A 57671-nucleotide genomic window follows, 5' to 3' on the forward strand; every position below is an offset into this window, starting at 1 on the left:
GCTCAACGCATCGGGCGTCTATAGCTATACCGTCAACGAGACCAATGCGGCCGTCCAGGCATTGCGCCAGTCGACCAACACGCTGAGCGATGTCTTCAGCTATACGATGCGCGACACTGGCGGCGCCACCGCCACGGCCAACCTGACCGTCACCATCCACGGCGCCAACGACGCACCGGTGCTGGCCGTCCAGACGACGACCCAGAACGCCACCGTCGGCTCGGCCTTCTCCTTCGTGCTGCCGACCACCACCTTCACCGATGTCGACAGCACCGAGACGCTGGCCTATACGGCAACGGCTGCCGATGGCACGGCGCTGCCCGCCTGGTTGGCCTTCAACGCCACGACGCGGACCTTCTCCGGCACGCCGACGGCAACCGGCACCTACGGCGTCAGAGTGACGGCGACCGATCTCGGCGGCCTCTCGACCAACGAGACCTTCAACATCGCCGCATCGGCGGCGCCAACGACCTACAGCCTGTTCAACGCCTCCAGCACGCCGACCCAGACCAACCTCAACGATGGTCAGCAGCTCGAGCTCGGCGTCAAGTTCCAGTCGAACGTCGCCGGTGATGTCACCGGCATCAAGTTCTATCGCAGCGCCAATGACAACGGCCAGAACGTCGTCGACCTGTGGACCACGACCGGCACCAGGCTTGCCACCGCCACCTTCAGCAACACCACGGCGAGCGGCTGGCAGACGGTGAACTTCACGACGCCCGTCACCATTACCGCAAACACCACGTATGTCGCCTCGTACCACACGACTGGTGCCTACGTGGCAACTGATGGCTTCTTCGCGAATGCGGTCACCAATGGTCCATTGACGGCCCAATCAAGTGCCGTCGCCGGGGGCAACGGTGTCTATGCGTATGGCGGATCCGCCACCGCAGGTCTCTTCCCGACCGACACCTACAATTCAGCGAATTACTATGCCGACGTTGTCTTCCGACCACAGCTCGTCGCGTGAAAAAAAGGACAAGGTTACGGACCGGTTTCGAATGAGGCTCATACGCAAATGCTGGTCGCGGCGAAGTGCGCTTCGACCGCCCGCATTCAAGGAATGCCGATGAACAGGATCGAGCGGCTCCCGGTAACCGTGCTGGCCGGCTTCCTCGGCGCTGGTAAGACGACGCTTCTTAGCCACGTCCTGAATAATCGTCAGGGCCTGCGGGTCGCTGTCATTGTCAACGATATGAGTGAAGTGAACATAGACGCCAGTCTCATTCGAGACGGCGGCTGCAACCTGTCGCATACGACGGAGACATTGATCGAGCTCAGCAATGGTTGCATATGCTGCACCCTGCGCAACGACCTGCTGACGGAAGTACGGCGACTGGCAGAAGAGCGGCGATACGACTATCTGTTGATCGAAGGCACCGGCATTGCCGAGCCATGCCCTATCGCGGCAACCTTTTCCTTCCGTGACGAGAACGGCGTCTCCCTCGCAGATTTTGCCAGCCTCGACACAATGGTCACCGTGGTCGACGCTGCAAACCTGTTAGCCGACTACAGCAGTGCCGATCTGCTTGCCGACCGCGGCCTGCAGCGCGACGGCGAGGACCGGCGCACACTCATCGACCTGCTGGTGGATCAGATCGAGTTTGCGGATGTTGTCGTGATCAACAAGATCTCGGACGCGACCGAAGAGATCCGCGCGGAAGTCCGCAAGATAGTTGCTGCGCTCAACCCGGATGCGCGCCAGGTGGAGACGGATTTCGGCAAGGTTTCTCTTGCAACCATCCTCAGTACGGGCCTCTTCGATGAAGCAAAAGCCGCCGCCCACCCGTTGTGGCACAAGGAACTGTACAGCCCGGGCGACCATGTCCCGGAGACGGAAGAATACGGGGTGTCGAGTTTTGTCTATCGCACGCGGCGTCCCTTCGACCCCAGGCGGTTTCGAGCATTCCTGGACGAGCCCTGGCCGGGGGTAATCCGCGCCAAAGGTCATTTCTGGCTTGCCACACGCCCGCGTCATGTGGGCCTGATGTCGGCGGCCGGGGTGCAGCGGCGCTGCGAGCCGATGGGGCTCTGGTGGGCGGCCGTGCCCCGGCAGGATTGGCCGAGCCATCAGCAGTTTCGTCAGCATATCGAAAGCCGGTGGGACAGCGCTTGGGGCGACCGTCGGCAGGAGCTCGTATTCATCGGTGTTGATATGGACGAGACAGGTGTGCGGACCGCACTGGACGGATGCCTCGCCAGCGCCGATCCGCGCGACTGGGCCGCCCTCGAAGATCCGTTTCCGGCCTGGTAGCACGGGCGCTCGAGTTAAAAACCGGCTCGACCAGCCGGACCGGCCCAGAATGCCTTTTCAACCAGCGTCAGCCACTTGGAAGTAGCCCGGCTGGTATGCGTTGAGGGTCATCATATGGGCGTAGGGGATACCTCCCTCATACCCCAGATTGCTGTCGTACATTCCCTTGGCAAAGGTGCCAGAATGAAGCTCTTGCTATGGCGGCCGAAGGGCGGGCCGATGCGGAAGGGGACGCCGCTGATGCGGAGAATTCATGTCAGTAATCGTGAGTATTTGAGTACATTTGGTGGAGCGTTGAGTATCTGTCGTGCACCCTCAACCTGGAGCGCAGTGCTGGGAACCGCGACGGTTGTATCTTCCACGAGTACCGATGGTTCCCTAAGCTTTGCCAGTAACGGCAGCTTCGCCAATCTCGACGGCGCCGCCCTCCCGTCCTCCTTCACCGGTCCGTCTTCCTTTACCGGCAATATCATGCAGCCTGCCGCGCTGATCTCATCGGGCGGCGTGCAAACTGCCTCGATACCACCGACGGCGATGCCCGCGCCTGCAGGCGACGGCGGCGCGCAGGACACCTCTGCCAAGACGGCGTCGGTTGCGACGGTGTTGCAGACGACGACGTCATCCGAACGCACCGTGCTCGGCCCGGACCCGTATGAGGAGGCTGCGACACTGCCTGCCGCTCCGGCGCTGACGGGTGTTACCGGCGATGCCGATACCGGCAGCGCCAAGACGGCGGCGCCGGCCGGTTCTTCCAGCAGTGTCGGCACGACTTCATTGCGCCTTCAGGCCTCGATAGCATCCATCTCGGTGGAGCCGAGCCAGGACGTTTCTGCTGAGACGACCGCCGCCGCGACGGCATTGGCGACGCCAGCGACGGCAACTTCGGTGGCAGCGACTTCGGCGGCGTCGGTCGCGACGGTAACGCCCAACAAGATCGCGCTCGAAAACCTGAAGCAGGGCAACCCGATCAGCGAGTGGGGTCTTGAAGGCGACGGCGGCGGCACCATCCAGGGCTTCGCCACCGAAATCAGCACGAATATCGGCCAGACGGTCGATTTCAAGATCGCCACCGATTCCACCCATTACCGCATCGATATCTACCGCATGGGCTATTATGGCGGAGCCGGCGCACGCAAGGTCGACTCGATCGAGAAATCGCTGACAACGGCGCAGATCCAGCCGCATCCGATCGTCGACATGTCGCTCGGCCTTATCGATTGCGGCAACTGGTCGGTTTCGGCGAGCTGGCAGATTCCGACGGACGCGGTCTCCGGCGTCTACTTTGCCAAGCTGGTGCGCGAAGACGGCACCGAGGATGCAAGCATCATCCCCTTCGTCGTGCGCGACGACGCCTCGACCAGCAATATCGTCTTCCAGACGTCGGACACGACATGGCAGGCCTATAATGCCTGGGGCGGCGCCAGCCTCTACTACGGCGAAGTGCCCGTCGACCCGGCAGACATGATCGGCTACCTGCCGCCGAACTGCAGCTGCGGGCTGACGGCGATCGGCCGGGCCTCGGCGGTCAGCTATAACCGGCCGATCATCACCAATACGAGCCCGATCGGCGGCTCGCACGACTACATCTTCGGCGTCGAATCCTCCGCCATCTCGTGGCTGGAACAGAACGGCTACGACGTTTCCTATATTTCCGGCGTCGATGCGGCGCGCAACGGCACGCTGCTGCTGAACCATGATGCATACCTCTCCGTCGGGCATGACGAATACTGGTCTGCCGAACAGCGCGCCAATGTCGAGGCGGCGCGCGATGCCGGCGTCAACCTCGCCTTCTGGAGCGGCAACGAGTGCTACTGGAAGGTCCGCTGGGAAAGCAGCATCGACGGCAGCGGTCAGGCCTACCGCACCATGGTCTGCTACAAGGAAACCTGGGGCACGAGCACGGATCCGAGCAATGTCGGCACCGGCACCTGGCGCGATCCGCGTTATGCCGATCCGGGGCAGCAGCCGGAGAATGCGCTGACGGGCACGATGTTCCAGGTGGACAGCTACCGCCAGGATACGATCTCCATTCCCTACGACTATTCGAACCTGCGCTTCTGGCGCAATACCGATGTCTCCCAGCTGAATGAAGGCGAAACCTACAATCTGGTGCAGAACCTGCTCGGCTATGAGTGGGATTCCGATGTCGAGAACGGCTTCCGTCCGGATGGCCTCATCAACCTGTCGCTCTCTTCCATCGCGGTGAGCACCTATCTGCGCGATTACGGCACCACGGTCGGCGATGCGGTGGCGACCCATAGCCTAACCATGTACCGGGCAGAAAGCGGCGCGCTGGTCTTCGGCGCCGGCACCGTCTTCTGGTCCTGGGGGCTGAGTGACAACCACCAGGGCCCGGCCACGTCAACCGATCGCAACGTGCAGCAGGCGATGGTCAACATGTTCGCGGACATGGGCATTCAGCCGACGACGCTGGATGCGAGCCTGATCCTTGCGACACAGTCGACCGACATGCTGAAGCCAACCTCGTCGATCAGCTCGCCGATCATAGCCGCAAGCTTCGTCGAAGGGCAGCGCGTGACGATCACAGGCACGGCGCAGGATTTCGGCGGCGGCATCATCGCCGGCGTCGAAGTCTCCACCGATGGCGGCCAGCACTGGTTCAAGGCGTCAGGCCGCGAGAGCTGGAGCTATAACTGGGTCGTCCAGGCGAGCGGCACCTATACGATCATGTCGCGCGCCGTCGACGACAGCGTCAATATGGAGGCGCCGTCTGCCGGCAAGCAGGTCACCGTCACGCTGCCGGGCACGCAGGGCCTATGGACGCTTGCGGAAAAGCCCGCGGTCGAAATGGCGATCGATCGCGATTCCGTCGAGCTCGGCCTGCGCTTCCAGGCGACGACGGCAGGCTACGTGGAAGGCATCCGCTTCTACAAGGGTTTCTACAATATCGGCGACCATGTCGTCAGCCTCTGGAGCGCCAACGGAACGCTGCTGGCATCAGGCGTGTCGGTGGGCGAACCGCTTTCCGGCTGGCAGACGGTGATGTTCTCCAGCCCGATCCAGATTGCCGCCGGCACGACCTATGTGGCCTCCTATCACACCAACGGCTTCTACTCCGCCACCGAGAATTATTTCGCCAGCCCCTATGCCAGCGGCGCGCTGAAGGCCGTCGATGGCGGCGGCGTCTATGCCTATGGCGACAATGCCGGCACATTCCCCGGCCAGAGCCCCGGTACCGGCACCAACTATTGGGTCGACGTGGTCTTCGATGCCGGCCCCAACAGCGCGCCGGTTGCGACCGACGACGCGGGGCTGACCATTACCCGCAACGACAGCCTCGTCGTCTCGATCGCCTCGCTCATCGGAAACGATACAGATCCCAATGGCGATGCGATGACGATTTCGGCGGTCGGCAATGCCGTCAACGGTACGGTGACGCTCAATAAGCAGAACGGCACCGTCATCTTCACGCCGAGCAACAATTATTCGGGGCCGGCAAGCTTCACCTATACGCTGTCGGACGGGCGCGGTGGCACGGATCAGGGCAACGTCAGCCTCACCGTAAACCAGGGCCCTGCCGGGGAAACGCTGTTTAAATCAAGCGAAGGGCCGACGGGCGCAAGCTTCAACGAAGGTCAGTCGCTCGAACTCGGGATGAGGTTCGTCGCTTCGTCCAGCGGCATGATTACCGGCATCCGCTACTACAAGGCTGCCGGCGATACCGGCGCCCATACCGGCTCCCTCTGGACGACTGACGGTACGCTGGTCGCGACCGTCAGCTTCGCCGACAGCGGATCGGCGAGCGGCTGGCAGACCGCGACATTCACCAACCCGGTGCATATCGCGGCTGGCGCGACCTATGTCGCCTCCTATCACACCACAGGCTCCTATGTGGCGACATCAGATTATTTCACTTCAGCCCATACCAACGGCGCGCTGACGGCGCTCGCCGGCAGTAACGGCGTCTTCGGAAATGGCACGGGGTTCCCGACCTCCAGCTACCAGTCGTCGAACTACTGGGTGGATGTCGTCTACAACCAGACAAGCAATGCGGTGCCGTTCGCCGCCAATGACAATGGCTACACGACCTATTCCAACACGGCGCTGTCGATTGCCGCAGCCAGCCTGCTTGCAAACGACAGCGATGGCGATGGCGACCCGCTCAGCATCACCGGCGTCAATGCTGTGGTCAACGGAACGGTGACCTTCAATAGCCAGACCAAGTCCGTCATTTTCACCCCGACGGCGGGTTATACGGGTGCGGCAAGCTTCTCCTATTCGATCGCGGATGGATATGGCGGCATAGCGTCGGCCACCGTCAGCCTCACTGTCGGCACGCCGCCCGGGGGAGGAACGACGTCAAGCCTGTTCACCGGCGCCGACACGTCGGGTGTTGCCGCCGCCAATGACGCCAACTCGGTCGAACTCGGCGTCAAGTTCATCGCTTCCGCCAGCGGCCAGATCACCGGGCTCACCTATTACAGGAGCGCCCAGGATACCGGCACGCATGTCGGCTCGCTCTGGACGGCCAGCGGCCAGGTTCTGGCCCAGGCCACCTTCATCAGCGAGACGGCGAGCGGCTGGCAGACGGTTTACTTCACCCAGCCGATCAATGTTACGGCCGGCGCCACCTATGTGGCGAGCTACCATTCGAACGGCTTCTATTCCGCAACGGCGAACTACTTCACGACGGACCATACGAACGGCGCGCTGACGGCCCCGTCGAGTGCGGCGAGCGGCGGCAACGGCCTTTATGCCTATGGCTCGGGCAGCCTGTTTCCGACCGCTTCCTACAATGCGAGCAATTACTGGGTCGACGTGCTCTATCAGCAGGGCGGCGCGCAGAATGCGGTTCCGGTCGCCGCCAATGACAGCGGCTTGTCGACCAATACCGGCACGCCGATCACCATCCAGGCATCAGTGCTCCTGGCAAACGACACCGATGCCGATGGTGATCCGCTTGTCATCACCGGCGTCAGCGGCGCGGTCAACGGCTCGGTCGCCTACGATGCCCAGGCCAAGACGGTGACCTTCACGCCGACGGCAGGCTATTCGGGACCGGCGAGCTTCAGCTACGCAATTGCAGACGGCAAGGGCGGCACGGCGTCGGCGCAGGTTGCGCTCACCATCAACGGCGGCCAGACGGGAGGACCGGAGCAGAACCTCTTTGCCGCCGATGCGACGCCTTCGATCGTCTCCGTCAACGACAATCAGCCGGTTAATCTCGGCATGAAATTCCAGGCGGATACGGCAGGCTGGGTTACCGGCATCCGCTTCTACAAGGGGGCAGACAATACGGGCCCGCACAACGGCTATCTCTGGACCGCCTCGGGCACATTGCTCGGCAGCGTCAGCTTCGGCAACGAAACGGCAAGCGGCTGGCAGACCGCCACGCTCACGCAGCAGGTCGAGGTCGCCGCGGATACGACCTATGTCGTTTCCTACAGCACCAACGGCAACTATTCGGCGACCGGCAATTACTTCAGCGCCGATGTGACGAACGGCGATTTGAGGGCGCTCAGCGGCAACAACGGCGTCTATGCCTATGGGGCGAGCGGCTTGTTCCCAAGTGCCAGCTATAACAGCACAAACTACTATGTGGACGTAGCGTTCAGACCGCAGCTCGCGGCGTAGAAGAAGCGAGCGGGGAGTATCGATGACGAGTGCAGACAACAGACTTCCGGTCACGGTCCTTGCCGGCTTTCTCGGCGCCGGCAAGACGACGATCCTCAACTATGTCCTGCGCAATCGCGAGGGGCGTCGGGTCGCCGTCATCGTCAACGACATGAGCGAGGTGAATATCGACGCCGATCTCGTGCGCGACGGCGGAGCGAACCTGTCGCGGACGGACGAGACGCTGGTGGAGCTCACCAATGGCTGCATCTGCTGCACATTGCGCGACGATCTCCTGAGCGAAGTCCGCCGGCTGGCCGCCGCCGGCCGCTTCGATTATCTGCTGATCGAGGGCACGGGCATTGCCGAGCCGCTGCCGGTCGCAGCCACCTTCTCCTTCCGCGACGAGAGCGGGGCAGCCCTCTGCGACGTCGCGCGGCTCGACACGATGGTTTCCGTCGTCGATGCGGTCAATCTTCTGGTCGATTATGCGAGCGCGGAGTTCCTGAGCGATCGCGGCGAGAGCCGGGACGGAGACGACGAGCGCAAGCTGGTGGAACTGCTCGTCGAGCAGATCGAATTCGCCGATGTCGTGGTCATCAACAAGGCGCAGGATGTGCCGCCTGCAGCGCTTGCCGAGGTTCGCCGCATCGTTGCCGCACTCAACCCCGATGCCCGCGTCATCGAGACCGGCTTCGGCCGGCTGAAGCTCGACGCCATCTTGAATACCGGCCTCTTCAGCGAAGCGAGAGCTGCCCGCCATCCGCTCTGGCACAAGGAACTCTTCGGTTGGGGCGAGCATGTGCCGGAGACCGAGGAATACGGCATTTCGAGCTTCGTCTATCGCAGCCGCCGGCCGTTCGATCCCTCCAGGCTGAGCGATTTCCTCGACAGAAAATGGCCGGGCCTCATCCGGGCGAAGGGCCATTTCTGGCTGGCGACAAGGCCCGACGAGATCGGCCTGCTGTCGATTGCCGGCACGCAGTGCCGCATCGACACCAAGGGTTTCTGGTGGGCCTCCGTGCCGAAGGCGCAATGGCCGCGCTTTCAGCAGTTCCGCCAACTCATCGACCGGCATTGGGACGCGATCTGGGGCGACCGCCGCCAGGAACTGGTTTTCATCGGCGCCGGCTTCGACGAAGACGCAATCCGCACCGCGCTCGACGACTGCCTGACCGGTGAGGAGACAGGCTTCGATCCGCAGACCGCCGCCCGGCTACGGGACCCGTTTCCGGCCTGGCAGCACGCCCATTCAAATAGTTAGAGCATCCCAATGGACGTAAGCCGCCCAAAGAGGAAGACGTTTTGATTATCAACCGGAGGAGAGAACAATGAGCAACGAACTTTATGCAGATGGCATCGGCGAAATTACCATCACCGGAACGATCGTGCGGATCGACCTGATGTCGCTCTCGGCCACCGAGCGTGACGCCAACAACAATCCGAAGCCGGTTTTCCGCCAGCGCATCATCATGCCGGTCGATGCCTTCGCCAATGCGGTCGATCTCATGCAGAAGGCGCTTGGCGGGTTGGTCGAAGCTGGTGCGGTCCGTCGCATCGGCGATATGTCGGCGGCGGCTGCCGATATCCAATCGGTGCAGGCCGGCGCTTCGAACGCTTCGCCGAACTTCAACTGATAAAACAAATATTGCCTCGGTCTCGTATTGTTTCAGGTGGGCCATGACTGGTTTTCTGCATACCAACCTGCATTGTCTTGCGCTGGTCGCGCGTCATCACGGCGTCGACCTTGCTCCTGAACGATTGCAGCACGATTATGCCGTCGGCAACGATCCTGTTGCCTTGCGGCAGCTGCTGCGCATGGCCAAGGATGCCGGCCTCAGGGCAAAGCATCTGACGCTCGACTGGCGATCCCTGTTCCAACTTGGCGAGGCGTTCCCGGTGCTCGCTGAGCTGACGAACGGCAACTGGGTGGTCATCGCCGGCGCTGTCGGGAGCGGGGAGGACGAGAGAATCCGTGTTCTCGACCCGCTGGCATCACGCGCCGAAGTGATGATGCTCAGCGAAGAGCAGTTCGCCAAGGCCTGGCTCGGATCGGTGATCCTGCTGAAGCGCAACTATCGCATGTCCGATGAGGACCGGCCCTTCGGCTTCCGCTGGTTCGTCCCCGAGATCATCAAGCAGCGCAGCTTCTTCCGCGATGTCGCGCTCGCCGCCTTCGTGCTCTACGGGCTGGGGCTGACGACGCCGATCTTCTTTCAGCTCGTCATCGACAAGGTGCTGGTGCATCAGAGCTATGCGACGCTGACGGTTCTCACGGCGGGCATTGCGATCGCGCTCGTCTTCGACGCGACCTTCACTTTCCTGCGCCGCTATTTGTTGCTGTATGCGACGAACAGGATCGACATCCGCGTCGCGACTCGCACCTTCGGCCATCTGCTCAACCTGCCGATCGCGCTCTTCGAGCAGGCCTCCGCCGGCGTTCTCGTCAAGCATATGCAGCAGACGGGGCGCATTCGCGAATTCCTGACCGGCCGGCTGTTTCTCACACTCCTGGACGGCGTTTCGCTTCTGGTCTTCGTGCCGATCCTGCTTCTCTACAGCGTCAAGCTGACGCTCGTCGTGCTCGGTTTCGCAGCCCTCGTCGGGCTGGTGGTGATGATGCTCGTCGGGCCGTTCCAGCGCCGGTTGCAGGCGCTCTATCAAGCCGAAGGCGACCGCCAGGCATTGCTGGTGGAGACCGTGCACGGCATGCGCACCGTCAAATCGCTGGCGCTGGAACCGCGCCAGCGCAAGGTGTGGGACGATTATTCGGCCCAGTCGATCTCCGTGCGTTTCCGGGTCGACAAGATCTCGACCATCGCCCAGGCGATGACCGGACTGCTGGAGAAGCTGATGAGCGTCGCGATCATCGGCCTCGGCGCGCTCGATGTCTTCAGTGGCGCGATGACGATCGGCGCACTGGTCGCCTTCAATATGCTCGCCGGTCGGGTCTCGGGACCACTGGTGCAGATCGTCACCATGGTGCACGAATATCAGGAAGTCGCGCTCTCCGTGCGCATGCTCGGCGAGATCATGAACCAGCGGCCGGAGCAGGCGGGCCGCGGGCGAGGTGTTCGGCCGAATCTACAGGGCCGCATCGAATTCGACAGGGTCACCTTCCGCTACGGCCCGGATAGCGCGCCGGCGCTCGACAATGTCTCCTTCGCCATACCGGCGGGCTGCTTGTTCGGGGTGGTCGGCAAAAGCGGCTCGGGCAAGACGACGATCACAAGGCTGATCCAGGGGCTATATCAGAGCCAGGAAGGCCTCGTGCGCATGGATGGTTATGACAGCCGCGAGATCGATCTCGTGCATCTGAGAACGAGCATCGGCGTCGTGCTGCAGGATAGTTTCCTGTTCCGCGGCTCGGTGCGCGAGAATATTGCCGCCGCCAAGCCCGATGCCAGCATCGAGGAGATCATGGAAGTTGCCCGTATCGCCGGCGCCGAGGAGTTCATCGAGCGCCTGCCGCGCGGCTTTGACACGATGCTGGAGGAAAACGCCTCCAATCTGTCAGGCGGCCAGAAGCAGCGGCTTGCCATTGCCCGGGCGCTGATCACCGATCCGAAGCTGTTGATCTTCGACGAGGCGACGAGCGCCCTCGACCCCGACAGCGAGGCGATCATCCGCGAGAATCTGAGCCGCATCGCCGCCGGCCGCACTGTCATCATCGTCTCGCACCGGCTTTCGACGCTCGTCGATGCCGATGCCATTCTCGTCATCGAGCGTGGCAAGGTCGCCGATATCGGCCGGCACGATCAGCTTGTATCGCGCTGCATGACCTATCGCCACCTGTGGGCCCAGCAGATGAGGCAGGTCGCATGAACGCGCACAGCAGAAAACCCAGCGAGAACCTGCCGGTCCCTTCGGGCAAGGGGCCATCAGACAAGGAGCCGGAGAAGGGCAGGGAACTCATCGCCCGCCCGCCGCTGCCACCGGCAATTGCCGAGTTCCAGTCCGATGCCGTCGAGCTCGAAGAACGCGCGCCGCCGCGCGTTGCCCGCATGACGCTGTATTGCGTGACAGCACTGCTTGCCGCAGCGATCACCTGGGCCTCGGTCTCCTCCATCGACGAGGTGGTGATTGCGCCCGGCAAGCTCGTCACCACACAGCCCACTATCGTCGTCCAGCCGCTCGAAACCTCGATCATCCGCACGATCGACGTCAAGGTCGGCGAGGTGGTGCATGCCGGCCAAACGCTGGCGACGCTCGACGCCACCTTCAGCCAGGCCGATGTTGGCCAACTGAGGGCGAAGTTTTCCGCTCTCGACGCCCAGGTGAAGCGCCTGGAGGCCGAGCTTACCGGCGAGGACTATTCGAAGATCGCCGGCAACACGCAGGATGAGCAGCTGCAGCTGCAGCTCTTCGCCCAGCGGCGGGCCTTCTACACGGCGCAGCTGCAGAATTTCGAACAGCAGATCGCCGGCCAATCGTCCGCACTTGCGGCAAACCGCAATCAGGAGGCCGTGCTCAACGACCGGCGCGACAACCTCTCGCAGATCGAGGCCACGCGAAAGAAGCTCTATGATAAGGAAAGCGGTTCGCTGCTCACCATGCTCGGCTCGCGCGACGCTCGCCTCGATGTGGAGGCCGATATCACCGCGGTGCGCGGCAAGGCCGAGGAGGCGGTCCACGCCTACGCGAAACTGAGCGCCGACCGCCAGGCCTTCATCGAGGATTTCCGCCGCGCCGCGATGGAGCAGCTGGTGGACCTGCGCGGCCAGCGTGACATGACCGGCGAAGAGCTGAAGAAGATGGAGCTGCGCCGTAACATGGTGGCGCTGACTGCACCCGCCGATGCCGTCGTGCTCGATCTTGCCCAGCGCTCGGTCGGTTCCGTCGTGCGCGAGGCCGAGCCGGTGGTGACGCTGGTGCCGATCAACGTGCCGCTCGAAGCAGAAGTCTCGATCAACACCCGCGACATCGGCCGCGTGGTCGTCGGCAAGGAAGCCCGCGTCAAGCTCGACGCCTATCCCTTCCAGAAATACGGCACGGCAACAGGCGAAGTGCGAACGATCAGCGAGGACACTTTCCTCACCGGCCAACCGGAACAGACCGCCACCCCGAGCCAGCCGTCCGCCCCCTTCTTCAAGGCGCGCATCCTGCTTGCCGATACCCGGTTGAATGCCACAGATGTGCCGGTGCGGCTGCTTCCCGGCATGACTGTGACCACGGAAATCAAGGTCGGCAACCGCACGGTGATCTCCTATTTCCTGTATCCGCTGCTGCGTGGCCTCGACAACGCAATACGCGAACCGTAGGGCGCCACAGCTCAGTTCGCCCCGAACGAGCTTTTAGGCAGATAGTTCTGTCGTTCCCTAAATCATTGTTATTCCACATAGGGTTCAAATCCCTTCAAAGGGTCGCTGCAGATTTTTCAAATTGAACAAAATATCAAATTGACAGTATGTGTAATTTATGAATGTATAGAGTTGAAAGCGGATCATGGCCGTTAGCTAGATTCCACTTGGCGTTGAAGAAAGAGCGATGTCGTCCTGGGAGCTTGGAGCCGCGTCGCAAAGCGATCGCCCGGCGCCAAGGGCTGGGCTGCAACAATAGTGGGGTTTTGAAGCGAAATCGTTGCTGCGTGTTTAAAGCTTGCCGAAATATTAGCAGTTTATTTTCAGTATCAGGGAGGAGCTGAACATGAATATCGCACCACGCGTGGGACTCAAGAACCTGGAGTCCATTGTCAATGACGCCGGAGGTCCGGTAAAATTGCTTCGTGGGTCCAACATCGGGCCTTACACATTCCCGGTTATTCCACCGGAGTTCACCAATTGGCGCGATGAGGTGAGATCCTGGAAGGATAGCGTTGCGCTGCTTGAGCTTTCCTACCACATGACGGAACTGCATCTTCGCGGTCCGGACGCCGTAAAGTTTCTTTCCACGCTGGCGACCAACAAGTTCGATTCCTTCCCGGTTTTGCGCGGCAAACAACTGGTGCTGGCCGGCCACGACGGTTATATGATCGGTGATGCCATTGTCTTCCGCGAGGAAGAGGAATTTCTGCGCATCGTCGGCGCCCCTTTTGCCAGTGACTGGGTGCAGTACAACGCCGAAATCAGCGGCATGAATGTGACCGCGGTGCGGGACGACAACTTCTCGATCCGTTCGGGAACGCGCGATGTCTTCCGTATCCAGGTCCAGGGCCCCAACGCGCTTCCCTTGGTGCGTGAGGTTTCGGACGGGACGTTGCCGGACATCAAGTTCTTCAATATCGGTGAATTCCAGATTGCTGGTCACGCGGTTCGTGCCCTTCGCCATGGCATGGCAGGCGAGCCTGGCTACGAAATCTACGGGCCTTGGGACATTCAGCACGAGATTCGCGCCGCCTTTGCCGAGGTCGGGCAAAAATATGGCATGCGCAAGATTGGAGCGATGGCCTATTCGACCACCGCGCAGGAATCCGGCTGGATGCCAATGCCGCTTCCGGCCATCTATCACAGCGCCGAAATGAAGCCCTACCGCGAATGGCTGAACCAGTACTTTCTGGAGTCGGTCGCCTCGCTCGGCGGCAGCTTCCTGTCCGACAAGATTGAGGACTACTACGTCGATCCGGTTGAAGTCGGTTACAAGTCGCTGATCGACTTCAATCACGATTTCATTGGCAAGGAAGCCCTGCGTGAAAGGGTCGCCAATCCGAAGCGAAAGAAAGTGACGCTCGAATGGAACAACGACGACGTCATGGCATGCATGAACTCGTCGCTGATCGATCCGGACAACGGCGGTATGTTCATGAAGCTGCCAAATCCGATGTATGCGACGTTCCAGTCGGACGCGATCATGAAAGGTGGCAAACGCGTCGGCATATCGCAATGGCTTGCCTATTCCGCCAATGCCAATCGGGTCATCTCGCTCTCGCTCGTTGATATTGAGCACGCCGAACCCGGTACGGAAGTCACAGTGCTTTGGGGTGAGCCAAATTCCCAGCGCCTTCCGGTCGGCACGCACCAGCTCCGCGAAATTCGCGCCAAGGTAGCTCCGGCTCCCTACTTCGAAAAAGTCATCAAGACCGGCCAGCAGTAACCTCAAGCCGCTTGGCGCTCAAAGCAAGCTTCATGGTGAACGGCAGCACTGCCCAGTGGCCCTCAGCGGGACCGCGGCAGTCTGCCGTACGCATCCCTTGTGCGATCCAGCTGGGGATCGTCGACAATTTCCGAAGACGTCTATAGGGGCCATCGCATGATGCATAATATCGATATGGCGGAAGACGCCCTTGCCGTGCGACCGGTGATGTCGCCACGCGCAGCATTGATTGACGGATACTCATTCGAAATCACAGGAAAAGACACTGCCGGCCTCCAAGATGTGAGCAAACTGCTTGCACCGGCCACATGCGTTTCAATTGCCTTCATTCCCAATGAAAATCATGACGCGCGCCTTGCAGCCGCGGCAACGGTGAAAGAGCTCGGCTTTCATCCGGTGCCACATATTTCCGCCAGACGTTTGGGCTCGGCTGCAGAATTGGATCGTCTCTTGGCGTTGTTTGTGAGCGTGGCGAACGTCGATCGTCTATTTATCGTGGCCGGCGATCCTGACGTGCCTGTCGGGCCATATGAGGATTCTTTGGCCATCATTCGTTCGGGACTGTTGTCCAAGCATGGAATCAGGAAGGTCGGCATAGCCGGATATCCGGAAGGGCATCCAAAGATCCGTGACGGGGTGCTTTTCGAGGTGCTGCAGGAAAAACATGCCCTCCTGACCGCCGCTGGGCTGGAATATGACATCACGACGCAGTTTTCCTTCGATGCCGAACCGGTCATCGAATGGATCGGGCGCCTTCGCCAGGCGGGCATAACAGCACCCATACGCATTGGTGTCCCAGGGCCTGCCAGTGTGAAAACCCTGTTACGCTTCGCCACGATCTGCGGCGTCGGCGCGTCCACGAAAGTCATGGCGAAATACGGGCTCTCGATCCGGAAACTTCTGAATACCGCCGGCCCGGATGCGCTTGTGGCGGAGTTCATAAGAAGGCTCGATCCAAGCAAGCACGGATCAGTTTGTTTGCATTTCTATCCATTCGGCGGTGTTGGAAAAACGGCCGAATGGATCCGAGACTTTCTGGCAAGTCACATATCGAAGTAGGCTTTATGCAATGAAAACAATCTCCGTGCAGCAGAACTTCGTCTTGACTTTGTCATGTCAAGACAAGCCTGGAATCGTCGCCGCGGTGACCTCTGAACTTTCAGCGCTCGGCGCCAACATTTCCGATTCCAATCAATTCTGGGATCGTGTCTCCAACACCTTTTTCATGCGCATCGCGTTTTCTGTCCCGACAGCGGTCACGGAGGCCATGGTTCGTCGTGCACTGAAATCTCCGATTGAACGGTTTTCCATGAAGCTCGAGTTGATCGACGTCGGACGGAAGCCGCGGATCATCATCATGGTTTCGAAATTCGATCACGCGCTCTTACATCTGCTCTACCAAATCCGGGTTGGCTGGTTGAACGCGGAGGTTGCGGCAATCGTCTCAAATCATGAGGACTGCCGCCCGACAGCGGAGCGTGAGGGCGCACCTTTCCATTACCTGCCGGTAAACAGCGATACGAAGGCTCAACAAGAGGAAAAGCTCCTGACGCTGATGAGCGATGCGCAATCGGATCTGATCGTCCTGGCGCGCTATATGCAGGTTCTGTCGACGGAGCTTTCGAGCCGCCTGTTCGGAAGGATTATCAATATTCATCACTCTTTCCTGCCAAGCTTCAAGGGAGCCAAGCCCTATCATCAGGCCTTTGAAAGGGGGGTCAAACAGATCGGAGCCACCGCGCATTATGTCACTCCTGATCTGGACGAAGGGCCGATCATCGAGCAGCAAGTCGAGCGTGTGCATCACGCCATGGGCCCGGAGGATCTTGTCGCGACCGGCCGCGATATTGAAAGCCGAGTGCTCGCCAAGGCCGTCAAATTGCATCTTGAAACCCGTGTCATGCTCAATGGCCTGAAGACTGTGGTCTTCCCGTAGGAGGGTCATCCGCGAGATCCAGGCTTTGGCGCTTAAAACGTAAGGCGTCATGATCAATCCTTCCGAAGGCGGCAACTGTTGCGGCCGTCGAAAGCAGGTTCATGGCACGATGTCGCACATCTTCATCGCAGGCAGTTTACGTCCCGATGTCGGCAGAACTACTTGCATCAAAACAGTATTTTCTCATGCTTCGAACGGAGCTGATCGGTAAGATTTCCAAAAATCCCATGCATTGTTCTGAAAATGGTTTCGTGACATGACCGGCCTATATACGCTGCGATTGAATGAGGAATCGAGCAGGCATGGCGACGAAAATAAGCCCGGAACGGCGTGCGCAGATCGGCGTGGAGAAGCGTGCGCGTACCCGGGCGACTATCCTTTCAGCGGCGTTTCATCTGCTTGGCCGTCCAAACGGGAGGTCAACGCGTATCGAAGAAGTGTGTGGGATCGCCCTCATCTCACGGGGGACCTTTTACAACTATTTCTCTGACATTGACGAGCTGTTCGAGGTGCTCACCTATGAAATGAGCCATGAGTTCAACGTTGCAGTGCAAGAGCTCATGCGAACACTTCCTATCTGCGCGATGCGGGTTGCACTGGCCATCCGTTATTACCTGCATCGCGCGCGCCAAGATCATTCCTGGGGTTGGGCGATGGTCAACCTTTCCAGTGTCGGGCCCATTTTCGGTTCGGATACGTTCCAATACGCAACGGCGTCCGTTCAGGAGGGCATCGAGTCGGGCGAATTCAAATTGCAAAGCGTCACGATCGGGCGAGATATGATGATTGGCACCGTTCTCGCGTCGATGACAACGCTTCTCCGGCAAGAGCAGGAGCACGATCATCCTGAAAAGGTCGTGCGCCAAATTCTGTCAGCCTTTCAGGTGCAGCCTTCCATCATCGACGACTGTGTGGCGATCGAATTGCTCGATTTGCCACTCCAAGTGCCTTGAATTTTAGGGCAGCATGCAGCGAGGTTGGAGCGGGGCTTTGACGGGTGATGAGGATGTGCGGGTCATGGCCTGAGTTCGCAGCGCGTTGACGAGTTGGAGGAAGAGTTGCCGCCCCATTTGGGGATGGGCAGATATCCACGCTGCGATCAGTAAGCCGTGTTCAAATGAACAGGTGGAATGCCAAGGCGAGGTGACCGCGCGGTATGTCAATTGCGCGGTAGCGCCTGCGAACGCGAAACAACGGCGTCCCCATCGCATCCAACATGGAACCAAGAGGAGCTTTTGCACCGAGAGTGTCGAGGGGTTCGGGTCACCGTCAAAGGTTCGTTCGATGATGCGGGCTTTGCCGGTTACGTCGCCCGTCGGGTTGAAGATCGCCATCTGTCCCTTCCGCAGGGAGCCGCATCACGCCTCCGCAGCGCCAGCAAGGTTCTCGACGCCCGCGTCATCAACAAGGAGGAGTGCACCTCCAGCATCATCGTCAACCTGACGGCGGTGTTCAATCTCACGCAGGGTCGTTATCCGACTGACGAGTGAATTCCAGGCCTGCTCCTTAGTACCAATCGGGACGTACGAATGCATGACGACCAAGAGCGCCGTCCTGCCGCGAAGATGTCGACAATTCCCGCGCTCGTCGTTCAACTATCGGACCCGGTAAATTTTGCCGCCCATGCTTGCCAAATCTGCCTCACCTGTGTGGGCGCCGGTTGCCGGCACCCACTGGTAGGGAGCTATTCGTATGTTTTGCCTTCAAAGTCCAAGACGCCACCGAGCGGTGCGTATTCTTGGCCATCGAACTGGTATAGCTGGAGTGCCTCCACGGGGTAGATGTCGGATCCTTCCTTGGTTGTCATTGTGATGCCCTCTTGGAGCAATGGGTTCTTCCAACCGTCCATGTTGTGAACGACCTTCATCAGCTCTTCGCGGGTGGGGTCCTTGAGCTTTTCGAGGGACTGGACGAGCGTGTCGCCAATTGCATATCCGGTCTGGCCAATCGTATTGGCGAAGACGAAGTTCACCTTGGCTGCTTTTATGGCGTCGAGATAGTGATCGACGCCTTCGTCACCGGATTTCTGATTGCTGGTGATCGGCTTTAGGAAGTCGGAGGTGATGATACCCTTGGCATTTTCCAGGCCGACTGACTGGAGAACCGGATACGCCGATGACAAGTTGGTGACCAGGGTTAAAGGCTTCCAACCGCTTTCGGACTGGAAACGGATGGCCTCGCCCCCCTGGCGGGGCGCGGCGATAATAACCAATGTATCAGCGCCAGAAGCTTTCAGAGTATTTAGCTGGGTCTCGACAGTGGGGTCCTGCGATGTCACCGGCTGGCGTTCGATCACCTTGATGTTCGTTCCGTCGATTGCGCTATCGAAGGCCTTCATGAAGGTTTGGCCCGTCTCGGTGTTCAGATACAGGAACGCCACCTTTGCGTCGGGCTTGTTGATCTGAAGATACGCAGCAAATGAGTCTGCTTCGGTTGAAAACGACGGTACGAAGCCAACCTCCCACTCGGGTGCGTTCAGGGAGACGACACCGGAATACATGAAAACGTTCGGGACTTTCTTCTGCGTGATGTAACGGCCGATCGCCAGATTGTTTGGCGTCGCCGCGGTGCCGACGAGAGCAAATACCTGATCTTTCTCGACCATCTTGCGGACATTCGCCAAGGTGCGCTGGGGATCAAGGCCATCATCTTCGATGATGAGATCGATCTTGCGGGTCTTGCCGTCGCCCATCTTAACGCCGCCTTCGGCGTTGGCCTGCTCGACGCGCGCTCGTATGCCTTCGGCGACACCGCCGACGACCGCGACCGGTCCAGTCAGTGGTCCCGTGACACCAATTTTAATGGTGTCGTCGGTAACACCCGGCGACGGTTCCGCAGCATTGGCATTGCTTGCCGCGAGCAGCACCGCGACAGCCAGCGGCATTGCGCTTCCTGTCAGTATAGAAATAAATCTCATATCAGTTCCTCCCTTGTTTCAATTTGGCGTCGGCTACTCGCCATCCTCCGAAAAGTCATCGAGAGCCATTTTTCGATGAAGCCAGTGACCCCATTGCGCGCGACCATCATGATCAGAATGAGCGCAAGGCCGTAGATCAGATTGCCGAGGCTCAGGTTGATGTCAGATGCCCAGGTCGGGACGAAGACCATGAACAGGCCGCCGAGAAATGCTCCGACGATACTGGTAACGCCGCCGACAATGCTGCCGATCACGATGTTGATGGACAGGATTGCCAGGAACGACTCCGGGCTGATGAAACCACTGATGATCCCGAACACTCCGCCGCCGAGTCCCGCGAGCGCCGAGCTTGCGGCAAATGCCCAAAGGCGAGTACGTATCAGGTTGATGCCGAGCGCTTGGGCAATCTGTGGATTGTCCCGCTGTGCCCTGAGCGCGCGCCCGTTGTCGCCGAAGAGCATTAGCGAGACAAGCAGGGCACCGATCCCCGCGCAAGTGAGCGATATGATGTAGAGCCACAACTCGGGATTGTCCGGCATGAAGCTCGGAGGTTCGAGGGCATCGATTGGAAGCCCCGACACTCCACCCGTCAGGCTCCCCATCTTGAGCAGCAATTGCGGGAACGCGGCCGCGATACCAAATGTCACGATGGCAAGCTGCAAGCCCTGAAGCCTGAGTGCCGGAAGGCCGATGGCAAGCCCGACGACGGCCGCCACGGCTGCAGAGACAGGCAACGTTACGAGCGGCGAGATGCCGTAGGTGGCATTGAGGATCGCCGTCACGTAAGCGCCGACGCCGAACAGCGTTCCCTGCGCAAGGCAAATTTGGCCAGCGAACCCCATTAGCAGGTTCAGACCTAAAATAGCGATGGCGTAGGCGATCGCGATCGCCACCTGCTGAAGTGCGTATCCCGGCACAAAGACTGGGATAAGGATCGCGACGATCGCAAAGAGACCGAACTTGAGAGCCGCCGCGCGGAATCCGTCATTCATAGTTTTGTCACCTTGTAGGATCCGAACAGGCCGACGGGCTTCACGAGCAGGATGATGAGCGTGAGGGCGATCGGCACGGCGATGCGCATGTCGGCGCCGATGAACGAGAGGTAGCTGGCACCTAAGCTCTCGGCGACGCCGACGGCGAGGCCGCCGACGATTGCGCCAAGCGGACTGTCCCAGCCGCCGAGCGTTGCTGCAGCGAGCCCGTAAAAGAGGATTGGCGTCATCATCGTCGGGCTGAGGAAGAGCCGAGGGGCAATCAGGATTGCGGCAAGTGCCCCAATAACGGCGGCAAAACCCCAGCCCAACATCAGCATGCGTTCGACATTCACGCCGACAAGTACGCTTCGGGCATGGTCGAAAGCCGCCGCACGCATCGATAGGCCAAGCCTGGTGAACCGGAAGATAAAGCCCATCGCCAAAGCGATAACAAAAAGGATCGTTAGCGTGCCGATGGCGGAAGCGAGCACGCGAACGCCGCCGATATCCCAACCGCCGTCAGGGAAGAGGCTTGGGAACGAGAGTTGTTCGGCGCCCCACATCCACATGCACGCCGCTTGGAAGAGGACGAGGATGCCAAGGGTGATGACGACGACCGCCTCCACGGGAGCGCTCAACATCGGCCGGATAATCAAGCGGAAAGTCACAATCCCAATAGCAAACGCCACAATGAGGCTCGCGAGGACGGCGAGCCAGAGCGGCGCACCCCATTGCATCAACTGCCAGGCGACATAGGCGGAAAAGGTCGCCATCTCGCCCTGGCCGAAGTTGACGACGTTGGTTGCCCTGAAGATGAGGACGAGCGCCAGGGCGAGCGCCGCGTAAATTGCGCCCGTGGTCAGGCCGCTGACGACGAGCTGGAAGAAGAGGCTCATCAGGCAACTCCCAGGTAAGATTTCTTGATGTCTTCGTTGGCGATCAGCTCGGTTGCCGCACCGCTTGCCACAATCTGGCCGGCCTCGATAACGAAGGCCCGGTCGGCATATTGAAGGGTGATGTCGACATTCTGCTCGACCACGAGCAGCGTCATGCCGTGATCCTTGTTGAGCGTCTTGAAAATCGCCAGGATTTCCTGAGTGATCGAAGGGGCGAGCCCGAGCGATGGTTCGTCGCACATCAGAAGCTTCGGACGAGACATGAGCGCGCGTGCGACAGCCAGCATCTGCTGTTCCCCACCGCTAAGGTTTCCCGCAAGCTGATCGCGCCGTTCACGCAGACGCGGGAATGTCTCGTACCAGCGGTCCTTGTCCTCTCTCACTTGTGATCGGTTCGACACGATCGTTGCCCCGAGGGAGAGGTTTTCATCGACCGTAAACTCGGAGAAAGTCCCGCGCCCCTGGGGTATGTGAGCAATGCCGAGCGCAAGGCGCTTCTGCGCGACGATCTTGTCGAGCGCCATTCCAGAAAAGGCAATCGAGCCTTTGAATGGGAGCAGTCCGGAAACGGCACGCAGCAGCGTCGTCTTCCCAGCCCCGTTGGAGCCGAGCAGGGCGACAAATTCGCCTTCTCCCACTGAGAAAGAACAGTCGAACAGTGCCTGCGTCTTGCCGTAGAACACGGAGAGGTTCTTGAGATCCAGCGTCATGCCGCCTTCCCGAGGTAGGCGGCAATCACCGCGTCGTTGGACTTGATTTCGGAAGGGGTGCCTTCGGCCAAGTTGCGACCCAGATGCAAGACAACGATCCGGTCGCAAAGGCTCATGACCAGCCCCATGTGATGCTCGATGAGAAGAATGGAGAGGTTCCGCTTGCGTCGGATGCCATCGACGAGCGACCCAAATTCGTGGACCTCGCCGTGCGTCAGTCCGCCGGCGGGTTCGTCAAGCAGAAGAATTTTAGGCTCGGCGGCAAGCGCGCGAGCGATCTCCATACGCTTCTGCAGGGGATAGGAAAGCGATCCGGCCGCGCGCGCGGCGAGCTCGACCATGCCGACCTCTTCAAGCACCGCCATAGCCTTCTCGCGTGCAGACCGTTCCTCCGCCCTTATCCGAGATGGAGCGAAGATCGCTTGAGCGAACTTGCCGCCAAACCGGTGATGCGCCCCGAGCATGACATTCTCCAGAACGGTCATCGAGCCATAGATACCGAGGTTCTGGAAGGTCCTCGCGATGCCCATTCCGATCATCTCGCGCGAACCGACGCCTTCGAGTGGCTGACCGCCAAGCATGATGGATCCGCTTGTGTAATTTACGAGCCGGGTCGCCGCGTTGAGAAATGTCGATTTGCCTGCTCCGTTCGGCCCGATCAAGCCACAGATTTCTCCTGCCTTCACGGAAACCGACACATTGGTCAGGGCTTTGACGCCGCCAAACTGCACGGAGACATCCCGCGCCTCAAGCACAAGGCGCACCTCGGCGATGCTGCTGTTGCTCACTGATTTCCTCCCTTCCGAAGCGGTCTCTCCACGGCCTGTCGATTTCTCTTGTTGACAGCCAACCTCGCTTTGGATACCTATCAGTATCCGAAGACGTTTCGGTATGTCAAGCATCAATCGCGTGGCGATTGCTCCAAAGGAACGTCCTGAAAATGCATGCCGCCGGGTTGGAGAACATGGTGGCGGATTGGCGAAGACCCCGCGACGCGGGTGAGGGAGGAAATCAATGACGGGAACGCACACCGAACTGACGGGCGAAAATCTCTATAGGGATCCCTATCCCGTCTACGCGAGGCTTCGCGCGGAGGAGCCTGTGGCCTTCTTCGAAGGCACGAAAGAATATTTCATTACGCGGTTCGACGACTGCCGCACGATCGGCGGCAACGACAAGGTGTTTGGACCGTCGGGCTCAGCCGACCGTCCGGAAGCTCGCGTCATGGGCATGCCGAACGTCCTGACCATGTCTGGTGAAGATCACCAGTGCCTCCGTCAGGGTATCGACGAAAATCTCACGCAGGAACGCGTGCGCTCGTTCGTCGAAGGTCTGACGCGCCCGGTCGTGCAGCGTTATATCGACTCCATCAAGAAGAATGGCGAAGCGAACCTGACAACGGAACTCTTCGAGCCAATCTCGGTGCGGTGCATTGGCGACGTCATCGGCCTGACGGAGACGCCAAACGAAACCCTCGTCGAGTGGTTTCACGCGATGGCGCTCGGCCTGCAGAACGTCAGCAATGATCCGGCCATATGGAAGCGACTGGACGACGCGCTCGCCGACATCGACAAGCAGATGGGCGATCTTTACCAGGCGTGCCTATCAAAGCCCAACCACTCGCTGCTCAGCCATGTCATGTATGGCGGCATGGCAAAGGGCGAGGTTCGCAGCTGGGAGGAGATTTCTCCGACCATGCGCGTCATCATCCTTGGCGGTCTCCAGGAGCCGGGGCATGCGGCGGCGAATGCCTGCACGGGTCTTCTTTCGAATCCCGACCAGGCGAAGCTTATGGCCGAGCAGCCGCAGGAAAACGCGATGCGCGCCTTCGATGAGGGCTTGCGCTGGATCGCCCCGATCGGCGTAACACCGCGCATCGCCAAGGAAGATTTCGAGATCGCCGGAACGGTCATCCCAGAGGGGGCATCCGTCGCTATTGTCATGGGGTCGGCCAACCGCGATGAGACGCGTTTCGAAGATGCCGACCGTTTCGACATGTTCCGCAAGAAGAAGCAGCACCTGTCATTCGGCTTCCGTCCGCACTTCTGTTCCGGCCACTTCCTGTCGCGTGCGATGGGTGAGATTGCGCTTGCCGAGGTGTTCCGGCAGTTGCCCGATCTTCGTCTCGATACTTCGCGGGAGATCACAGGCAAGGGCTGGCGGTTCCGTGGCATCTCCGACCTTCCTGCGAAGTGGAATGGATGATGTCTTTGATCATCGACTGCCACGGCCACTTCACGACGGAACCACCAGAGCACCATGCCTTCCGAACGGCGCAAGTCGCCTATGCGGAAGGCAAGTCCTCCGAGCCGCCGATCTATCCGGGGATACCCGACAAGCAACTGCGCGACATTATCGAGGCGAACCAGCTTAAAATTCAGCGCGAGCGCGGTTCGCACGTGACGCTTCTCAGCCCGCGCGCCTCCGGCATGGGTCATCACGTGCCGGGACCGTCGGTCGCCAAGGAATGGTCGCGCCTGTCGAACGACAATGTCGGCCGGATCGTCGACATGTTCCCGGATAATTTCGCAGCCGTCTGCCAGCTTCCCCAAACAGTTGATGGCGACCTGTCTGATGTCATCGAGGAGTTGGAGCGCTGCGTCGAAAGCGGCTTTGTGGGCTGTAATCTCAACCCCGACCCGTCAGGCGGGCGTTGGAGCGCGCCGCCGATCTACGATCCATGGTGGGACCCTATGTGGGAGGCCATGGTCGCCCTCAGGGTCCCAGCGATGATCCACGTTTCGAGTTCCTGCGAGCGGTGCCTTCACATGACGGGTGCGCACTACATCAACGCGGATACGGCGGTATTCATGCAGTTGATTCAGGGAGAGCTGTTCGAGCGCCATCCGGAACTCAAGCTTATCATACCGCACGGAGGCGGGGCTGCGCCGTATCACTGGGGCCGTTATCGCGGCCTGTCGATCATGCTCGAAAAGCCGGGCCTCGACACGCACCTCATGAACAATGTGTTCTTCGACACCTGCGTCTATCACCAGGCGGGCATCGACACGCTCTTCCGCGTCGTCGACACCAAGAACATCCTGTTCGGATCCGAGCTGCTCGGCGCAGTCAAGGCGATCGATCCGGAGACGGGGCACCCGTTCGACGACACCAAGAGATACATCGACCAGCTCACGCTTGATGACGAACAAAGACACGCAGTCTTCGAAGGAAACGCACGTCGGGTCTATCCGCTTCTGGATGAGCGGTTGCGCAAGCGCGGCCTTTGAAGCCTCGAAATTGTCAGGGAGAAAACATATGGCTTCCAGCCAAAGTCTAAGCCTCGCGGGCGGGGCGCAAGGGTTCAACTGGCTCCCGGTCTTCGTGGCCGAAGAGCATGGAATTTTCGCCAAGCACGGGCTGGTGATCGAATACAAGAAGATGGGCACCGTCGACAAGGCGACCACCGCGGTTGTCGAAGGCGAGGCCGATCTTGCGATAACGCCACCTGAAGGTGCCGTCTCGAACTTCGTCAAAGGCGGCGAACTCAGGGTCATCGCCTCGAATGCCAATCGCCTGCCGATGTCGCTGGTCGCTCAGCCTTCGATCAAGAGGATCGAGGACCTCAAGGGCAAAAAGGTCGGCACATCGTCGCTGACAGAGGGCACGGCGATCTACACCCAGATGCTGCTGTCCCAGGAAGGCCTGCGGTATCCCGGCGACTACGAATTCGAACTCGCCGGCATCCACACCAAGCGCTGGGAAGCCCTGCAGACGGGGGAAATTGACTGCGCCCCGCAGCCCGCGCCATGGAATTTCCTGGCTGAACGTGATGGCTACAACCTGATCGGCGAGATCAATGATGTCATCCCCGAGATCGTCTTCGCCGCTGTCATTGGCCGCAAAAGCTGGTTGGATCGTAACCGTGATGTGGTCGGCCGTTTCCTCAAGGCATTGTTCGAGGCCTATTCGATCACGAACGACCCGAGCCGCGAAGAAATCACGCTTCCGATTTTCCAGCGCATTACCACGAAGGACGACACCGAACTCGCCTCGCGCGGCCTCCACTACATGCGCGACATGGGTATGTGGCCCGGCGATTTGTCCATTCCGCAACGTGCCATGGATACCACGGTCGACTTGATGATCCGCGCCAACCTGCTTGACGGATCAGCCAGATCCAGCGCCGCAGGCGTGTTTGATCGCAGTTTCCTCCAAGGCGCGGTCGGCTGGTTGAATCACGTTTGATTCCATCTCGAGAGGTTCCCAATGAAGGTAATGACCAAGACACCGCGAACGGATCGCGAGACATGCGAAGCCTTGGGTAAGCTCGGCGTCGCTACAGTCCATGAAGCGCAAGGCCGGAAGGGATTGCTGGCCCCGCATCTGCGCCCCGTGATCGACGGCTCGCGCATCGGTGGCACGGCGCTCACATGCGAGGTGCCACCGGGTGACAATTGGATGATCCATGTCGCGCTTGAGGTCGCGCAGCCCGGCGACATCCTGGTCGTCACACCAACTTCGCCGTGCACGGACGGATATTTCGGCGATCTTCTCGCGACATCGTGCAAGGCTCGCGGAATTCTGGGACTCGTGATCGATGCCGGCGTACGCGATGTCGCTGACCTGCGGTCCATGAACTTTCCCGTTTGGTCGAAGGCAATATCGGCCCAAGGCACGGTCAAGGAGACGCTCGCGAACGTCCAGGTCCCCGTGGTCTGCGCCGGAGCCCACATCGAACCCGGCGACGTCATCGTCGCCGACGACGATGGTGTCTGTGTCGTCAAGCGCGATGAGGCCGCGATGGTCCTCGAAAAGGCGCGCCAACGCCAGAAAATGGAAGACGAAAAGCGCGGTCTCTACGAGAGAGGCCAACTGAGCCTCGACATTAACAACATGCGTCCGCAGCTTGAGGCGAAGGGCTTGATCTATGAATAGGGCAACGCAACTGCGCATACCCCGGCGCGTCGTCACAGGGATTAGTAACGGCAGGTCAGTGTTCATCAGCGACGGCCCCGCACCCAATGCCCATGTGTACGGCTCTGTGCCGGGCCACCTTACCTCGGTCCTTTATGCAACTTCGGCGAAACCCAGCCTTCCGCAAAGTCATGCGGAGCAGGCGCCGCCGCAAATCCTGATCACCCCCGAACCGGGCCAGACGAAGCTGATGATCGTCGTCTTTCCGCCAGACTCGGTATTCGCAACCATCGATCCAGCGGCCGCGGTTGAGGAACAGGCGATGCACATCCCCGGCCTGATCCAGGCGTTCGAGCCTGATGCACCCGGGATGCACACTACAGATACCATCGACTATGACATCGTACTCGACGGTGAAGTGTGGCTTGAACTCGATGACGGCGCCGAAACGCTGCTGAAGCAGGGCGACGTCGTCGTCCAATGCGGCACGCGCCACGCCTGGCGCAACAAGGGCGACAAGCCCGCGACCATGTGCTTCGTCCTCATCGGTGCTGAAAGAAAGTCGTGACAATGACGCAGGAGCATCACAATGGCTTCTTCGACTGCATCATCGTCGGCGGCGGACATGGCGGCTCGCAGTCAGCGGCGGCGCTCAGGCAGTCCGGGTTCACCGGACGCATTGCCCTGATCGGCGCTGAGGCGGAAGTTCCCTACGACCGCCCTTCGCTTTCGAAAGAATATCTCGCAGGCAAGAAATCCTTCGAAAGGATGCATCTGAGGCCGGGGGACTTCTGGACCTCCCGGCAGGTGGAACTGATGCTGGGCAGGCGTGTGACCACCGTCGATGCGGCAGCCCATGTCGTCGTCACCGACCTGGGCGAACGCTTCTCCTACGGCAGGCTCGTGTGGGCGGCCGGTGGCGAACCGAGGAAGCTTTCCTGCTCAGGCAGCGAGTTGGCCGGAATCTGCTATATACGCAACAAGGCAGATTGCGACGCGCTCGTCGAAGGCCTTCCCGACGCCGAAAGGATCGTGATCGTCGGCGGCGGTTATGTCGGTCTCGAAGCGGCAGCCGTGTTCCGAGAGATCGGCAAGGAGGTCACTTTGGTCGAGGCGCTCGACCGCGTACTCGCGCGCGTGGCCGGGGAAACGGTATCGAGGTTCTACGAAGCCGAGCATCGCGCACATGGCGTCGACATCCGCCTCAACTGCGGTGTCGGTTCGCTGGAAGGTTCCAACGGCCGCGTCAAGAACGTGGTGCTTGCGACCGGCGAGAAGATCCCAGCCGATATCGTCGTGGTCGGTATAGGCATTGTCCCTTCGGCCGGCCCACTGACCGAGGCGGGCGCGGAAGGCTTAAACGGTGTGGATATCGATGAGTTATGCCGGACATCCCTGCCGGACATTTACTGCATTGGAGACTGCGCCCGGCTTAGACATGGCCGCGGCATTCGCATTGAATCTGTGCAAAACGCGACGGATCAGGCGACGACTGCCGCGAAGGCGATCTGCGGCGAACTCAAGCCCTACGATGCAACGCCCTGGTTCTGGTCCAATCAATACGATTTGAGAATGCAGACCATCGGTCTCAACTACGGCTTTGACAGCGTGGTGACGCGCGGCAATCCCTCCAGTCGGAGCTTCAGCGTTATTTATCTGAAGGACGGGGCGGTTCTGGCCCTCGATTGCGTCAATGCATCCCGAGACTACGTGCAAGGACGAAAGCTTGTCGATAGCTCAGCGAGGATCGACCGCGACGCCTTGGCGGACACATCGAAACAACTCAAGGAACTTGGCCCAGAAGTGCTGTGAGGCATTCGAGGCCCGAATGAAAGTGGAGGAAAAAATGTCCATGATATCAGTGCGTACGCGGGATGGAGAGCTGCATAGTTTCGAGGGAAGGGTGGGCGCTTCGCTGATGGAGAACATCCGAGGCGCGGGCTTTGATGAGCTGCTCGCAATGTGTGGCGGGTGCCTTTCCTGTGCCACCTGCCACCTCTACGTCGAGGAGCTACCGAAGACCGCAACTCTGGCAGAGCCCTCGATCGACGAGAGTGAGTTGCTGGAAGGCTCCGACTACCGCCAAGAGAACTCGCGGCTTTCCTGTCAGATCCCCTTTGACGAGACTCTCAGTGGAATCGTCGTTCGCATCGCCCCCGAAGATTAACAATAGATCCGCTCGCATCACGGGCGGATCTCGAGGACTATTTGCCAATGCTGCCGGGCTAACGAGTGAATGCCCGGCGGACGAACCTGACGACCCAACATCCCTTTATTCGATCGGCTCAGCCTGCAATTGGCCCTGTGCCATACTTCGCCATCCAGGGTAGACCGTTCGAGCCGCCTTAACCGCATGTGGGCGTACCCGTCTTAGCGCTATCGCGCTCTGACGACTGGGGAGGCGGTCCGCCCCCCTCAATCGGGCCAGATTTCGAGATCGCCAGCGGCCCTGCTCCCAAATCCTTTGTCGCGCAACCCGTATCCATATGTCGATTGCCGCTTTCGCTATCGCATGGTCATGGTCGGACGAATTTGGGAGGGGCCGAGCGCACAAGGGCGAGCCTGCCGTGACGGGCTTACGGCTGGCGCGCACATGTTTCTTTGAGAAAATGTCTCCAGTCGGAAGCGGAGATCATCAAGCTCTCAGGCCAGCTTCGGAAGCAGGCCGTTGACCGACTCCTTGGCGTCGCCGTAGTACATGCGGGTGTTTTCCTTGAAGAACAGCGGGTTCTCGATACCGGAATAGCCGGTGCCCTGGCCGCGTTTGGAGACGAAAACCTGCTTGGCTTTCCAGACCTCGAGGACCGGCATGCCTGCGATCGGCGAGTTCGGATCTTCCTGTGCCGCCGGATTGACGATGTCGTTCGAGCCGATGACGATGACGACATCGGTTTCATGGAAGTCGTCGTTGATCTCGTCCATCTCCAATACAATGTCGTAAGGGACCTTTGCTTCCGCCAGCAGGACGTTCATGTGGCCGGGCAGCCGACCTGCGACCGGATGGATCGCAAAGCGCACCTGCTTTCCGGCGGCGCGCAGCTTGCGCGTGAGTTCCGAAACCGCACTCTGGGCCTGCGCAACCGCCATGCCGTAACCCGGAACGATGATCACCGAGTCGGCATCGTTGAGCGCTGCGGCAACACCTTCGGCATCGATGGCAACTTGCTCACCCTCGACGACCATCGTCGGGCCCGAGGCATTGCCGAAGCCACCGAGAATGACCGACAGGAACTGGCGGTTCATCGCCTTGCACATGATGTAGGACAGGATCGCGCCCGACGAGCCGACAAGCGCTCCGGTAACGATCAACAGGTCGTTGCCGAGCAGGAAGCCCGTCGCCGCGGCCGCCCAGCCGGAATAGGAGTTGAGCATCGAAACCACGACCGGCATATCGGCGCCGCCGATGGCCATGACGAGATGAGCGCCGATGACAAAGGCGATCAGCGTCATCAGGTAGAGGGTCCATGCACCTGCGCCATTCATGTACCCGATCATCAGCACCAACGACCCGAGCACCATCAGGATATTGAATATGTGCCGGCCGGACAGGATAAGTGCCTTGCCGCCGATATGGCCAGAAAGTTTGCCATAGGCGATGATCGAGCCGGTGAAGGTTACCGCACCGATGAACACGCCAAGGAAGATTTCCACTTCATGGATGATCTTTTCCGCATTGGAGGCGAACTCATGTGCCGTCATGTCGGAGTTGAGGCCGATCAGTACCGCAGCGAGGCCCACAAAGGAGTGTAGCGCCGCCACGAGTTGCGGCATGCCGGTCATTTCGACGCGCTGTGCCAACAACGTGCCGACGACAGCACCAACGACGAGCATGGTGCTCAGGACGACGGAAAGCCCCACGCCCGGCCCAAGAATGGTCGCGAGCACGGCTATTGCCATGCCTGATATGCCGTACCATACGGCGCGCTTGGCGCTTTCCTGACCGGAAAGACCGCCGAGCGAAAGGATGAAGAGAACGGATGCGGCGATGTAAGCCGCGGTCTGGATACCGATAGACATAGTTCTATACCCCGGGCTGGCGTCACGACTTTTGGAACATGTTCAACATGCGCCGCGTGACCATGAAGCCGCCAACGATGTTGATGGTGGCGATCGCCACCGAAACGGCGGCAAGGGCGGTCACCAGCCAGCCGCCTGCAGTGACCTGCAGCAACGCACCGATGATGATGATCCCGGAAATCGCATTGGTCACGGCCATCAGCGGCGTATGCAGCGAATGGCTAACACCCCAAATGACCTGGAAGCCGACGAAGCAGGAAAGCGCGAAGACGATGAAGTGGCCCATGAAGGCCGACGGTGCATAGGCGCCGATAAGCGCCATGAGAACACCGCCGACGACGAGCAGGCCGACCTGCTGCCGCGTTGCCGACTTGAAGGCGGAAGCTTCGGCTGCACGCCGTTCTTCCGGCGTCAACTCCTTGGGCTTTTCTTGTCGTTTCTGGGCTGCAATCGCCTGGATCTTCGGCGGCGGTGGCGGATAGGTGATCTCGCCCTGGAACGCCACAGTGGCTCCGCGAATAACATCGTCTTCCATGTTATGGACGAGAACGCCATCCTTCTTCGGCGTCAGGTCCGTCATCATATGGCGGATGTTCGTCGAATAGAGGGTCGAGGCTTGCGCGGCCATGCGGCTCGGGAAATCGGTATAGCCGATGACGGTGACGCCGTTCTCAGAAACGATCTTCTGATCCGGAACAGTCAGGTCGCAATTCCCGCCGCGTTCCGCCGCAAGGTCGACGACCACGGAGCCCGGCTTCATCGCGGCGACCATGTCGGCAAGCCAGAGCTTCGGCGCGTCGCGGCCCGGGATCAGCGCGGTGCTGACGACGACGTCGATGTCCGACGCGATCTCACGGAACTTTTTCAATTGCGCTTCGCGAAATTCGGGGCTCGACGGCGATGCATAGCCACCCGTCGCCGCGCCGTCCTGCTGCTGTTCCTTGAAGTCGAGGAAGACGAATTCGGCACCCATCGATTCGATCTGCTCGGCCACTTCCGGTCGAACGTCGAATGCATAGGTGATGGCGCCGAGCGAGATGCTGGTGCCGACGGCGGCCAGACCGGCGACGCCGGCGCCAATGACCAGAACTTTGGCTGGCGGGATCTTGCCGGCCGCGGTCACCTGGCCGGTGAAGAAGCGGCCGAAATTATTGCCGGCCTCGATCACGGCGCGATAGCCGGCGATGTTGGCCATGGAAGACAGCGCGTCCATCTTCTGGGCGCGCGAAATGCGCGGCACCATGTCCATGGCAACCACGTTTGCGCCGGTCGTCTTCGCCTGCTCGAGAAGCTCTTTGTTTTGCGCAGGATAGAAGAAGGAGATCAGCGTCTTGCTTGCCGAAAGCCTTGCTAGGTCGTTCGCTTCGGGCGGCCGCACCTGAGCGATGACGTCTACGCTTGCATAAAGTGCGTCAATGCTGTCGACGACCGTAACGCCAACTGCGCGATAGGCGTCGTCGGAGAAGCCGGCAAGTTTGCCGGCGCCCGTTTCGATGGCACAGTGATATCCGAGTTTCTGAAGCTGGGTGGCGCTGTCCGGCGTCATCGCGACGCGTGCTTCCCCCTCGAACCGCTCTCGTGGCGAACCTATAAACATGTCACTCCCCATAATGCGATTTGTCAGTACACGACGACGCCGCGGATGCTCTTGCCGGAATGCATCAGCTCGAAGCCCTTGTTGATGTCATCAAGCGGCATGGTGTGGGTGATCATCGGATCGATCTGGATCTTGCCCTGCATGTACCAGTCGACGATCTTCGGCACGTCGGTGCGCCCGCGGGCGCCGCCGAAGGCGGTGCCCATCCAGTTGCGGCCGGTGACCAGCTGGAACGGCCGGGTGGAGATCTCCTGGCCGGCGCCGGCCACGCCGATGATGATGGACTTGCCCCAGCCGCGATGGCTGGCTTCCAGCGCCTGGCGCATCACCTTGGTGTTGCCGGTGCAGTCGAAGGTATAGTCGGCGCCGCCGATCAGGTCGCCGTTGCGTTTGGTCAGGTTGACCAGATAGGGCACGATGTCGTCACCGACCTCCTTCGGATTGACGAAGTGGGTCATGCCGAACTTTTCGCCCCATTCCTTGCGATCACTGTTGATATCGACGCCGATGATCATGTCGGCGCCGGCAAGCTTCAGGCCCTGCAGCACGTTGAGACCGATGCCGCCGAGACCGAAGACGATCGCCGTCGAACCGATCTCCACCTTGGCGGTGTTGATGACCGCGCCGATGCCGGTGGTGACGCCGCAGCCGATGTAGCAGATCTTGTCGAAGGGGGCGTCGGGATTGACCTTGGCAAGGGCGATCTCCGGCAACACGGTGAAGTTCGAAAAGGTCGAGCAGCCCATATAGTGATGGATCTTGTCCTTGCCGATCGAGAAGCGGCTGGTGCCATCCGGCATCAGCCCCTGGCCCTGGGTGGCGCGGATCGAGGTGCAGAGATTGGTCTTGCGGGACAGGCAGGAATAGCACTCGCGGCATTCCGGCGTGTAGAGCGGAATGACGTGATCGCCCTTCTTCACCGAGGTGACGCCCGGACCGACATCGACGACGATGCCGGCACCCTCATGGCCGAGGATGGCGGGGAAGAGGCCTTCCGGATCGGCGCCCGACAGGGTGAAATCATCGGTGTGGCAGATGCCCGTCGCCTTGACCTCGACCAGCACTTCGCCGGCCTTCGGCCCTTCCAGCTGCACGGTCATCACTTCGAGCGGTTTTCCGGCCTGAACGGCAACGGCGGCGCGAACGTCCATGGGTTTCCTTTCGATTGTTACGAAATTTGCCGCGGCGCGGCCTGAGTGCGAGTGTTACGTCGCAGATGAATGAGGGAGATTTTGATCGGCCGTTGTCACTCCGGATACGGTCGAGCTTGGCGGCGCGGCCTCACCACAAACGAGGACTGCAAACGAACGCATGTAAAGATCCTCCCGATGCGCGCTAACGGCTTTATCCCTGCCTTCCAGCAAGCGCTATCTCTCGTTAACATACCATTTCGTATTTGCATACCAAAAAGTATCTGAGAAGTCGGAAAAACCAACTCGGCTGCCTATCCCAGGCCGGACGGCATAAGGGTTGCGCCCATACGGAAAAATACCGTCGCTTTGTGGCGACGGTATCCTTTCGGGAAGGGACTCTACGGTCCGGATTGTTTGATCAGCCTTGGTGCTCGCGGCCTTCCACCTGAATCACGAGCTCGACCTCATCACCGATCATTCCGAGCGCTGCCTTCATGCCGAAATCGCTCCGCTTCACCTTGGTTGTCGCGCTGAAGCCGACCACGTGGCTTTTGTCCCACGGGTTCTGGCCTTCCTTATTGAACTTGACATCCAGGGCAGCGGACTTGGTGACCCCGGCAATGGTTAGGTCGCCAATAATTTGTCCCGTGGTGTCGGAGGTTTTCTTGAATTCCTTGCCGACGAAGGTGATTTCCGGAAATTCCGTCGCATTGAACCAATCGGCGCCCTGTATGTCGCCGTCGCGCTGCTTGTTGTTCGTCGAGATCGAACCGACCGCGACTTTGACATCAAGGCTGCTTCCCTCGGGCTTCGTGGCATCGAATTCGAAAGCGCCTGAGAATTCCTGCGCGACGCCAATCACTTTCGAGAAGCCGAGGTGATCGATGTAAAACGCGATCCCTGAATGGACCGGGTCGATGTCGAATTTGGTGGCCCAGGCGGGCGACACTGTTCCGGCGAGCGACGCCATCGAAAGCAACAAAGCTGCAAGTCTGTATTTCATTTTCATTCTCCTCCTCATGTTAAACTGGAAAACTCGATCCATAGTCCAGGAACGCGACAACGACCGCCAACGCGGCCGGAAGCGCAGCCAGGGCGATATGGACGAAAAGGCGCGGAAACTGCCGAGATACAGCAAGCAGCCGGCAGATACCCTCCGAGAACACTGGCAGCACAACGCAGAGGCCGAGGATCGCGATGGCGATGGGATCGGCTTTGCGCGTGATCAATACCACGGTGTAAGCGACGGAAATCAGTCCACCCAATGCGCCGGTCGCCGAGGCGCCGCCAAAGCGGAAAACGGGATTGATGATGTGTATCAGGAGAATTCCCAGGCAACCTGCTACGAGCATCAGACAGAGCTGAAACGAAGAGGACGATGCACCCAGAAGGGCAATCGGCGCGAAGCCGAGCGCGAGCATGGCAACGACGCCGCCCCGCTTTACGTCATCCTCCGCGCGAACCGACGCCCCGCCCAAGACGAGCCACACTATAGCCACGCCAGCCGTTGCAGCTGCCGCCACTTCCCACGTCGCCACTCCCAAGCGGGGCAGGCCAATATAGAATGCGGCCGCCACCGGCTGAAAAAGGGACACAACTCGAACCGCGCGTTGGGCGGCGATCTCGACCGCGAACCCGACTGCCGTCCCGATAACAATCACATAGAATACCTTGTTGACCGCCCCGACAGGTGGAAAAGCCGGCACTTTGTTGTAGACGAGCCAATAGGCTGCCAGCAATGCAGCAGGCATTAGGAGGTCAGTGGGGCGCATCAGGCGGCGCCAGCGCATCAGGCCCGACGCGATAATGCCGACGAGCACCATGGCGAGCAGGGACGCGGCCAGCGCCTCCTGCGGGGAGTTGCCAAATCCAAACATGCGAAGTCTTCCGAATTGCGAGATGTATATCCTGCAGCGCCAGCACGCTGACGCGTGGCACCCGGCGCCGACAAAACCGGTGCCTTAGCCTCCGGCTTGCGTGCTTCGACAGCTCACTGTCATCTTACCTTTGCTCATAATCCCCCCATAGCCCGCATGCTCCTCAACAGCGGTCGCCGCAGTCTGTAGCTTAAATACCGTATGGTTTTCGCATACCAATTAGACTTTGAATGAAACCTAGTCTTTGAATTTTTAGATGTCAAGCTTGCTATAGGCGCAATGTGGGTGCTTTCCCCCCGCAGCGCTGCAGCGCCGCAGCTTCGACGATCGACAGAATGTTGACAGGTTAAGTGCGTGCGGGACGACTAAGGCATAGCCGCCCGTTTCTCATGTCGACGGCAGATGGCCTCTGTCAGGCTTTTGCAGGGACGCCGGGCGTGGTTGCCCGCGACGAGCGGTACATGTCTCGCAAGACGACCCGGACCATGTCCCCAGGCGCTCCGTCCTTGAGGAAGCTCGAAATACCGCCATAGGTGAGCTCGAGAACGATACCGCCGATATAGAATGGGCTCGCAGGAGGCTGCATAACGAGATCCAACTTGTCGATGAGGATCTTACCTACGCCTTCCCATTGATCCCGGAAAAGCTTGATGTGACGATCTCCCAGCGTGTGATCATGCTGTGCCATGCGCAGCAGCTCGATCGCCAACATCCCCCACTTGCGGTCATCTCCGCGATTGTTCGCCCACGTTGCGAGAACGTCGATGAGGTCCATCGGCTCATCACATTTCCCGAGAAGTTCCGTCAGTTGGACCACGTCGCCACCGGCATTGCCGGCGAGGAGTTGGAGGAAGATGTCTTCCTTGTTGGCAAAGTTCGAATAGAACGCTCCTTTCGAATAACCGGCCTCCTCGGCGATCCGCTCAATCGAAGCCCCAGCGTAACCGTAGCGTGCCATGACTTCATACGCCGACGCTAGAAGCTTCTCTTTCGTTCGAGCCTGACTTTGCTCACGTGTCAGCCGTGCCATTCGCAATTCCCGTTCTCGCGTATCCAGACACCGAGGCGTACCTCAAAATGCAGTGATCATACAAGAGCCGTTAGCAGACAAATGAGTGCCCAGAAGATCGGATACTCCGGCCCCATCTTCTGCCAGCGCCAGTTCATGCCGTTGATCTTCACGACCGCGTAGCCGGCCCCGAGCAATACCGAGGCACCTACGACGGCTGCAACCCTGGGGTAGATAGTAAAAGTCATGCCCACTGCGGCACATGCCTCAGCAACCATGGTAAGGCCCACGAAAAGTCTTCCGGGCTTGAAACCCGCCGCTTCGAATGTACTCCCGGCTTTCTCATAGTGCAGGCCCTTGCCGATGAGATGCGGAATGAACCAGACGCCGCAGAGAATGCGGAGCCAGTCAACCAAAACGAAATCCATTTCTCCTCCTTGACGCCGGCCTCCGCCGGGTCGGCGAGGATAGTTGCCATTCCCCGCTTGCCTTTTCAGATACTAAACGGTATTCACAATCTATATAGGATGTCAATACGACGCAATCTTTGAGTTTGGGAGGAATACCAATGGAACTGATGCGTGCCGCCCGGCTTCATGCCGTGGGTCAGCCGATGAGCATTGATGAGGTCGAGCGTCCGAAGGCCACCGGAAGTGACGTGATCGTCCGCGTGAAAGCCTGCGGAATGGTTCCGAATCTCGCGAACGTTCTGGCCAACTGGGAGACTTGGTATCCGCAGATGCCATTGCCGCCACGGCCCGCGATTCATGGCCTCGATCCAAGTGGAGTGGTTCACGAGGTCGGTCCCCAAGTGGTCAGCATTAAGCCGGGCGACAGGGTGTACGTGAATCCCGGCCGCTTCTGTGGTGCATGTCATCATTGTTCTTCGGGCAAGCCGCAGGCCTGCGAATATTGGACGCTTGGCGGTTACTTCGGCTACAACCAAAAAAGCATGGATATGTTCGCCCGTTATCCTTACGGCGGGTTCGGCGAATTCATGCTCGCACCGCAGGCTCAGGTCATCAAAATCCCCGACAATATGACGTTCGTCCAGGGTTCCCGTATGGGCTATCTCGGCACCTCCTATGCCGCGCTCAAAAAATGCGGTCCGCTCATGGGCAAGACTCTGATCATCAACGGCGCCACTGGGACGCTAGGCTTGGGTGCAACGCTGTTCGCATTGGCGATGGGCGTTGCCAAAATCTACGCCGTGGCCAGGGGCGAGACATTGCTTAAGCGGCTGAAAGCGATCGCGCCGGACCGGATCGTCACGTTCTCGAACGTGAAGGGATCCTCGGGAGCTTTCGTCAAGGAGCAGACTAACGGGAGCGGCGCGGACTTGATGCTTGATACGCTCGGCGCCAAGGCGCCGCTCGACTCCATGCTGGACGCCATGGGTGGCGTCAAACGGGGAGGGCGCGTCGTCAATATCGGCGGCACGTCTGGGGCTTTGCCCGTCGACGTCAAATGGTGGATGGACGAGCAGATGGAATTGATCGGCTCGGTTTGGTTCACGGCCGCAGAAGGGGTGGAGATTGCGGCGATGGTCGCAGCAGGGATCATCGACATGTCGGTCATGTCACCGATGGTTTGGCCGCTGGAGAGGATCAATGAAGCCATTTCTGGTGTCGGAAAGGACGAAGGCGGCTTCACCTACTACGCTGTCGAACTGTAGCGGAGTTCCAATCGAGCGGCCTAATCGCTGATCGGCCACCTGCCGATCTGAAAGCCGGGCGCAGTTGTCTGGCCAAATAGGAGGAAAGAAGCAATGGCAACCATACACCCTTATGTCGATGGGGGATTGAAAAAGGGCGGCGGCCCGTTCGTTGGAGGCACTCTCGTATGTGAGTGCACGACGAACCCTGTAAAGGTGAAGATCAACGGCGATATCGCCCATAATCATGCCTGCGGCTGCACCAAGTGCTGGAAACCGGTAGGCGCAAACTTCTCGATTGTTGCAGTGGTACCCACGGAAGCCGTGGAAGTCGTTGAGAACGGCGATAAGCTCACGGTCGTCGACGCAACAGCCCTCATCCAGCGACACGCCTGCAAGGAGTGCGGTATCCATATGTATGGGCCGGTGGACCGGGATCATCCGTTCAAGGGCTTATCCTTCGTCCATCCTGAGCGTTTCGAAGAAGAAGGATGGGCGGAACCCGGATTTGCCGCTTTCGTATCCTCAATCATCGAGGCTGGCTATGACCCCTCGAAGATGGATGCAATCCGTGAGCGTCTCACCGAGCTGGATCTTGCGCCTTATGACTGCCTCTCGCCTGGTCTGATGGACTACATCGCCACGTGGACGGCAAAGAAGAGCGGTGTCCTGGCGGCTTAGATCGCAAAGAGCCGGACAGCGGTCCGGCTCCCAACCTGAGCCAGTTCAGGAAAGTTCCATAATTCAGCTTATGCCGCAAATTGTTCTAGCGGGGGTGGGTTCAAGGATGAAGCGTCCTGTTTCTGCAAAAGTTGGAATGTCACTCTCCCCGAGTCTGAACGAGATCTGGGAGACGAGCGGATGGGATTGATAGCGACTTGAATACGTGATGACGGCGTCGTGTCTGGCGATCAGGCATCAAAGAATTCGGGGCCGTCACCTCGAACGAGACAGGACGCATTACTCGATATCCTTCAACGCATCGAGTGGGCCGATCAGCGCCGTGCGCGGCGGCACGAGTGTCGGCTGCACCAGATGCGTGATTGCCGGGCCGCGATCCGCATCGAGGATCGCAAACCCCCTGGTGATCATCGCCTCGCTATCCTGCCGGATCATGAAGACGGGGAAAGGCAGGAAGGAGCCGAAGGGATCGTAGTCGTAGCAGCCGACGATGATATCGGCGAAGGTCTCGTGCGGATGCAGCGCGAGGAAGCGCATCAGCCCTTCGAGATTGATCGAGGAATTGACGAAAAATGCGCGTGGCAGCTTTCCGTGGCCTTCGTAGAAGGCTTCGAAGGCGCGGGCAGTCATGGCGGGGGAATAGCCGGTCGGCTGGATGCAGATGTCCGGATCCGCGCCCAGCAGGGCGCGCTTTACGTCGCGGAAACCGCGAATTCGCTCATGGCTGGCATGGTCGTTGCGGCCGCCGAACAGGTACAGATCGTCGGGCGAAAGCGGGCCATCCTCCTGTGCGCGCTCGATGATCGCCTGTGTCAGCATGCGCGCACCTTCATAATTGTCGCTGATGATCGACGGCGCCAGCGTGCCCGGCAGATCGATGTTGACGTGCTTCAGCCCCGCCTTTTCGCAGACCTTGTGCACCCCATCCGGATCGGTCGCGCCGGCGATGAACAGCTCGTCGATAGAATAGGAGATCAGCGTCTCGACGACCTGCCGCTCCTCCTCCGGGTCGCGACAGGCGCTGACGACGAGCGGGCACTGGCCGCGGCTTCGGACCTGCGCCTCGAAAGACTGCGCCATAGAGGAGAAATAGCGGTTGTCGTGCACCGGCAGGAGAAGACCGACGAGGCCGGAGCGGGACGACCGCAGGCCACGCGCCTGCAGATTTGCCTTATAGCCGTGCTCGTTCGCCAGCTTCTGAATGAGCTGGGCTGTCGCCTCTTTGATACGCCGCTTCCGCCAGCTTCCGTTCAGCACGGCGCTCACGGTGGAAGGCGACGCGCCCGATAGGATCGAGAGATCGTAGATTGTCGCCTTTTTCTTGCTGATGTCCGTCATTCCCAGCCTTTCCTCTATCGTTCCCTTAGAAACAAACCCCTCTTGACGAAAGCCCCACCTTGATCGATAGTTATTGCACCATCGATTGTGCAAAAAAGAAAGATCGATTGTGCAGGATGGTTCGCCGGAGGAGGCGAGACGGGAGGCAAGGGTATTCCCTCGCCATGAAACAATCAGGAGCAACCTGCCGTGAAGCCGGCCGGTGGTCGTCGTTCGCATGAGCGACCTTTGAGGAGGAGTGAGGATGAGGAGCCTTATCGTAGCGGCATTTGCCGCATCGCTGTCGCTTGCCGGGGCGGTGGTCGCGTTTGCACAGGACGCACCGAAGGTCGGCATTGTCGTCAAGATCGGCGGCATTCCCTGGTTCAACGCGATGGAAGCCGGCATCAAGGAACAGGGCCAGAAGTTAGGGGTCGATGCCTTCATGATCGGCCCGACCAGTGCCGACCCGGCGCTGCAGGTGCGCGCCATCGAGGATCTGATCGCCCAGGGCGTCAAGGTCATCGGCGTGGTCCCGAACGATGCCAAGGTGCTCGAGCCCGTGTTCACCAAGGCGCAAGCCGCCGGCATCAAGGTCATTACGCATGAATCGCCCTCGCAGAAGGGCGCCGACTGGAATTTCGAGCTCGCATCGTCGACTGGATTTGGTGAGGCCCATGGCAAGCTGCTCGCCGAAAAGATGGGCGGCAAGGGCGAATATGCCGTCTTCGTCGGTTCGCTGACCGTCCCGCTGCACAATGCCTGGGCGGACGCCGCAATCGCCTATATCAAGGCGAACTATCCGGACATGAAACTCGTCGGCGATCGCTATGGCGTCGCGGAAGACGTCGACAAGAGCCGCTCGACGGCGCTCGACCTTATTGCCGCCCATCCGGATCTGAAAGGCTTCCTTGCCTTTGGCAGCCAGGGTCCAATCGGCGCCGGGCGCGCTGTCGAAGAACGCCGCAAGACGGGCAAAATCTTCGTGCTCGGTCCGTTCTCGCCCGGCCAGGGCCAGAAGCTGATCAAGTCCGACGCGATATCGGGCGGCTTCATGTGGAATCCGAAGCAGGCCGGCGAAGTCTTCGTCACGCTCGCCGATCGCCTGATCAAGGGCGAGAGCGTCAAGGAAGGTGATGACATTCCGGGTCTCGGCGTGATCAAGCCGGTTGGCAACGACATCATCGTCGATCAGCTGCTGCCGATCAACAAGGATACGGTCGACGAGCTGGCCGCAATGGGCCTCTGAAGAGGCCCCCTCCCCGGGTGTCGGGCCGGTCGACATGGACCGGCCCGACGTTCGGGAAAAGAGCGGTATCCGGCCATGGCTGGACCATTGACCTTTCATGGCATTCGACTGGACAGGCAACCGGCATGAGCATGGCAACGGATGATGGTGTGAAGGCCCCGCCGCTTCTTTCGCTTCGCGGCATCAACATGACATTCGGCGGTGTGAAGGCGCTGAAAAACGTCTCCTTCGAAGTCTTGCCCGGCGAAGTGCATTGCCTGGCCGGCGAGAACGGTTCCGGCAAGAGCACCCTTATCAAGGTGATATCAGGCGTCTATCGGCCTGCAGACGGCGCCGAGATCGTCTTTGACGGCGAGACGATATCCCACATGACGCCAGGCATGGCCCAGTCCCGCGGCATTCAGATCATCTGGCAGGACCTCGCGCTCTTTCCGGAAATGAGCGTGGCGGAAAACATCGCCTTCCAGACCCTTTCCGGTTCGCGCCCGCGCTTCGTCAATTATGCCGCGATCCGCGGAATAGCCGAGGAGGCGCTCGCCCGGCTTGGCGTCACCCTCGACGTCGACAGGCCTCTCAAGGATTTCGCCATCGCGCAGCGTCAGATCGTCGCCATTGCCCGCGCGCTGGTCGGAGAGGCCCGGATCGTCTTCATGGACGAGCCGACCGCCTCGCTCACCCAGTCTGAGACCGACCATCTGCTGGCGATCGTGCGCACGCTGTCGGCTTCGGGTGTTGCCGTGGTCTTCGTCAGCCATCGCCTTGCGGAAGTGCTGGATATCTCCTCGCGGATCACGGTGCTGCGCGATGGCGCGCTGGTCGGGGTCTACCCGGTGGAGGGCATGACCCAGTCTGACATCACCGAGCTGATGACCGGGCGCACCTTCGACCAGAATGTTCTCGCCCGCGACGTATCGCAGAACCCGGTGGTGCTCTCGGTCAGCAAGCTTTCCCGGCCTGGTGAGTTCGACGACATCTCCTTTGATCTGCGCCGTGGCGAGACGCTCGGGATAACCGGCCTGCTTGGCTCGGGGCGCACCGAACTTGCGCTTACGCTGTTCGGCATGCGCCGGCCCGCCGCCGGAACGATCGTGTTGGAGGGAAAGCCGGTGCGCTTTGCCTCCAACCGCGAGGCGATCACATCAGGTGTCGCCTATCTCTCCGAAGACCGCCTTTCTCTCGGTCTCAACCAGCCGCAATCCATCGCCGACAATCTGGTCATGGCCTCGCTCAACCGCATCCTGGGCCGGCGGCTCATTTCGCCAGAAAAGAAGCGCTCGCTCGTCGCGCGCTGGATCGCTGATCTCGGCGTCAGGATCGGCAAGCAGGACGATGCGATCTCGACGCTTTCGGGCGGCAATCAGCAGCGCGTCGCGATCGCCAAATGGCTCGCCACCGATCCCAAGGTGCTGATCCTCGATGCGCCCACGGTCGGCGTCGATGTCGGCGCACGCGCCGGTATCTTCGAAATCGTTGCGCGTCTCGCCGAGGCGGGGCTGGCTATCATTCTGATTTCGGACGAGGTGCCGGAGGTCTATTTCAACGCCGATCGGATCATCCATATGGAAAAGGGCCGCATCGCCGGCTGGCATGATCCGCGCGCGACCACACTGAAGGACCTGGAGGCGGCGGTCTATGCGTAAGCTGTTCCTGTCCCATACGACTGAATTCGTGCTCATCGCCGTCATCATCGCGATGAGCATTGTCCTGGCTTTCATGACCGACCGTTTCTTGACGCTCGGCAATGTCTTCGACCTGCTCAATATCAGCGCGGTCAACATTATCTTTGCCGTTGGCCTGCTCGTGGTGCTGATATCAGGCGGGATCGACATCTCCTTCGCCGTCGCCGCCTCGATCGTGCAATACGTCACTGCACTTGCGCTCGAGCGGATCGGCGGGGGTGGATGGATATCCGGCTTCCTGATTGCGGCCGGCATCGGCATCGTGCTCGGCGTGATCAACGCCTTCCTGATCCACCGCTTTCGCATCATCTCGATCGTCGCGACGATCGCAACCTTCAACGTCTATTTCGGCTTGCTGATGTTCTTCACCAAGGGTGTGTCGATCTACAATCTGCCCGACTGGCTGACGAGCCGCGTCATCATCTACGAGCGCGAAATGGCCGATGGGAGCTGGGCTGAGATCACGTTGCCTGTTGTGGTCATGGTCGTCTGCACGCTCGCCACCTGGTTCTTCATTACCCGCACGACGACTGGCCGGCAGCTCTATGCCTTCGGTGACAATCCGGAAGGCGCGCGCCGCTTCGGCATCAATATCGGCGCCATGCAGTTCATCGCCTTCGGCTGGCTTGGATTGGTGGCAGGCATCGCCGGGCTGATGCAGGCGCATTATGCGCAGGAGGTCGTTCCGAACGCACTCTATGGCCGCGAGCTCGATGTCCTGGCCGCAGTGGTGCTCGGCGGTGCGCGGCTGGGCGGCGGCAAGGGCTCCGTGCTCGGTTGCGTGTTGGGCGTGCTGCTCGTCTCGATCACCCAGAACGGCCTCAACCTGATGGGCGTCTCGCCCTTCGCCTTCAAGATGATCGTCGGCGCGATCATCCTCGTTGCGATCACTTTGTCGAGCGCTCGCATCGGCAATCTGGTGCCGGTGTTTGCCACCCGCAAATCGACCGGTGACAGACCTGCAGAAAGGGGAGAGAGCTGATGAACGCGCTCGCCGCCCGCTTCAACGCCATCTTCGGCGCCGACATGGCCGGTCCCCTCGCCGCGCTGGCGGCGGTGCTTGTCGTCTTCGGTTTCGCTTCGCCCCATTTCCTGACGGGCGCGACCTTCGGATCGGTCGCTTTTCAGCTTCCGGAGCTGGGCGTCTTGACGCTTGCGATGCTGATGCCGATCCTAACCGGCGGCCTCAACCTTGCGATCACCTTCACCGCCAACATCGCCGGCCTGACGCTCGCCTGGACGCTGCAGGCCAATGGCGGCATCGACGCCGGTCCGGGCGCCTTTCTGCTCGGCTCGGTTCTGGCGCTTGCCGTCGGCGCGGCAAGCGGCCTGGTCATGGGACTCGTCATCGCCTTTACCCGCGCCCACCCCATCCTCGTTTCGCTGTCGATGATGATCTTCCTGCGCGGCCTCGGTGAGTTCCTGACGCGCGGCGGCGATATCTCGGGCTTCCCCACCTTCATCGCTCCCATCGGCCACGGCAGCATTCTCGGCATCCCGGTACCTTTGTTGATCCTGATTGCCTGCGTGATCGCCAGCCACGTCCTGCTCTCGCGCTCCAAGCTCGGCTTTTCAACCTACATGATCGGCTCCAATATCGAGTCTGCCCGCTATTCCGGCATCAACACCCGCAAGATCCTGGTGCTGGTCTATATGCTCTCCGGGGTGATGGCTGCGGTTGCCGGCATCATCATGCTTGCACGCTTCAATTCGGTGCGCGTCGGCCACGGCGAATCCTATCTGCTGATCACCGTGCTCGCCTGCTTCCTCGGCGGCATCAATCCCTTTGGCGGCTTCGGCCGAGTCCTGCCCGTCTTCGTGGCGCTCATCGTGCTGCAGCTTCTCTCTTCGGGGCTCAACCTGCTCGGCGCCAACCAGCATCTCACCACTGCCGTCTGGGGCATCCTGCTCATCGTTGTGATGGTGCTGCGGTGGCTCTCGGCCAAGTTCCTCAGAATCGTGAAATAGGAGATACGACCATGGAAGGTTTCGGCGTTCACACCAGCATGTGGACCATGAACTGGGACCGCGCAGGCGCCGAGAAGGCGATTGCCGGGGCCGTGCACTACAAGATGGATTTCATCGAGATCGCGCTGCTCAACGCGCCTGCCGTCGATGCCAAACACACTCGCGACCTGCTTGAAAAGAACAAGCTGCGCGCCGTCTGCTCGCTCGGCCTGCCGGAGCACGCCTGGGCCTCCATCCGCCCGGATGCGGCAATCGAGCATCTGAAGGTTGCGATCGAAAAGACCGCGGAAATGAGTGCCGAAGCCCTGTCCGGCGTCATCTTCGGCGGCATCGGCGAGCGCACCGGCGTGCCGCCGACGCAAGGCGAATACGACAACATCGCCAAGGTGCTCGACGCCGCGGCAAAACACGCCAGGAAGTACGGCATTCAGCTTGGCGTCGAGGCCGTGAACCGCTACGAGAACCACCTGATCAACTCGGCGCAGCAGGCCGTCGACATGGTGGAGCGTGTCGGCGCGGATAACATCTTCGTCCACCTCGACACCTACCACATGAATATCGAAGAGAAGGGCGCAGCCAACGGCATCCTGATCGCCCGCGACCACCTGAAGTACATCCATCTTTCCGAAAGCGACCGCGGCACGCCGGGTTACGGCAACATTCCGTGGGATGCGATCTATGCCGCGCTCGCCGCAATCGGTTTCAAGGGCGGACTTGCCATGGAGAGCTTCATCAACATGCCGCCTGAGGTAGCCTATGGCCTGGCCGTCTGGCGCCCCGTTGCACGCGATATGGAAGAGGTCATGGGCAATGGCCTGCCATTTCTGCGCAACAAGGCGGAACAATACGGGCTGATCTGAGCGGATTGCCGGGTCACTTGAACACTCCGGTGGTGACCCTTACCGTTGTCGTAGGCCCCCTGCCGTTCAAGTGCCGTGGACCCTTGCGCGGCGTCGCAAAGGTCATCTTGTCAGCCTGGTTCTTCCTTCGAAAAACCAGGCTGATCAAGTGGCGAAAGGCGTGCGGCCGCATGCTGGTGACGAGCAGCAGGGCAGCCGCGTCGAAAGAAGCGAAAATAGTTGATTGCTGCTCTCATCTTTAGTACCGACCTATCACCCGGTTAAAGGATGTCACGTGGCCATACTCCCCCCGATGCAAGATCCGCCTCGAGCGGCCGAAACTTTTGTCGCCGAAAATATAGGCCTTTCGATCGAGGGGAACGCAATTCTCAGCGACGTAAGCCTGACATTTCCGGGCGGAGAAGTCGTGGCCCTGGTCGGCCACAACGGCTCCGGCAAATCCAGCCTTCTCAAAATGCTGGCGCGCCAGCTCGTGCCGAGCGCCGGATCGATCTCTTACGGAAACAGGGATCTGAGGACGTATAGCGAACGCGCCTTCGCTCGTTCGGTCGCCTATCTGCCCCAGGATGTCACGACCGGATCGGACATGACCGTCCGCGAGCTTGTGGGATGCGGTCGCTATCCGTGGCACGGAGCGCTTGGCCGCTTCACCAAGGACGATGAAGGGAAAGTCGAGGAGGCCCTTCAAGCAACGCATATCGAGAAGTTCGCCGATCGCATCGTCGGAACACTGTCGGGCGGTGAGCGGCAACGAGCCTGGATCGCCATGCTGATCGCTCAGGATGCCCGCTGCCTGTTGCTCGATGAACCGACTGCGGCACTCGATGTTCCCCACCAGATTGAGGTGCTCTCACTTGTGCGACGCTTGGCGCATGAGGGCGGAAGGAGCGTCGTCATCGTTCTCCACGACATCAACATGGCCGCGCGTTTCTGCGATCGGATCCACGCATTGAAACGCGGTGGCGTGGTTGCCAGCGGAACACCGAGCGCGATCCTCGCGCCGAAGACGCTGCAGGAGATCTATGGAATCGACATGGATGTGATCTCCGCGCCCACCCTGCCCTACCCGCTCGCCTATGTTTGCTGAGGTTGGGCGTTCAATGGGTGTTTCGCGGCGCTTCCTTCTACAGTTCGCGGCGGCCTCGGTCATTCCAGCTCCGCTGTTTGCGCAATCGATCGGCCCAAGGGTCGTCAGCCTCGACTACGGTCTTGCGTCCACGCTTTTATCCCTCGGATTGCCTCCGATCGGGATCTCGGACCTCGCCGATTGGGACAGATGGGTTGTCGAGCCGCGAATGCCAGAATCCGTCGTCGATATTGGCAGTGCGTTCGAGGTCAATTTTGAAATTCTCGTCGCGCTGAAGCCCGATATCATCCTGACCACACCCTACCTCGATGAGCTCTTGCCCAAGCTGCAGTCGGTGGCGAAAGTCGTTCGGCTGGAAATCTTTGTGCCGGGCATTGGAGCTATTCTTCCCGCTGCCATTGCGGCGACGCGCAAATTGGCCGTTGAGCTTGGTCGTCAGAATGAGGCGGAGCAGTTCCTCGCGCGCTCCGACGCCTTCTTCGAGCGATGCCGCAGCCGCCTGGCGGACAAGAACCTGCCGCCGGTCGCCCTGGTGAATTTCATGGATGCCCGCCATGTCCGCATCTATTCGAGTCCCGGGCTGTTCCACAATGTGCTCGAGCGCATCGGTGTCCGGAACGCCTGGACCAGAGAGTCGAATTATTGGGGTTTTGAAACGATCGGCATTGAAGAGCTCTCCAAGATCACCGATCCAGATGCGCGTCTGATCGCCTTCGACCCCGTTCCTCCGGACGTTCTTCCGAAACTCGCTCAGAGCCCGCTGTGGAACAGGTTGGCCTTTGCGCGTCCCGGCCACCTGTCAATTCTGCCGCCGGCCCTGATGTTTGGCATGGTGAACGAGGCCATGCGCTTCGCGGGCCTTTTGACAGATCTTCTGGAAAAAGAAGCATGATGATATCCCGCCGCGACAATATCGGGCCAGCATTAGTCTTCCTTCTCCTGATTGGCGGTGGAGGCGCGGCATCGTGGTTTCTTGCCGCTCCTGCGCTGTCTGAAATGGCGTTACCGAATTACGATGTCACGCGAATGGTATTGTACTATTCGACGCTTCCCCGCCTTGCGACGGCGCTCATTGCCGGCGCTATGCTTGCCTTGTCTGGTGCGCTGTTTCAGCAGGTTTTGCGAAACCCGCTCGCCGACCCTACCACTCTCGGCGTGTCGGCCGGAGCAAACCTGGCGCTGGTGGTAACCTCTCTGTTTCTCCCGGACTTGCTGGGCGCCGGCCGTGATATTGTCGCTCTGATCGGCAGTGCGACCGCGGCCGTGATCGTCGTCAGCCTTGGGGCGCGCCGCGGTTTTTCGCCTTATTCGCTTGTTCTGTCGGGGCTGGTTCTCAGCCTATGGTGTGGCGGCCTCTCTGCCATCCTGATCTATCTGAACCAGCGCTATCTCTCGAGCCTGTTCATCTGGGGTGCCGGCTCGCTGGCGCAGCAAAGCTGGGTCATTCCCCTGTCGCTTCTTTGGAAGTTGAGCGTCGCCGCGATCGTCTGCACTTTCGTGATCAGGCCGCTTTCGCTGCTCGATCTTGGCGAGAGCAGTTCCACGGCGCTCGGCGTCAGATTGGTCCGTCTGCGTTTCGTTGTCGTCGCGCTTGCTGTCGCGCTTGCTACCTTCGTCACCAGCGCCGTCGGCGTCATTGGTTTCATTGGACTGGTCGCGCCGACGATCGCACGATTGTCCGGAGCGCGGCGTCCCGCGCAGCTCATCTTCTGGTCTCCCCTGATCGGCGCCGGGCTGCTTCTCTTCGCCGACTCTGTTCTGCAACTGGTCGCAGGCGGGCTTGGTGATTTCTTGCCGACGGGAGCGGTAACGGCCATCTTCGGTTCGCCGCTGCTCCTCGCGCTCCTGCCGCGGCTGAAGATCCGTCATAGATTGCAGCAAGCGCCGGCGTTCGGACAGTCACGTCGATGGAATGGAACCGCACCGGTCCTCATCGCCGCTGCCGGCCTGCTTATGCTGTTGATGGCCAGCGTTTTTCTCGGACGTGACGTCAATGGCGGCTGGGCCTTCGCTTCCGGCGAATTCTCGTACGATGTCCTTGCCATCAGGATACCTAAAATCCTCGCCGCTCTGGCATCGGGCGCGATGCTTGCGGTCGCGGGCTCGATCCTTCAGCGGTTGACCGGAAATGAAATGGCAAGTCCCGAAGTTCTCGGGATCAGTGCCGGCGCGACCTTCGGCGTTGCGATTGCCCTCTTTGCCGTCGCTCCCGGATTTTCCGGTCAATTTGCCTTTGCCGTGGCCGGTGCGATCAGTGTGCTTGCCATCATCTTCGCCAGTTCCCGGCGATCGGGCTTCGCTCCCGAGCGAGTCCTGCTTGCGGGCATTGCCTTAAGCGCGATGGTCGATGCCGTCGTCGGCGTGTTGAGCTCGACCGGAGATCCGAGAGCCGTTCTGCTGATGCGCTGGATGAGCGGGTCCACCTACCTTATCGAAGGGTCGACCGCGGCAACGGAGGTAGCGCTTGGCGCTGTGCTGATTGCCGTCGCGCTCGCCGCCCGCCGCTGGCTTGACATACTTCCCCTTGGGCCGTCGCCTTCGGCGGCGGTCGGCGTACCATTGGCGAAATCGCGATTTGCGCTTTTTGGCCTCGCAGGATTGTTGACGGCCGCCGCGACGCTGACGGTTGGCCCCTTATCATTTATCGGCCTGATGGGACCTCACCTGGCGCGGGAGGCGGGACTGACGCGCGCGTTGCCGCAAATGGCTGGCGCCGCTCTGATCGGCGGGGGGCTTATGGTTGCCGCCGATTTTGTTGGCCGCACGATCGTATCGCCCTATCAGATCCCGGCCGGTCTCGTTTCCGCACTCATCGGAGCACCGTTCCTGATGCTGATGATGCGCAAGCGCGGTGTCGGCTGAGGGTTGCCACAGGAAGGCCCGGCATTAGGTAGCAAAGACCACCAAAAGCGCCTTACGCCTCTGAATCAAAACAGAATTTCAGGCCAGCATTCCCATGAATGCGGCTGACGTTGATTGGGTTATTGACAACGTTGCCACGGAGCCTACGTCGGCGGAACGGCAATGCGATTGCGGAGAGTGACGCTTTTCAGAGTAGAGGGTGTGAATACTTCGGACATGTTGCCTCTGGTTGGGCAATTCGATGCACGGCTTGGGCTGCCTAAGCCTCTCTGGTCCCGCGCCCCTTTTCATCGGATGCAGGTGTTCGCGATTCCTGACCCGGCATCTGTTCCGCCTCGTCAAGAATCCATTCGCGAAAGGCGACGACACGGGGATCGGAAGCCGTTTCCTGCGGATACACGAGGAAATAGGCGAGTTCGGACGGAATCGGGATGCCAAGATCGAAAAGCCGGACAAGCCGCCCCTCGGCCAGATCGTTTGCGACAGTGGTGAGGTCCACAAGTGCCACAGCATCCCCGCTGATCGCGGCTTGAAGCATTTCCGATGACGTGGCGAGCGCAACCGTACGACTGTCGTCGAAGGCGTCGATACCGGCAGCCGCCATCCACGTCGACCAGTTCGGCCACGCGACACCCTGTCGCTCCCATTCGATATGGACCAAGGTGTGATCAAGCAGATCAGTCGGCGTTCGAATGGGCCTCTCGGACGCGAGTAGCCGAGGACTGCATACGGGCACGACAACGTCATCAAACAATCGATCAGCGCAAAGGCCGGGATAGTTTCCCGTGCCAAAGCGAATGCCGATATCGATGTCGTCCAGCTCGAAGTCGCGCACCTCGGGGGAGATATCAAAGCGCAGGTCGATTTCCGGCCAAGCGCCACGGAAGCGTTTCAGCCGCTGCATCAGCCATTTGACTGCAAAGTCCGGATCGACGGTGATTTTCAGGTGGCGGGAGCCGCGCTCGCTCCTGCGGGCCTGTGCGACGGCACGCTTCATGAGTTCGAGCGCGTCACCGGATGCGCGGCAAAGGATCAATCCAGCCTCCGTCGTGCGGATCGAGCGATTGGTGCGCTTGAAAAGCGACAGGCCGAGCCGGTCCTCGATTTCCTTGATCTGGTAGCTGACCGCCGCCGGGGTCAGGCCAAGTTCGTCGGCCGCTCGACTGAAGTTCAGATGTCGCCCCGAGGCATCAAGCGCTCTTAGCGCCCGCATTCCAGGAATTATGCTCATTTTTGCTTCAAAGAAAGTTTGAAATTCTGAACGAGAATACTCGTTTCCCTGCTCGCATTCAATATGCGAGTATGTCAATTATTCGAGAAATATCAGGTCGCCGCGATAACGGCAAGGAATATGCCACATGAACTCGACCAAAATTACCCTCAATTTTTTTAATTCAAAAATGCACGATCTGGTGCGTCGATTCAACGATGAAACCCGCCGGCGGCGGACACTGCATTACCTCAAGCGAGACCTGCGTCGTCTTACTGAGCAACGCCTGCGGGACATAGGCATCAACCCGCAGAACATTCCTCATCTGACGAAATGTGAATTCGAGTTTTGAAATCAGGCCCCAATGGGCTTCTGGGAAGAAAGCCCCGACATCTGGGCATTCATTTCCACATGCCTGCAATGGGCCGAAAGCAATCGCGGGTCGCACGGATATCCAGCAAAAGGCTTTCGATCTCTCGCCAAAATTAACCATTTAGACCTCCTTCGGTCGACCTCGACGCGAAGTCCAGATAAGAACCTGGATCATGTTCAGGATGATACAAATACAGCTCTGATCTCCCGCGGCCTTTTCGTCCGCCGATCTGCTGTGCCTGCCGTCGACCTCTGGAGTCTGAACATGACCCTCATCGCCACCGCTGCCATTGCCCATCGCTCCCGCGCCGAGGTGTCGACCGTCAGTGTGTTGGTCGATGGCTTGGAAATACGCCCAGCCGCCTTCCGGATGGCGGAGTGGTTGAGCCGTGGCGAACCCCGACGACACGCCCAAGGGCCAGCATTTCCTGCTCTCGCCAGAGTGCCGAACGCTGACGGTGCTCGATCTCGCCAAGATGCGGGATGCGACTGCCTACAACTGGTTTAAGCGCCTGCGCTGGCACCAGACGGAGGGCAAGCCTTACTGCCCCCGGTCATGAGGCAGACACCAGCAGGATACCGGTGCGATGTTCGGCTTCTTCCGACGATAGGGCGCTGGCAGCACCGATAGCGAATAGCTTCTATGGTCAAAGACGGTAAGGGCGGCCGTTCATCGAAAGATGAGCATTCACCATGGCGTTCGGTATAGATGCCTTGGAACACTGGCTACAGCGCAGCGATCCTTATAACTTCGACGTTCAGATTGCGGACGCCGCCTTGATCGGACAAGGCGGCGTCCGTCACCTTTACCAGGAATACTTCAGCGTGCCGACGACCTTGCGCCGATCGCCGTAGAACTCAGTTCCGTAGTAGCTGCTGGCGATATATTTGCGATCGAACAGGTTCGTCGCGTTGACGGCAAGCGTCACGTCCTCGGTCACCTTGTAGCTGACCGCGGCATCAAACAGCGTGTAGGCGGCAACCGACACGGTATTTGCATCGTCCCCATAGGACTGGCCGATATAACGCACACCGCCGCCGAGCGTCAGGTCGCCGCGCTTTCCGTCTCCGGGGATCGTGTAGTCGAGCCAGGCGGATGCCAAGTGCCGCGGCACGCGTGAAGGCCGGTTACCGATGTTGCCGCCGGTGCCGTCCTCGCGGATTTCGGCGTCCCAATAGGAATAAGCAAGCGTGAGATTAAGCCTGTCGTTGATTGCGGCTTTGCCTTCGAGTTCGATGCCGCGCACACCCACCTTGCCGATCTGCTCCTGAACCAGAGGGGTGACATAGCTCGGCACATTCGTTTGGGTAAGATCAAACAGCGCCAAGGTGAAGAGGCCATCAAACCCATCAGGGCGATATTTGAGGCCAATCTCGTATTGTTCACCTTCCTGTGGCTTCAGCGAGCCCGTCACGGTGTATCCGTTTGCGGTCTGCGCGACGAGCGGCTGGAAGCTTTCCGAATAGTTCGCATAGGCTGCGAGATTCGGCGTAAATTTATACGTCAGCCCGGCACGCTTGGTGAAGGCTGACGCCGTGTCGTCGTCGCTTGTCCCGCTGTCGAGGTAATCCGCAGTCGTGTGGACATGGTCCCATCGTCCGCCCAGGGTAACGATCCATCGGTCGTCGAAGGTCAGTTGCTCCTGTGCGTAGATCCCGACCGCCTGCTGCTTGACGCGCCAGTTCACGTACGGGCCGAGATTGATGCAGGAGAGACCGCAATAGACGGGGTCGTTGATATCGATCGGTCCGGCCGTCCCGAACAGGATGTTCTCGCGCGTATTGTCGTTGGTGTAATCGACGCCGACCAGCGTCTTGCTGTCGATCCCGTTCCATGTCGCATCATATTGCAGCTGATTGTCGATGGCATAACGGTTGGACATGCCGTCGACCGAGAACGCCGTTCGATCGGCGGTCGGATCCAGTGATGCGCCATAGACTTCGGCATAGTCGAGCTCGAGATGCGTATAGCGGGCATTCGAGCGAAAGGTCAGATTTTCATTGATCTCGTGTTCGAACTGATAGCCGATGTCGGCCTGCTCCGTATTGAAGCGATTGAAGTCCGGCTCGCCGAGGAAGGTGTCGATATCGATATCGGCGTCCGTGGGAAATCCGCGCGCGCCCGTTCCATCGCGTTTGTAATAGTCGGTCAGGATGGTGAGCGAGGTCCCCTCTTCCGGTTTGATCGTCAGGGCCGGTGCAACGTAGGTGCGGTCGTCGTTCGAATGATCCCAGCCCTGATCACCGTCCTTGGCAAGTGCGGTAAGCCGGTAGCTCCACACGCCGTCGGGATCGATCGGCCCGCCGAAATCCGCGCCTACTTCCTTGGTGCCATCACCATAGGAGGTGTAAATTTCGCCATGCTTCTCATCCAAGGGCCGCTTGGTGATCGCATTGACCAGTCCTCCCGGACCGTTGAGACCGAAGAGGGTCGAAGTCGATCCCTTCAGGACCTCGACGCGCTGAAGACCATAGGGTTCAAGGCGGCTGGCCGTGAACCACGCGGGAATACGCGCCGCCAGACCATCCCGATAGGTGCCGAGCGCCGTCTGATCAAAGCCGCGAATTCTTATATAATCGTACCGGTCGTCGTTGCCGAACTCATCCGAAAAGACGCCGGCAGTATAAGCGACCGCCTGCTGAAGATTGTCCACATGACGCTCTTCCAACTCCTTTTGCGTCACCACCGATACGGAGGCCGGGACATCGATGACCGGAGTGTCTGTTTTGGTGCCGGTGGCGGTATTCTTGGCGACGATGGTGCGATCCGGGCCAACCACACGATCCGACTTGCCCGTTATGACGATCGGGGCCAATTGCGTCGCCTCTTCGGCCGAATTGTCCTGTGCCCAGCCGATGCCTGCCGATCCGAACGACACCGTTATCAACGCGCTGCTCGCAACCAATCGGCTTGTGAACATGCGCAACTTTCCCTGTAGTCCCACTGTCATACTATCCCCTGTCAGACCAATATCGGGCAGTGTGACGGCCGCCCCTCCGGCCACTGCTAAGGTTGCGTTTACTCAAACAGGAGAATTGGAGTCAACTTAATAATCACGGTTTGTGACCATCTTTGCACCCAGTCGAACCTTGAGGTTTTGGAGCAACACGGGCCGCGCGCCCGGCAGTCTCGATCGGGCTTGGGGCGGGCAACGAAGCGGCAACAGACCCGCACAAGCTTCAATTGGAAGGATCGGCAATGGGATGGTTTGAGATGGACCATTCCGATCTAAACCGCTTCCGAAAGATGCAAGCTAGCCTGATGATCAATACAAGCTTCGAGGAGTCCTGTGCGTGGGTTCGTCGTATAATCGTCGACACCGCGTTTCGGTGCGGACAGTCGGCGCACATCGGCGGTAGCCTGAGCATGGTAGAGCTGTTGAATACGCTCTTCGGCGACGTGCTTTCGCATCGCCCCCATGAACCTCAATGGGACGGTCGCGACATCTTCATTCTTAGCAAGGGGCATGCAGTGCTGGGCTATCTGGCGGTGCTGCATCGCTTCGGCTATTTCGACGCCGAAAAGCTTGCGACCTTTCAGACAAACGGCAGCGATCTGATCGCTCACCCGGTAAAGAAGGTCGCGCTCGGCATCGAAAGCTCCAATGGCAGCTTGGGCCAGGGCCTTGCCTATGGCGTGGGCATCGCCCTTGGTATGCGCAAGCGCAAACAAGACCGTCGTGTTTATGTGCTTCTCGGCGACGGCGAATGCAATGAAGGGTCCGTCTGGGAGAGCGCCGCTTCGGCTTCGGAAATGGGCGTCGGCAACCTTACCGCGATCATTGATGAGAACGGATTCCGCAACGACGGGCCGAATGCCACCTATAGCAATAGAATTGCATTGACGAACATCTGGAAAGCTTTCGGCTGGAACGTCATCAATGTCGATGGCCACGATCACCATCAGATCCTGTCGGCACTCCAGCAGGCAAAGCAGGTCGCGGATATGCCGACCGCCATCGTCGCCCGTACCGTGAAAGGCAAGGGATTGTCATTCATGGAGAATAACAACGATTGGCATCACAATCGCATCACGGGAACTGTCTATGAAGAGTGCCTGAAGGCGCTCGGCGAGGGCACTGGATCGGAGCTGGAAACGGAAGGAGAATTCCGTGGTTGAGTTGTCGAGCCGCAATGCACGCACATGGTCGCGCATCGGGCCGCGGGCTGTTTATGGCCAGGCGCTGACAGCGCTTGCGACCGAAAACGAGAACATTATCGCGATGAGCGCCGATCTCGGCCGGTCTTCCGGTCTAGACCGATTCTCCAAGGAATATCCGGACCAATTCCTTAATACCGGAATTGCCGAGCAGAACATGGTGGGCTGCGCTGCCGGTCTCGCGCGCATGGGGTTCGACGTGTTTGCCTCGACGTTTGCGCCCTTTGCTTCAATGCGGGCAAGCGAACAGGTGCGCATGAACATGGGTTATATGGGCGAGCCGGTGAAGCTCGTTGCACTTGGTAGCGGTCTGGCGATGGCTTATCTCGGCAACTCCCATTTCGGCCTGGAGGATGTCGCGGTCATGCGTACTGTGCCGGGCCTGACGATCATATCGCCGGCCGACTGCTCGGAAATTTACAAGACGTTGGAGGCTTGTGTCGGCTTCGACCAGCCTGTCTATATCCGCCTGACCGGCACGCCCAATGCACCGGTCGTCTATACGGAAGACTACACGTTCGAAATCGGCAAGGCCGTTTGGCTGACGCCGCCATGCGAGGTGATGCTGATCTCGAGCGGCACCACGGTCGGGCATTGCCTTCTGGCTGCTGAAAAGCTGAAAGAAGCCGGTCTGGAAGTCGGCGTCCTCAACATGCATACGATCAAGCCGCTGGATGCGGTCGCACTGGCTGACGTCGCCCGCCATGCCAGCACGGTTTTCGTCATCGAGGAGCACACGACGGTCGGCGGTCTCGGCAGCGCAATCCTTGATCACTACAATGCTTCGGGAACGCCGTTTCCGCGCATCGTGACCCATGGCATTCCGGATCGCTTCGTCGAGACTGGTGATTATGCGTTCATGCTGAAGGCTGCGCGCTTGGATGGCGAGGGTATCGCCGGTTTCCTGCAGGAAAAGTTGTTGCAATAGGAAATCGAAGCATGAGTCTGGATCATTGGTACATCTACGGGGCGGGCGGTCTCGGCATTGAAACCATGGACATACTGCAATCGGCAATCCGCCGAGGCCTGCAGCAACCTCACCATTGTGCATTCATCGTCGATCATCCGACGGCGACCGAGGTGCTTGGGTTTCCGGTCGTCGCCGTGGGGGATCACGTTCCCGGCGCCAAAGTGACGATCGCAGTCGGGGAACCTTTTGCCCGGAAGGCTCTGCTCGAGAAGGTGGAAAGGTTGGGCCTCGTGCTTCAATCGATCTTCTCCCCCGATGCCTTCATTTCTGAGTATGCGGAGATTGCCGACGGCGTGATCGTCGCGCCGCATGTCTCCATCCAGGCGACGGCAAAGATCGGTCGAAACGTCGCCGTCAATACAGCTTCGATCCTTGGCCACGACATTGTGGTAGGAGAAAACTGCGTCGTCTCATCCATGGTCAATCTGGGCGGCGGCACGCAAGTCGGGACGTTGAGTTATCTGGGCATGGGCGCACTCGTCAAGGAACGCGTGCAAATCGGACACTCGTCAATTGTCGGCATGGGCTCGGTCGTGCATATCGACATTCCCGATGAAGTCATTGCGCTGGGCAATCCCGCGCGCGTCGTTCGCAGGAACGAAGACAAAAAAGTGTTCAAGTAGGAGCAAGACATGAGCAACAAAGAAAAATACGATGCCGCCTTCATCGAAACGTTCGGTATTGGCGCCGAGGATTTGAGCGACGGCCTCCAGTATCAGAGCATTCGCGCTTGGGACTCGGTTGGTCACATGGCGCTTATCGCATCTCTTGAGGATACGTTCGACATCATGCTTGATATGGACGACGTGGTCGATTTCGGCTC

Annotated in this window: 49 protein-coding genes and 1 pseudogene (1 of these 50 running past the window's edge); 35 read left to right on the forward strand and 15 right to left on the reverse strand. The window is 59.9% G+C overall.

What is annotated here, in order from left to right:
• The 12 genes and pseudogenes from ACMUVN_RS17820 to ACMUVN_RS17875 form a co-directional block, all read left to right on the forward strand.
• On the forward strand, window positions 1-970 hold a 970-nt coding region (locus ACMUVN_RS17820), incomplete at its 5' end, for a DUF4082 domain-containing protein (protein ID WP_414815350.1).
• A 99-nt stretch (window positions 971-1069) separates the two neighbouring features.
• Window positions 1070-2254, forward strand: coding sequence for a GTP-binding protein (locus ACMUVN_RS17825; protein ID WP_028757508.1), 1185 nt, complete (start codon window positions 1070-1072; stop codon window positions 2252-2254).
• Between the two features lie 183 nt (window positions 2255-2437).
• The gene (locus ACMUVN_RS17830) at window positions 2438-7849 is read left to right on the forward strand and encodes a DUF4082 domain-containing protein (RefSeq protein WP_132576177.1); all 5412 of its coding nucleotides are present in this window, start codon (window positions 2438-2440) and stop codon (window positions 7847-7849) included.
• Window positions 7850-7871: 22 nt separating this feature from the next.
• Entirely contained in the window at window positions 7872-9092 is a 1221-nt protein-coding gene (locus ACMUVN_RS17835) for a CobW family GTP-binding protein (protein ID WP_132576175.1), read from the forward strand.
• 67 nt (window positions 9093-9159) lie between these two features.
• Window positions 9160-9465 (forward strand): hypothetical protein, encoded by a 306-nt coding sequence (locus tag ACMUVN_RS17840; protein WP_047613895.1) that lies wholly within the window; start codon window positions 9160-9162, stop codon window positions 9463-9465.
• Between the two features lie 43 nt (window positions 9466-9508).
• Window positions 9509-11653 carry a peptidase domain-containing ABC transporter gene (locus ACMUVN_RS17845; protein ID WP_047613893.1) on the forward strand — a complete coding sequence of 715 codons (2145 nt, stop codon included), beginning with the start codon at window positions 9509-9511 and terminating at the stop codon, window positions 11651-11653.
• On the forward strand, window positions 11650-13089 hold the full coding sequence (locus ACMUVN_RS17850) for an HlyD family type I secretion periplasmic adaptor subunit (RefSeq protein ID WP_047613891.1): 1440 nt from the start codon (window positions 11650-11652) through the stop codon (window positions 13087-13089). The genes ACMUVN_RS17845 and ACMUVN_RS17850 overlap by 4 nt, the downstream gene beginning before the upstream one ends.
• Before the next feature lie 385 nt (window positions 13090-13474).
• The gene (locus tag ACMUVN_RS17855) at window positions 13475-14857 is read left to right on the forward strand and encodes an aminomethyltransferase family protein (protein WP_132576173.1); all 1383 of its coding nucleotides are present in this window, start codon (window positions 13475-13477) and stop codon (window positions 14855-14857) included.
• A 156-nt stretch (window positions 14858-15013) separates the two neighbouring features.
• A complete protein-coding gene (locus tag ACMUVN_RS17860) occupies window positions 15014-15916 on the forward strand; it encodes a methylenetetrahydrofolate reductase (RefSeq protein WP_246780748.1) in 903 nt (300 codons plus the stop codon).
• A 10-nt stretch (window positions 15917-15926) separates the two neighbouring features.
• A complete protein-coding gene (gene purU, locus ACMUVN_RS17865) occupies window positions 15927-16793 on the forward strand; it encodes a formyltetrahydrofolate deformylase (protein WP_132576172.1) in 867 nt (288 codons plus the stop codon).
• Between the two features lie 302 nt (window positions 16794-17095).
• Window positions 17096-17746, forward strand: a complete 651-nt coding sequence (locus ACMUVN_RS17870) for a TetR/AcrR family transcriptional regulator (protein WP_414815351.1) — start codon at window positions 17096-17098, stop codon at window positions 17744-17746.
• Window positions 17747-18163: 417 nt separating this feature from the next.
• A pseudogene (locus ACMUVN_RS17875) lies at window positions 18164-18271 on the forward strand (3-oxoacyl-ACP reductase); the annotation flags it as partial.
• Window positions 18272-18477: 206 nt separating this feature from the next.
• Here ACMUVN_RS17875 and ACMUVN_RS17880 read toward each other — a convergent pair.
• From ACMUVN_RS17880 to ACMUVN_RS17900, 5 genes are read right to left on the reverse strand one after another with little or no spacing between them, the layout of a single operon-like run.
• Window positions 18478-19677 carry an ABC transporter substrate-binding protein gene (locus ACMUVN_RS17880; protein WP_414815352.1) on the reverse strand — a complete coding sequence of 400 codons (1200 nt, stop codon included), beginning with the start codon at window positions 19675-19677 and terminating at the stop codon, window positions 18478-18480.
• Between the two features lie 29 nt (window positions 19678-19706).
• Window positions 19707-20702, reverse strand: a complete 996-nt coding sequence (locus ACMUVN_RS17885) for a branched-chain amino acid ABC transporter permease (RefSeq protein ID WP_132576166.1) — start codon at window positions 20700-20702, stop codon at window positions 19707-19709.
• A complete protein-coding gene (locus ACMUVN_RS17890; protein WP_132576164.1) occupies window positions 20699-21580 on the reverse strand; it encodes a branched-chain amino acid ABC transporter permease in 882 nt (293 codons plus the stop codon). Before ACMUVN_RS17890 ends, ACMUVN_RS17885 begins: the two co-directional genes overlap by 4 nt.
• Window positions 21580-22290 (reverse strand): ABC transporter ATP-binding protein, encoded by a 711-nt coding sequence (locus tag ACMUVN_RS17895; protein ID WP_063474714.1) that lies wholly within the window; start codon window positions 22288-22290, stop codon window positions 21580-21582. The genes ACMUVN_RS17890 and ACMUVN_RS17895 overlap by 1 nt, the downstream gene beginning before the upstream one ends.
• Window positions 22287-23078, reverse strand: coding sequence for an ABC transporter ATP-binding protein (locus tag ACMUVN_RS17900; RefSeq protein WP_047613876.1), 792 nt, complete (start codon window positions 23076-23078; stop codon window positions 22287-22289). Before ACMUVN_RS17900 ends, ACMUVN_RS17895 begins: the two co-directional genes overlap by 4 nt.
• A gap of 226 nt (window positions 23079-23304) precedes the next feature.
• Between ACMUVN_RS17900 and ACMUVN_RS17905 the strand changes: the two genes are divergently transcribed.
• Genes ACMUVN_RS17905 through ACMUVN_RS17935 form a run of 7 tightly spaced genes read left to right on the forward strand, consistent with a single transcriptional unit; the run spans window position 23305 to window position 29314 of the window.
• Window positions 23305-24495, forward strand: a complete 1191-nt coding sequence (locus tag ACMUVN_RS17905) for a cytochrome P450 (protein ID WP_047613874.1) — start codon at window positions 23305-23307, stop codon at window positions 24493-24495.
• Entirely contained in the window at window positions 24495-25520 is a 1026-nt protein-coding gene (locus ACMUVN_RS17910; protein ID WP_132576162.1) for an amidohydrolase family protein, read from the forward strand. The genes ACMUVN_RS17905 and ACMUVN_RS17910 overlap by 1 nt, the downstream gene beginning before the upstream one ends.
• 28 nt (window positions 25521-25548) lie before the next feature.
• On the forward strand, window positions 25549-26478 hold the full coding sequence (locus ACMUVN_RS17915) for an ABC transporter substrate-binding protein (protein ID WP_132576160.1): 930 nt from the start codon (window positions 25549-25551) through the stop codon (window positions 26476-26478).
• Between the two features lie 21 nt (window positions 26479-26499).
• Window positions 26500-27168, forward strand: a complete 669-nt coding sequence (locus ACMUVN_RS17920) for a 4-carboxy-4-hydroxy-2-oxoadipate aldolase/oxaloacetate decarboxylase (protein WP_132576158.1) — start codon at window positions 26500-26502, stop codon at window positions 27166-27168.
• Window positions 27169-27226: 58 nt separating this feature from the next.
• Window positions 27227-27715 carry a cupin domain-containing protein gene (locus tag ACMUVN_RS17925; protein ID WP_312865584.1) on the forward strand — a complete coding sequence of 163 codons (489 nt, stop codon included), beginning with the start codon at window positions 27227-27229 and terminating at the stop codon, window positions 27713-27715.
• Window positions 27716-27717: 2 nt separating this feature from the next.
• On the forward strand, window positions 27718-28959 hold the full coding sequence (locus ACMUVN_RS17930; RefSeq protein ID WP_132576154.1) for an FAD-dependent oxidoreductase: 1242 nt from the start codon (window positions 27718-27720) through the stop codon (window positions 28957-28959).
• 16 nt (window positions 28960-28975) lie between these two features.
• Window positions 28976-29314, forward strand: a complete 339-nt coding sequence (locus tag ACMUVN_RS17935) for a 2Fe-2S iron-sulfur cluster-binding protein (protein ID WP_246714031.1) — start codon at window positions 28976-28978, stop codon at window positions 29312-29314.
• Between the two features lie 476 nt (window positions 29315-29790).
• Here the strand turns inward: ACMUVN_RS17935 and ACMUVN_RS17940 are convergent, their stop codons facing one another.
• The 7 genes from ACMUVN_RS17940 to ACMUVN_RS17970 form a co-directional block, all read right to left on the reverse strand.
• Window positions 29791-31164 carry an NAD(P)(+) transhydrogenase (Re/Si-specific) subunit beta gene (locus tag ACMUVN_RS17940; RefSeq protein WP_132576152.1) on the reverse strand — a complete coding sequence of 458 codons (1374 nt, stop codon included), beginning with the start codon at window positions 31162-31164 and terminating at the stop codon, window positions 29791-29793.
• Window positions 31165-31186: 22 nt separating this feature from the next.
• Complete coding sequence (locus tag ACMUVN_RS17945) at window positions 31187-32761, reverse strand: Re/Si-specific NAD(P)(+) transhydrogenase subunit alpha (RefSeq protein ID WP_132576150.1); 1575 nt, start codon at window positions 32759-32761, stop codon at window positions 31187-31189.
• Between the two features lie 23 nt (window positions 32762-32784).
• The gene (locus tag ACMUVN_RS17950; protein WP_132576148.1) at window positions 32785-33912 is read right to left on the reverse strand and encodes an S-(hydroxymethyl)glutathione dehydrogenase/class III alcohol dehydrogenase; all 1128 of its coding nucleotides are present in this window, start codon (window positions 33910-33912) and stop codon (window positions 32785-32787) included.
• 400 nt (window positions 33913-34312) lie between these two features.
• Window positions 34313-34897, reverse strand: a complete 585-nt coding sequence (locus tag ACMUVN_RS17955; RefSeq protein WP_097543267.1) for a YceI family protein — start codon at window positions 34895-34897, stop codon at window positions 34313-34315.
• A 19-nt stretch (window positions 34898-34916) separates the two neighbouring features.
• Window positions 34917-35771 (reverse strand): hypothetical protein, encoded by an 855-nt coding sequence (locus tag ACMUVN_RS17960; RefSeq protein WP_132576146.1) that lies wholly within the window; start codon window positions 35769-35771, stop codon window positions 34917-34919.
• Window positions 35772-36183: 412 nt separating this feature from the next.
• Entirely contained in the window at window positions 36184-36801 is a 618-nt protein-coding gene (locus ACMUVN_RS17965) for a TetR/AcrR family transcriptional regulator (protein WP_063473981.1), read from the reverse strand.
• Window positions 36802-36857: 56 nt separating this feature from the next.
• Entirely contained in the window at window positions 36858-37208 is a 351-nt protein-coding gene (locus ACMUVN_RS17970; RefSeq protein WP_097543269.1) for a DoxX family protein, read from the reverse strand.
• Between the two features lie 140 nt (window positions 37209-37348).
• Here ACMUVN_RS17970 and ACMUVN_RS17975 point away from each other — a divergent pair, with 140 nt between their 5' ends.
• A complete protein-coding gene (locus ACMUVN_RS17975) occupies window positions 37349-38455 on the forward strand; it encodes an alcohol dehydrogenase catalytic domain-containing protein (RefSeq protein ID WP_063473983.1) in 1107 nt (368 codons plus the stop codon).
• A gap of 93 nt (window positions 38456-38548) precedes the next feature.
• On the forward strand, window positions 38549-39115 hold the full coding sequence (gene gfa / locus ACMUVN_RS17980; RefSeq protein WP_132576144.1) for an S-(hydroxymethyl)glutathione synthase: 567 nt from the start codon (window positions 38549-38551) through the stop codon (window positions 39113-39115).
• 279 nt (window positions 39116-39394) lie between these two features.
• On the opposite strand, the gene ACMUVN_RS17985 is transcribed toward gfa, so the two are convergent.
• Window positions 39395-40453, reverse strand: coding sequence for a LacI family DNA-binding transcriptional regulator (locus ACMUVN_RS17985; RefSeq protein ID WP_047616954.1), 1059 nt, complete (start codon window positions 40451-40453; stop codon window positions 39395-39397).
• Between the two features lie 244 nt (window positions 40454-40697).
• On the opposite strand from ACMUVN_RS17985, the gene ACMUVN_RS17990 reads away from it, so the two are divergent.
• The 8 genes from ACMUVN_RS17990 (at window position 40698) to fhuB (ending at window position 50137) form a co-directional block, all read left to right on the forward strand.
• Window positions 40698-41681, forward strand: coding sequence for an autoinducer 2 ABC transporter substrate-binding protein (locus ACMUVN_RS17990; RefSeq protein ID WP_132574757.1), 984 nt, complete (start codon window positions 40698-40700; stop codon window positions 41679-41681).
• Window positions 41682-41806: 125 nt separating this feature from the next.
• Window positions 41807-43321, forward strand: coding sequence for a sugar ABC transporter ATP-binding protein (locus tag ACMUVN_RS17995; RefSeq protein WP_132574759.1), 1515 nt, complete (start codon window positions 41807-41809; stop codon window positions 43319-43321).
• Entirely contained in the window at window positions 43314-44342 is a 1029-nt protein-coding gene (locus tag ACMUVN_RS18000) for an ABC transporter permease (RefSeq protein ID WP_414815353.1), read from the forward strand. Before ACMUVN_RS17995 ends, ACMUVN_RS18000 begins: the two co-directional genes overlap by 8 nt.
• Window positions 44342-45328 (forward strand): ABC transporter permease, encoded by a 987-nt coding sequence (locus tag ACMUVN_RS18005; protein WP_047613839.1) that lies wholly within the window; start codon window positions 44342-44344, stop codon window positions 45326-45328. Before ACMUVN_RS18000 ends, ACMUVN_RS18005 begins: the two co-directional genes overlap by 1 nt.
• 11 nt (window positions 45329-45339) lie before the next feature.
• Window positions 45340-46188: a sugar phosphate isomerase/epimerase family protein gene (locus tag ACMUVN_RS18010; protein ID WP_047613837.1), complete on the forward strand. Its 849-nt coding sequence runs from the start codon at window positions 45340-45342 to the stop codon at window positions 46186-46188.
• Between the two features lie 292 nt (window positions 46189-46480).
• Window positions 46481-47275: an ABC transporter ATP-binding protein gene (locus ACMUVN_RS18015; RefSeq protein ID WP_414815386.1), complete on the forward strand. Its 795-nt coding sequence runs from the start codon at window positions 46481-46483 to the stop codon at window positions 47273-47275.
• A 13-nt stretch (window positions 47276-47288) separates the two neighbouring features.
• Complete coding sequence (locus tag ACMUVN_RS18020) at window positions 47289-48167, forward strand: iron-siderophore ABC transporter substrate-binding protein (protein ID WP_132574761.1); 879 nt, start codon at window positions 47289-47291, stop codon at window positions 48165-48167.
• Complete coding sequence (gene fhuB / locus ACMUVN_RS18025; protein ID WP_132574957.1) at window positions 48167-50137, forward strand: Fe(3+)-hydroxamate ABC transporter permease FhuB; 1971 nt, start codon at window positions 48167-48169, stop codon at window positions 50135-50137. The genes ACMUVN_RS18020 and fhuB overlap by 1 nt, the downstream gene beginning before the upstream one ends.
• 259 nt (window positions 50138-50396) lie before the next feature.
• Here the strand turns inward: fhuB and gcvA are convergent, their stop codons facing one another.
• The gene (gene gcvA / locus ACMUVN_RS18030) at window positions 50397-51368 is read right to left on the reverse strand and encodes a transcriptional regulator GcvA (RefSeq protein ID WP_132574959.1); all 972 of its coding nucleotides are present in this window, start codon (window positions 51366-51368) and stop codon (window positions 50397-50399) included.
• Window positions 51369-51495: 127 nt separating this feature from the next.
• On the opposite strand from gcvA, the gene ACMUVN_RS18035 reads away from it, so the two are divergent.
• Together ACMUVN_RS18035 and ACMUVN_RS18040 are read left to right on the forward strand one after the other, a co-directional pair.
• Window positions 51496-51699, forward strand: coding sequence for a DUF1127 domain-containing protein (locus tag ACMUVN_RS18035; RefSeq protein WP_132574763.1), 204 nt, complete (start codon window positions 51496-51498; stop codon window positions 51697-51699).
• A gap of 409 nt (window positions 51700-52108) precedes the next feature.
• Window positions 52109-52279 carry a hypothetical protein gene (locus ACMUVN_RS18040; protein WP_165932250.1) on the forward strand — a complete coding sequence of 57 codons (171 nt, stop codon included), beginning with the start codon at window positions 52109-52111 and terminating at the stop codon, window positions 52277-52279.
• Window positions 52280-52525: 246 nt separating this feature from the next.
• On the opposite strand, the gene ACMUVN_RS18045 is transcribed toward ACMUVN_RS18040, so the two are convergent.
• Window positions 52526-54670 (reverse strand): TonB-dependent siderophore receptor, encoded by a 2145-nt coding sequence (locus tag ACMUVN_RS18045; protein ID WP_097595416.1) that lies wholly within the window; start codon window positions 54668-54670, stop codon window positions 52526-52528.
• Between the two features lie 263 nt (window positions 54671-54933).
• Here ACMUVN_RS18045 and ACMUVN_RS18050 point away from each other — a divergent pair, with 263 nt between their 5' ends.
• The 4 genes in view from ACMUVN_RS18050 to ACMUVN_RS18065 are tightly spaced (at most 11 nt apart) and all read left to right on the forward strand, a layout consistent with a single transcriptional unit that may run on beyond the window.
• A complete protein-coding gene (locus ACMUVN_RS18050) occupies window positions 54934-55839 on the forward strand; it encodes a transketolase (protein ID WP_414815354.1) in 906 nt (301 codons plus the stop codon).
• Window positions 55832-56806, forward strand: coding sequence for a transketolase family protein (locus ACMUVN_RS18055; RefSeq protein ID WP_047613829.1), 975 nt, complete (start codon window positions 55832-55834; stop codon window positions 56804-56806). The genes ACMUVN_RS18050 and ACMUVN_RS18055 overlap by 8 nt, the downstream gene beginning before the upstream one ends.
• 11 nt (window positions 56807-56817) lie before the next feature.
• Window positions 56818-57471 carry an acyl-ACP--UDP-N- acetylglucosamine O-acyltransferase gene (locus ACMUVN_RS18060; RefSeq protein ID WP_047613827.1) on the forward strand — a complete coding sequence of 218 codons (654 nt, stop codon included), beginning with the start codon at window positions 56818-56820 and terminating at the stop codon, window positions 57469-57471.
• Between the two features lie 9 nt (window positions 57472-57480).
• A protein-coding gene (locus ACMUVN_RS18065; protein ID WP_007637453.1) for a hypothetical protein crosses the window boundary here: on the forward strand, window positions 57481-57671 show its 5' portion. The gene runs 49 nt beyond the window's last position; the window shows 191 of its 240 coding nt (coding positions 1-191); it begins with the start codon at window positions 57481-57483; its stop codon lies beyond the right edge, outside the window.

The organism is Rhizobium sp. IY2, from assembly GCF_047532935.1.
Classification (GTDB): domain Bacteria; phylum Pseudomonadota; class Alphaproteobacteria; order Rhizobiales; family Rhizobiaceae; genus Rhizobium; species Rhizobium anhuiense.

Excerpts from the sequence above, each read along its gene's own strand:
- ACMUVN_RS17840 (WP_047613895.1), top strand. The coding sequence starts at position 9,160 with ATGAGCAACGAACTTTATGCAGATGGCATCGGCGAAATTACCATCACC.
- ACMUVN_RS17850 (WP_047613891.1), top strand. The coding sequence starts at position 11,650 with ATGAACGCGCACAGCAGAAAACCCAGCGAGAACCTGCCGGTCCCTTCG.
- ACMUVN_RS17835 (WP_132576175.1), top strand. The coding sequence starts at position 7,872 with ATGACGAGTGCAGACAACAGACTTCCGGTCACGGTCCTTGCCGGCTTT.
- ACMUVN_RS18000 (WP_414815353.1), top strand. The coding sequence starts at position 43,314 with ATGCGTAAGCTGTTCCTGTCCCATACGACTGAATTCGTGCTCATCGCC.
- ACMUVN_RS17825 (WP_028757508.1), top strand. The coding sequence starts at position 1,070 with ATGAACAGGATCGAGCGGCTCCCGGTAACCGTGCTGGCCGGCTTCCTC.
- ACMUVN_RS17845 (WP_047613893.1), top strand. The coding sequence starts at position 9,509 with ATGACTGGTTTTCTGCATACCAACCTGCATTGTCTTGCGCTGGTCGCG.
- ACMUVN_RS17905 (WP_047613874.1), top strand. The coding sequence starts at position 23,305 with ATGACGGGAACGCACACCGAACTGACGGGCGAAAATCTCTATAGGGAT.
- ACMUVN_RS18005 (WP_047613839.1), top strand. The coding sequence starts at position 44,342 with ATGAACGCGCTCGCCGCCCGCTTCAACGCCATCTTCGGCGCCGACATG.
- ACMUVN_RS17880 (WP_414815352.1), bottom strand. The coding sequence starts at position 19,677 with ATGCCGCTGGCTGTCGCGGTGCTGCTCGCGGCAAGCAATGCCAATGCT.
- ACMUVN_RS17860 (WP_246780748.1), top strand. The coding sequence starts at position 15,014 with ATGATGCATAATATCGATATGGCGGAAGACGCCCTTGCCGTGCGACCG.
- ACMUVN_RS17965 (WP_063473981.1), bottom strand. The coding sequence starts at position 36,801 with ATGGCACGGCTGACACGTGAGCAAAGTCAGGCTCGAACGAAAGAGAAG.
- ACMUVN_RS18035 (WP_132574763.1), top strand. The coding sequence starts at position 51,496 with ATGAACTCGACCAAAATTACCCTCAATTTTTTTAATTCAAAAATGCAC.
- ACMUVN_RS18010 (WP_047613837.1), top strand. The coding sequence starts at position 45,340 with ATGGAAGGTTTCGGCGTTCACACCAGCATGTGGACCATGAACTGGGAC.
- ACMUVN_RS17915 (WP_132576160.1), top strand. The coding sequence starts at position 25,549 with ATGGCTTCCAGCCAAAGTCTAAGCCTCGCGGGCGGGGCGCAAGGGTTC.
- ACMUVN_RS17895 (WP_063474714.1), bottom strand. The coding sequence starts at position 22,290 with ATGACGCTGGATCTCAAGAACCTCTCCGTGTTCTACGGCAAGACGCAG.
- ACMUVN_RS17855 (WP_132576173.1), top strand. The coding sequence starts at position 13,475 with ATGAATATCGCACCACGCGTGGGACTCAAGAACCTGGAGTCCATTGTC.
- ACMUVN_RS17910 (WP_132576162.1), top strand. The coding sequence starts at position 24,495 with ATGTCTTTGATCATCGACTGCCACGGCCACTTCACGACGGAACCACCA.
- ACMUVN_RS17985 (WP_047616954.1), bottom strand. The coding sequence starts at position 40,453 with ATGACGGACATCAGCAAGAAAAAGGCGACAATCTACGATCTCTCGATC.
- ACMUVN_RS18050 (WP_414815354.1), top strand. The coding sequence starts at position 54,934 with ATGGACCATTCCGATCTAAACCGCTTCCGAAAGATGCAAGCTAGCCTG.
- ACMUVN_RS17960 (WP_132576146.1), bottom strand. The coding sequence starts at position 35,771 with ATGTTTGGATTTGGCAACTCCCCGCAGGAGGCGCTGGCCGCGTCCCTG.
- ACMUVN_RS17995 (WP_132574759.1), top strand. The coding sequence starts at position 41,807 with ATGAGCATGGCAACGGATGATGGTGTGAAGGCCCCGCCGCTTCTTTCG.
- ACMUVN_RS17920 (WP_132576158.1), top strand. The coding sequence starts at position 26,500 with ATGAAGGTAATGACCAAGACACCGCGAACGGATCGCGAGACATGCGAA.
- ACMUVN_RS17930 (WP_132576154.1), top strand. The coding sequence starts at position 27,718 with ATGACGCAGGAGCATCACAATGGCTTCTTCGACTGCATCATCGTCGGC.
- ACMUVN_RS17885 (WP_132576166.1), bottom strand. The coding sequence starts at position 20,702 with ATGAATGACGGATTCCGCGCGGCGGCTCTCAAGTTCGGTCTCTTTGCG.
- fhuB (WP_132574957.1), top strand. The coding sequence starts at position 48,167 with ATGATATCCCGCCGCGACAATATCGGGCCAGCATTAGTCTTCCTTCTC.
- purU (WP_132576172.1), top strand. The coding sequence starts at position 15,927 with ATGAAAACAATCTCCGTGCAGCAGAACTTCGTCTTGACTTTGTCATGT.
- ACMUVN_RS18045 (WP_097595416.1), bottom strand. The coding sequence starts at position 54,670 with ATGACAGTGGGACTACAGGGAAAGTTGCGCATGTTCACAAGCCGATTG.
- ACMUVN_RS18020 (WP_132574761.1), top strand. The coding sequence starts at position 47,289 with ATGGGTGTTTCGCGGCGCTTCCTTCTACAGTTCGCGGCGGCCTCGGTC.
- gcvA (WP_132574959.1), bottom strand. The coding sequence starts at position 51,368 with ATGAGCATAATTCCTGGAATGCGGGCGCTAAGAGCGCTTGATGCCTCG.
- ACMUVN_RS17970 (WP_097543269.1), bottom strand. The coding sequence starts at position 37,208 with ATGGATTTCGTTTTGGTTGACTGGCTCCGCATTCTCTGCGGCGTCTGG.
- ACMUVN_RS17830 (WP_132576177.1), top strand. The coding sequence starts at position 2,438 with ATGAAGCTCTTGCTATGGCGGCCGAAGGGCGGGCCGATGCGGAAGGGG.
- ACMUVN_RS17935 (WP_246714031.1), top strand. The coding sequence starts at position 28,976 with ATGAAAGTGGAGGAAAAAATGTCCATGATATCAGTGCGTACGCGGGAT.
- ACMUVN_RS18060 (WP_047613827.1), top strand. The coding sequence starts at position 56,818 with ATGAGTCTGGATCATTGGTACATCTACGGGGCGGGCGGTCTCGGCATT.
- gfa (WP_132576144.1), top strand. The coding sequence starts at position 38,549 with ATGGCAACCATACACCCTTATGTCGATGGGGGATTGAAAAAGGGCGGC.
- ACMUVN_RS17945 (WP_132576150.1), bottom strand. The coding sequence starts at position 32,761 with ATGTTTATAGGTTCGCCACGAGAGCGGTTCGAGGGGGAAGCACGCGTC.
- ACMUVN_RS17950 (WP_132576148.1), bottom strand. The coding sequence starts at position 33,912 with ATGGACGTTCGCGCCGCCGTTGCCGTTCAGGCCGGAAAACCGCTCGAA.
- ACMUVN_RS17990 (WP_132574757.1), top strand. The coding sequence starts at position 40,698 with ATGAGGAGCCTTATCGTAGCGGCATTTGCCGCATCGCTGTCGCTTGCC.
- ACMUVN_RS17975 (WP_063473983.1), top strand. The coding sequence starts at position 37,349 with ATGGAACTGATGCGTGCCGCCCGGCTTCATGCCGTGGGTCAGCCGATG.
- ACMUVN_RS17940 (WP_132576152.1), bottom strand. The coding sequence starts at position 31,164 with ATGTCTATCGGTATCCAGACCGCGGCTTACATCGCCGCATCCGTTCTC.
- ACMUVN_RS17890 (WP_132576164.1), bottom strand. The coding sequence starts at position 21,580 with ATGAGCCTCTTCTTCCAGCTCGTCGTCAGCGGCCTGACCACGGGCGCA.
- ACMUVN_RS17870 (WP_414815351.1), top strand. The coding sequence starts at position 17,096 with ATGGCGACGAAAATAAGCCCGGAACGGCGTGCGCAGATCGGCGTGGAG.
- ACMUVN_RS17955 (WP_097543267.1), bottom strand. The coding sequence starts at position 34,897 with ATGAAATACAGACTTGCAGCTTTGTTGCTTTCGATGGCGTCGCTCGCC.
- ACMUVN_RS18015 (WP_414815386.1), top strand. The coding sequence starts at position 46,481 with ATGCAAGATCCGCCTCGAGCGGCCGAAACTTTTGTCGCCGAAAATATA.